General features: G+C 70.2%; 50 protein-coding genes (1 of these 50 cut by a window edge). 14 read left to right on the forward strand and 36 right to left on the reverse strand.

Annotated features, from left to right (window positions below; genetic code table 11):
- Positions 1 to 62: 62 nt before the first annotated feature.
- The 4 genes from INQ48_27440 to INQ48_27455 are packed head-to-tail and all read right to left on the reverse strand — an operon-like array spanning position 63 to position 4,188.
- A complete protein-coding gene (locus tag INQ48_27440; GenBank protein QRF57009.1) occupies positions 63 to 1,175 on the reverse strand; it encodes a nitronate monooxygenase in 1,113 nt (370 codons plus the stop codon).
- Entirely contained in the window at positions 1,172 to 2,152 is a 981-nt protein-coding gene (locus INQ48_27445; protein ID QRF57010.1) for a tripartite tricarboxylate transporter substrate binding protein, read from the reverse strand. The genes INQ48_27440 and INQ48_27445 overlap by 4 nt, the downstream gene beginning before the upstream one ends.
- A 40-nt stretch (positions 2,153 to 2,192) precedes the next feature.
- The gene (locus INQ48_27450; protein QRF57011.1) at positions 2,193 to 3,353 is read right to left on the reverse strand and encodes an acyl-CoA dehydrogenase family protein; all 1,161 of its coding nucleotides are present in this window, start codon (positions 3,351 to 3,353) and stop codon (positions 2,193 to 2,195) included.
- Positions 3,354 to 3,378: 25 nt separating this feature from the next.
- Positions 3,379 to 4,188 carry an IclR family transcriptional regulator gene (locus INQ48_27455; GenBank protein QRF57012.1) on the reverse strand — a complete coding sequence of 270 codons (810 nt, stop codon included), beginning with the start codon at positions 4,186 to 4,188 and terminating at the stop codon, positions 3,379 to 3,381.
- A 234-nt stretch (positions 4,189 to 4,422) separates the two neighbouring features.
- On the opposite strand from INQ48_27455, the gene INQ48_27460 reads away from it, so the two are divergent.
- Positions 4,423 to 5,580, forward strand: a complete 1,158-nt coding sequence (locus INQ48_27460) for a CoA transferase (GenBank protein ID QRF60920.1) — start codon at positions 4,423 to 4,425, stop codon at positions 5,578 to 5,580.
- 4 nt (positions 5,581 to 5,584) lie between these two features.
- Here the strand turns inward: INQ48_27460 and INQ48_27465 are convergent, their stop codons facing one another.
- Entirely contained in the window at positions 5,585 to 6,817 is a 1,233-nt protein-coding gene (locus tag INQ48_27465) for an acyl-CoA dehydrogenase family protein (protein ID QRF57013.1), read from the reverse strand.
- Between the two features lie 120 nt (positions 6,818 to 6,937).
- On the opposite strand from INQ48_27465, the gene INQ48_27470 reads away from it, so the two are divergent.
- Positions 6,938 to 7,942 carry a YhdH/YhfP family quinone oxidoreductase gene (locus tag INQ48_27470; protein ID QRF57014.1) on the forward strand — a complete coding sequence of 335 codons (1,005 nt, stop codon included), beginning with the start codon at positions 6,938 to 6,940 and terminating at the stop codon, positions 7,940 to 7,942.
- Positions 7,943 to 7,954: 12 nt separating this feature from the next.
- Entirely contained in the window at positions 7,955 to 9,127 is a 1,173-nt protein-coding gene (locus INQ48_27475) for a CoA transferase (GenBank protein QRF57015.1), read from the forward strand.
- On the opposite strand, the gene INQ48_27480 is transcribed toward INQ48_27475, so the two are convergent.
- The 10 genes from INQ48_27480 to INQ48_27525 all read right to left on the reverse strand — a co-directional run bounded on the left by INQ48_27480 (position 9,090) and on the right by INQ48_27525 (position 20,269).
- Positions 9,090 to 9,794 carry an EthD family reductase gene (locus tag INQ48_27480; protein QRF57016.1) on the reverse strand — a complete coding sequence of 235 codons (705 nt, stop codon included), beginning with the start codon at positions 9,792 to 9,794 and terminating at the stop codon, positions 9,090 to 9,092. The two genes, INQ48_27475 and INQ48_27480, sit on opposite strands and share 38 nt — an antisense overlap.
- Positions 9,791 to 10,975, reverse strand: coding sequence for an NADH:flavin oxidoreductase/NADH oxidase (locus INQ48_27485; protein QRF57017.1), 1,185 nt, complete (start codon positions 10,973 to 10,975; stop codon positions 9,791 to 9,793). Before INQ48_27485 ends, INQ48_27480 begins: the two co-directional genes overlap by 4 nt.
- Before the next feature lie 7 nt (positions 10,976 to 10,982).
- Positions 10,983 to 11,864: a DMT family transporter gene (locus INQ48_27490; protein QRF60921.1), complete on the reverse strand. Its 882-nt coding sequence runs from the start codon at positions 11,862 to 11,864 to the stop codon at positions 10,983 to 10,985.
- Between the two features lie 43 nt (positions 11,865 to 11,907).
- Positions 11,908 to 12,885, reverse strand: a complete 978-nt coding sequence (locus INQ48_27495) for an MBL fold metallo-hydrolase (GenBank protein ID QRF57018.1) — start codon at positions 12,883 to 12,885, stop codon at positions 11,908 to 11,910.
- A gap of 32 nt (positions 12,886 to 12,917) precedes the next feature.
- Entirely contained in the window at positions 12,918 to 13,628 is a 711-nt protein-coding gene (locus INQ48_27500) for an ABC transporter ATP-binding protein (GenBank protein ID QRF57019.1), read from the reverse strand.
- 20 nt (positions 13,629 to 13,648) lie between these two features.
- On the reverse strand, positions 13,649 to 15,448 hold the full coding sequence (locus INQ48_27505; protein ID QRF57020.1) for a branched-chain amino acid ABC transporter ATP-binding protein/permease: 1,800 nt from the start codon (positions 15,446 to 15,448) through the stop codon (positions 13,649 to 13,651).
- Positions 15,445 to 16,368, reverse strand: coding sequence for a branched-chain amino acid ABC transporter permease (locus tag INQ48_27510; protein QRF57021.1), 924 nt, complete (start codon positions 16,366 to 16,368; stop codon positions 15,445 to 15,447). Before INQ48_27510 ends, INQ48_27505 begins: the two co-directional genes overlap by 4 nt.
- Before the next feature lie 69 nt (positions 16,369 to 16,437).
- Positions 16,438 to 17,637, reverse strand: a complete 1,200-nt coding sequence (locus INQ48_27515; protein QRF57022.1) for an ABC transporter substrate-binding protein — start codon at positions 17,635 to 17,637, stop codon at positions 16,438 to 16,440.
- Positions 17,638 to 17,687: 50 nt separating this feature from the next.
- A complete protein-coding gene (locus INQ48_27520) occupies positions 17,688 to 18,464 on the reverse strand; it encodes a glucose 1-dehydrogenase (protein QRF57023.1) in 777 nt (258 codons plus the stop codon).
- A gap of 47 nt (positions 18,465 to 18,511) precedes the next feature.
- Entirely contained in the window at positions 18,512 to 20,269 is a 1,758-nt protein-coding gene (locus tag INQ48_27525) for an FAD-dependent oxidoreductase (GenBank protein ID QRF57024.1), read from the reverse strand.
- 184 nt (positions 20,270 to 20,453) lie between these two features.
- Here INQ48_27525 and INQ48_27530 point away from each other — a divergent pair, with 184 nt between their 5' ends.
- Both INQ48_27530 and INQ48_27535 read left to right on the forward strand, forming a co-directional pair.
- Positions 20,454 to 21,260 (forward strand): IclR family transcriptional regulator, encoded by an 807-nt coding sequence (locus INQ48_27530; GenBank protein ID QRF57025.1) that lies wholly within the window; start codon positions 20,454 to 20,456, stop codon positions 21,258 to 21,260.
- A gap of 576 nt (positions 21,261 to 21,836) precedes the next feature.
- The gene (locus tag INQ48_27535) at positions 21,837 to 22,787 is read left to right on the forward strand and encodes a universal stress protein (protein ID QRF57026.1); all 951 of its coding nucleotides are present in this window, start codon (positions 21,837 to 21,839) and stop codon (positions 22,785 to 22,787) included.
- 8 nt (positions 22,788 to 22,795) lie between these two features.
- Here INQ48_27535 and INQ48_27540 read toward each other — a convergent pair whose 3' ends face one another.
- The 6 genes from INQ48_27540 to INQ48_27565 form a co-directional block, all read right to left on the reverse strand.
- The gene (locus INQ48_27540) at positions 22,796 to 23,542 is read right to left on the reverse strand and encodes a 1-acyl-sn-glycerol-3-phosphate acyltransferase (GenBank protein QRF57027.1); all 747 of its coding nucleotides are present in this window, start codon (positions 23,540 to 23,542) and stop codon (positions 22,796 to 22,798) included.
- A 54-nt stretch (positions 23,543 to 23,596) separates the two neighbouring features.
- Positions 23,597 to 24,880 (reverse strand): dihydroorotase, encoded by a 1,284-nt coding sequence (locus INQ48_27545; GenBank protein QRF57028.1) that lies wholly within the window; start codon positions 24,878 to 24,880, stop codon positions 23,597 to 23,599.
- A gap of 145 nt (positions 24,881 to 25,025) precedes the next feature.
- The gene (locus INQ48_27550; protein ID QRF57029.1) at positions 25,026 to 25,988 is read right to left on the reverse strand and encodes an aspartate carbamoyltransferase catalytic subunit; all 963 of its coding nucleotides are present in this window, start codon (positions 25,986 to 25,988) and stop codon (positions 25,026 to 25,028) included.
- Between the two features lie 3 nt (positions 25,989 to 25,991).
- Positions 25,992 to 26,498: a bifunctional pyr operon transcriptional regulator/uracil phosphoribosyltransferase PyrR gene (gene pyrR / locus INQ48_27555; GenBank protein ID QRF57030.1), complete on the reverse strand. Its 507-nt coding sequence runs from the start codon at positions 26,496 to 26,498 to the stop codon at positions 25,992 to 25,994.
- Positions 26,495 to 26,929 carry a Holliday junction resolvase RuvX gene (gene ruvX, locus INQ48_27560; GenBank protein ID QRF60922.1) on the reverse strand — a complete coding sequence of 145 codons (435 nt, stop codon included), beginning with the start codon at positions 26,927 to 26,929 and terminating at the stop codon, positions 26,495 to 26,497. The genes pyrR and ruvX overlap by 4 nt, the downstream gene beginning before the upstream one ends.
- Positions 26,930 to 26,940: 11 nt before the next feature.
- The gene (locus INQ48_27565; protein QRF57031.1) at positions 26,941 to 27,540 is read right to left on the reverse strand and encodes a YqgE/AlgH family protein; all 600 of its coding nucleotides are present in this window, start codon (positions 27,538 to 27,540) and stop codon (positions 26,941 to 26,943) included.
- Here INQ48_27565 and INQ48_27570 point away from each other — a divergent pair, their 5' ends adjacent.
- Positions 27,541 to 29,043: a deoxyribodipyrimidine photo-lyase gene (locus INQ48_27570; GenBank protein QRF57032.1), complete on the forward strand. Its 1,503-nt coding sequence runs from the start codon at positions 27,541 to 27,543 to the stop codon at positions 29,041 to 29,043.
- A 69-nt stretch (positions 29,044 to 29,112) separates the two neighbouring features.
- Here the strand turns inward: INQ48_27570 and INQ48_27575 are convergent, their stop codons facing one another.
- From INQ48_27575 to INQ48_27600, 6 genes are all read right to left on the reverse strand, one after another.
- Complete coding sequence (locus INQ48_27575; GenBank protein ID QRF57033.1) at positions 29,113 to 35,283, reverse strand: Hpt domain-containing protein; 6,171 nt, start codon at positions 35,281 to 35,283, stop codon at positions 29,113 to 29,115.
- A 25-nt stretch (positions 35,284 to 35,308) separates the two neighbouring features.
- A complete protein-coding gene (locus INQ48_27580) occupies positions 35,309 to 37,636 on the reverse strand; it encodes a type IV pili methyl-accepting chemotaxis transducer N-terminal domain-containing protein (protein ID QRF57034.1) in 2,328 nt (775 codons plus the stop codon).
- Positions 37,637 to 37,682: 46 nt separating this feature from the next.
- Positions 37,683 to 38,216: a chemotaxis protein CheW gene (locus INQ48_27585; GenBank protein ID QRF57035.1), complete on the reverse strand. Its 534-nt coding sequence runs from the start codon at positions 38,214 to 38,216 to the stop codon at positions 37,683 to 37,685.
- 19 nt (positions 38,217 to 38,235) lie between these two features.
- Positions 38,236 to 38,601 carry a response regulator gene (locus tag INQ48_27590; GenBank protein QRF57036.1) on the reverse strand — a complete coding sequence of 122 codons (366 nt, stop codon included), beginning with the start codon at positions 38,599 to 38,601 and terminating at the stop codon, positions 38,236 to 38,238.
- On the reverse strand, positions 38,602 to 39,000 hold the full coding sequence (locus INQ48_27595) for a response regulator (GenBank protein QRF57037.1): 399 nt from the start codon (positions 38,998 to 39,000) through the stop codon (positions 38,602 to 38,604). It abuts the gene before it with no gap.
- 81 nt (positions 39,001 to 39,081) lie between these two features.
- Complete coding sequence (locus INQ48_27600) at positions 39,082 to 39,252, reverse strand: rubredoxin (GenBank protein ID QRF57038.1); 171 nt, start codon at positions 39,250 to 39,252, stop codon at positions 39,082 to 39,084.
- A gap of 111 nt (positions 39,253 to 39,363) precedes the next feature.
- Between INQ48_27600 and INQ48_27605 the strand changes: the two genes are divergently transcribed.
- Together INQ48_27605 and hemL are read left to right on the forward strand one after the other, a co-directional pair.
- Positions 39,364 to 40,329 carry a bifunctional hydroxymethylpyrimidine kinase/phosphomethylpyrimidine kinase gene (locus tag INQ48_27605; protein ID QRF57039.1) on the forward strand — a complete coding sequence of 322 codons (966 nt, stop codon included), beginning with the start codon at positions 39,364 to 39,366 and terminating at the stop codon, positions 40,327 to 40,329.
- 19 nt (positions 40,330 to 40,348) lie between these two features.
- Positions 40,349 to 41,635 (forward strand): glutamate-1-semialdehyde 2,1-aminomutase, encoded by a 1,287-nt coding sequence (gene hemL / locus INQ48_27610; protein QRF57040.1) that lies wholly within the window; start codon positions 40,349 to 40,351, stop codon positions 41,633 to 41,635.
- Between the two features lie 9 nt (positions 41,636 to 41,644).
- Here the strand turns inward: hemL and INQ48_27615 are convergent, their stop codons facing one another.
- Positions 41,645 to 43,045: an amidase family protein gene (locus tag INQ48_27615; protein ID QRF57041.1), complete on the reverse strand. Its 1,401-nt coding sequence runs from the start codon at positions 43,043 to 43,045 to the stop codon at positions 41,645 to 41,647.
- 29 nt (positions 43,046 to 43,074) lie between these two features.
- Entirely contained in the window at positions 43,075 to 44,022 is a 948-nt protein-coding gene (locus INQ48_27620) for a tripartite tricarboxylate transporter substrate binding protein (GenBank protein QRF60923.1), read from the reverse strand.
- A 202-nt stretch (positions 44,023 to 44,224) separates the two neighbouring features.
- On the opposite strand from INQ48_27620, the gene INQ48_27625 reads away from it, so the two are divergent.
- Positions 44,225 to 45,121 (forward strand): LysR family transcriptional regulator, encoded by an 897-nt coding sequence (locus INQ48_27625; GenBank protein ID QRF57042.1) that lies wholly within the window; start codon positions 44,225 to 44,227, stop codon positions 45,119 to 45,121.
- Positions 45,122 to 45,262: 141 nt separating this feature from the next.
- Entirely contained in the window at positions 45,263 to 45,766 is a 504-nt protein-coding gene (locus INQ48_27630; protein ID QRF57043.1) for a hypothetical protein, read from the forward strand.
- A 65-nt stretch (positions 45,767 to 45,831) separates the two neighbouring features.
- On the opposite strand, the gene purH is transcribed toward INQ48_27630, so the two are convergent.
- The 3 genes from purH to dusB are packed head-to-tail and all read right to left on the reverse strand — an operon-like array spanning position 45,832 to position 48,781.
- Positions 45,832 to 47,439 carry a bifunctional phosphoribosylaminoimidazolecarboxamide formyltransferase/IMP cyclohydrolase gene (purH, locus tag INQ48_27635; GenBank protein ID QRF57044.1) on the reverse strand — a complete coding sequence of 536 codons (1,608 nt, stop codon included), beginning with the start codon at positions 47,437 to 47,439 and terminating at the stop codon, positions 45,832 to 45,834.
- 26 nt (positions 47,440 to 47,465) lie between these two features.
- Entirely contained in the window at positions 47,466 to 47,702 is a 237-nt protein-coding gene (locus INQ48_27640; protein ID QRF57045.1) for a Fis family transcriptional regulator, read from the reverse strand.
- A gap of 20 nt (positions 47,703 to 47,722) precedes the next feature.
- Positions 47,723 to 48,781, reverse strand: a complete 1,059-nt coding sequence (gene dusB, locus INQ48_27645; GenBank protein ID QRF57046.1) for a tRNA dihydrouridine synthase DusB — start codon at positions 48,779 to 48,781, stop codon at positions 47,723 to 47,725.
- A gap of 195 nt (positions 48,782 to 48,976) precedes the next feature.
- Here dusB and INQ48_27650 point away from each other — a divergent pair, with 195 nt between their 5' ends.
- Positions 48,977 to 49,447 (forward strand): DedA family protein, encoded by a 471-nt coding sequence (locus INQ48_27650; GenBank protein ID QRF57047.1) that lies wholly within the window; start codon positions 48,977 to 48,979, stop codon positions 49,445 to 49,447.
- A 10-nt stretch (positions 49,448 to 49,457) separates the two neighbouring features.
- Here the strand turns inward: INQ48_27650 and INQ48_27655 are convergent, their stop codons facing one another.
- The 4 genes from INQ48_27655 to ychF form a co-directional block, all read right to left on the reverse strand.
- Complete coding sequence (locus INQ48_27655) at positions 49,458 to 50,132, reverse strand: glutathione S-transferase (GenBank protein ID QRF57048.1); 675 nt, start codon at positions 50,130 to 50,132, stop codon at positions 49,458 to 49,460.
- Positions 50,133 to 50,219: 87 nt separating this feature from the next.
- Positions 50,220 to 50,648 (reverse strand): hypothetical protein, encoded by a 429-nt coding sequence (locus tag INQ48_27660; protein ID QRF57049.1) that lies wholly within the window; start codon positions 50,646 to 50,648, stop codon positions 50,220 to 50,222.
- Between the two features lie 17 nt (positions 50,649 to 50,665).
- On the reverse strand, positions 50,666 to 51,220 hold the full coding sequence (locus INQ48_27665; protein ID QRF60924.1) for a DUF4440 domain-containing protein: 555 nt from the start codon (positions 51,218 to 51,220) through the stop codon (positions 50,666 to 50,668).
- Between the two features lie 689 nt (positions 51,221 to 51,909).
- Entirely contained in the window at positions 51,910 to 53,001 is a 1,092-nt protein-coding gene (ychF, locus tag INQ48_27670; GenBank protein QRF57050.1) for a redox-regulated ATPase YchF, read from the reverse strand.
- A gap of 209 nt (positions 53,002 to 53,210) precedes the next feature.
- Here ychF and INQ48_27675 point away from each other — a divergent pair, with 209 nt between their 5' ends.
- The 3 genes in view from INQ48_27675 to INQ48_27685 are tightly spaced (at most 58 nt apart) and all read left to right on the forward strand, a layout consistent with a single transcriptional unit that may run on beyond the window.
- On the forward strand, positions 53,211 to 54,167 hold the full coding sequence (locus INQ48_27675; GenBank protein QRF57051.1) for a sugar ABC transporter substrate-binding protein: 957 nt from the start codon (positions 53,211 to 53,213) through the stop codon (positions 54,165 to 54,167).
- A 58-nt stretch (positions 54,168 to 54,225) separates the two neighbouring features.
- Positions 54,226 to 55,794 carry a sugar ABC transporter ATP-binding protein gene (locus INQ48_27680; protein ID QRF57052.1) on the forward strand — a complete coding sequence of 523 codons (1,569 nt, stop codon included), beginning with the start codon at positions 54,226 to 54,228 and terminating at the stop codon, positions 55,792 to 55,794.
- 20 nt (positions 55,795 to 55,814) lie between these two features.
- Positions 55,815 to 56,563: the 5' portion of an ABC transporter permease gene (locus tag INQ48_27685; protein QRF57053.1), read on the forward strand. Its footprint extends 244 nt past the window's final position; 749 of the gene's 993 nt are visible here — the first part of the coding sequence; its start codon is at positions 55,815 to 55,817; its stop codon lies beyond the right edge, outside the window.

Genomic DNA, 56,563 nt, shown 5'->3' on the forward strand with positions numbered 1-56,563 from the left:
CGCGTCGCCAGTCCCGGAACGCGCCCCGCTTCCCAGGCTTGGCGGTTTTTTGCCGCGCCGGCCTACCGAACGTCCCAACCCCGCATGCGCTCCCACGCCCTGCGCATGCCCTCGACCAGCGCATCCATCTGCTCGCCCACCGTGGTCTCCCGCTCGATGCCGAACACGCTCTGGCCGGCCGCCTCGTAGATCAGGCGCGCGTCGTCGAACTCGTGCATCGAGGCGAACACGTCGCCGGTGAGCGCCTGCTGCAGCGGCATGCCCAGCGGCACCGGCGCGCCGGGCTCGTTCCAGGCATCGATCCAGTCGCTGCGCACCACGCGGCAGGGCTTGCCGCTGTGGGCGCGCGTGATCAGGGTGTCCTCGCTGCCGCTGGCGATGAGCCGTTGCAGCAGCGCGGGTGGCGTGTGGTTCTCCTTCGCGCCCATCCACAAGGTGCCGAGCCACGCGCCCTGCGCGCCCATGCCCAGCACGCCCAGCACCTGCGCGCCGGTGGCGATGCCGCCGGCCGCCAGCACCGGCACCTCGCCGGCTTCGGCGATGACCTGCGGCAGCAGCGACAGCGTGCCGACCGTGCCGGTGTGGCCGCCCGCGTCGTAGCCCTGCGCCACCAGCACCTCCACGCCCATGTCGAGCGCCTTGCGCGCATGCCGCACCGAGCCGACCAGCGAGAAGGTGAGCTTGCCGCGCGCCTTCGCGCGCTCGATGAGGTCGGCGCGCAGGCCGATGGCCGTGGCCACGCCGCGCGCGTCGGAATCGAGCACGGCCTCGATCTGCGCATCGAACAGCGCCCGGGTGCGCACCTGGCTCGTGAAGAAGCTGGGCCGCTGCGGCGGCTTCACCTGGAAGCGGTCGCGCAGGCCATCGACGAAGGCCACGTGCGGCGCGGGAAGTTGCGCGCGCACGCTCTCGATGCTCGCGGCCTCGTCGGGCACCTGCGAGGGCAGCATCAGGTCGATGCCCCAGGGCAGGCCCGCCATGCGTTCGCTGGCCTCGGCCAGGATGTGCGGGATCTCGTGCGGCAGCTCGCGCGCGAGTCCCAGCACCGGGAAGCCGCCCGCCCGCGCGATGGCGGCGCAGACGTCCACCGAGTGCGAGAAGCCGAAGATCGGATGGCGGATGCCCAGCCGCTCGCACAGCGGCGGCCGCACGGGCGATGGGCGCGCGGCGCTCATTGCGCTTCGATGCCCGCGGTCTTGATGACCTTGCTCCACTTGTCGTATTCGCTCGCGATGAAGGCGTCGAACTGCTTCGGCCCCCGCGGCGCCACCTCGAGGCCGAGCACGTCGAGCTTGGGCTTCATCGCGGGATCGGCCAGGATCTCGGCCACGTCGGCCGACAGCCTGGCGACGATGGCGTCGGGCGTCTTCACCGGCGCGACGAAGCCGAACCACGTGCCCACGTCGTAGCCCTTCAGGCCCGTGGCCTCCGCCACCGTGGGCGTGTCGGGCAAGGCGGCGGAGCGCTTGCTCGTGGTGACGGCCAGCGGCCGCAGCTTGCCGGTCTTGATGTGCGGCACGGCCAGCGCCACGGTCAGCGGCATCATCGTCACGCGGCCCGCGAGCAGGTCGCCGAGCGCATCGGGCTGGCCGCGATAGGGCACGTGCGTGAGCTTGATCTCCGCGCTCTGCGCCAGCAGTTCGCCCGACAGGTGGTTGGAGGTGCCCACGCCGGCCGTCGCGTAGGTCAGCGGCGGATTGGCCTTCTTCGCCATCGCGACCAGCTCCGCCATGGTCTTGGCGGGCACCTCGGTCGGCACCACGAACACGTTGGGGATCACGCCGAAGCCCTCGATGGCGCGGAAGTCGCGCACGGGATTCCACGCCACGCCCTTGATGAGGCTCGGCGTCACCGCGTGGCCGGGGCTCACGCACAGCAGCGTGTAGCCGTCGGGCGCGGCCTTGGCCACGTAGTCGGTTCCGATCGAGCCGCCGGCACCGGTCCGGTTCTCGACGATGACGGGCTGGCCGTACTTGGCCGACAGCCGCTCGCCCACCAGCCGCGCGATCGAGTCGACCACGCCCCCGGCGGTGAACGGCACGATGATGCGGATCGGCTTGCTCGGGTAGTCGCCCTGCGCGAACGCGGGCGCGGTCATTGCCAGGGACTGGACGGCGAAGAGCGCGGCCAGCAGGGTGCCTTTGAGGGTCATGGGTTGTCTCCGTTGATGATGGCTGGCGCGCGCCGCCGGTTCAGGTCTGGTGCCCGGCTCGTGCCATGGTGCGGCGCGCGATATTGGTGAGGTGGATCTGGCTCGTGCCTTCGTAGAGGCGGAACAGCCGCACGTCGCGGTAGAAGCGCTCGGCCACGTTGTCGTTGATGTAGCCGCCGCCGCCGAAGACCTGCACCGCGCGGTCGGCCACGCGGCCGCACATCTCGGAGGCGAACAGCTTGCACATCGAGGCCTCCATGGTCACGTCGGCGCCGTCGTCGCGCTTGCGCGCCGTCTCCAGCAGCAGCGCGCGCGCGGCATGCACTTCGGTGTTGCTCTCGGCGATCATCTGCTGCACCAGCTGGAACTCGCCGATGGCCTGGCCGAACTGCCGGCGCGACGCGGCGCGCGCCACCATCTCGTCGACCAGCCGGATGGCCGGCCCGATGCACAGCCCCGCGAGGTTGATGCGCTGCTTGTTCAGCGCCTTCATCGCGGTCTTGAAGCCCAGGCCCGGCACGCCGCCGACGATGGCCGATGCGTGCACGCGGCAGCCCTCGAGGATCACCTCGCCGACCGGCGAGCCATGCTGGCCCATCTTGCGATAGCCCGCGGGCGTCGAGAGGCCGGGCGTGTCGCGCTCGACCAGGAAGGCCGTGATGCCGGCCGCGCCCCTGGCCTGCGGATCGGTGCGCGCAAACACGGTGAACAGGCCGGCGATGGGCGCGTTGGTGATGAAGCACTTGCGGCCCGTGATGCGGTAGTGGTCGCCATCGCGCACGGCCACGGTCCGCTGCGCGGTGGCGTCGGAACCGGCCTCGGGCTCGGTGAGCGCGAAGCAGCCCGTGAGGCGGCCGCTGGCCAGCTCGGGCAGCCAGCGCTGCTTCTGCTCGGGCGTGCCGTCGACCACCAGCGACTCGGACGCGATGCCCGTATTGCCGCCGAAGCGCGCGCGGAAGGTGGTGGCGGCCTGCGAGACCTCCATGTTCACCAGCGACAGTTCCTCGCTCGTGAGCCCCGCCCCGCCGTACGGCTCGGGAATGCTGTGGCCGAACAGGCCCAGCGCGCGCATGCGCTCGACCACGGGCTCGGGGATCAGGTCGTCGCGGTCGACCTCGGCCTCGATGGGCATGCATTCGTTGCGGATGAAGTCGCGGACTTCGGCGAGCAGGGCATTGAATTTTTCGGGGTTGCGGATCATGGGTTCGAACTCGTCGTTTTTCGGTTCAGCGCAGGCCCTGCGCGGTTTCGAGCTGGCGCACGGCATCGAGCAGCAGCGGCGCGACCTTGCGTTCCATGCGCTCGCCGGGCGAGCGGTAGGTGGCGAGCGTGCAGTTCATCGCCAGCGGCGTTTCGCGCGGCGGCACGCGCACGGGCACGGCGACGGCATGGATGTCCTTCTTCCAGTCGCCGCGCGAGTGGCAGAAGCCGCGCGCGGCAAAGAGCTTCTGGTCGGCTTCCCACGCGGGCCGCAATTGCTGGAACAGCGCCGCGTCCTGCAGCCGCAGCCGGTTGAGGATGGCCGAGCGCTCCGGTGCCGTGCAGGCCAGCATCAGCGCGCGGCCGATCGCCGCGGCCAGCAGCGGGCGCGTGCTGCCGATGTCGGGCATGTGGGTGTTGGTGTTGTCGGTGCGGATGGTGTCGACGTAGACCACGTCGGAGCGGTCGCGCATGCCCAGGTTGACCGAGCAGCCCGTCTCGCGCGCCAGCCTTTCCATGATGGGCCGCGCGACCTGGCGCACCTGCATGCTGGCCAGCAGCGGGTAGCCCAGCGACAGCACGCCGGGCCCGAGCCTGTACTTCTGCGTGGCGCCGTCGCGGCTCAGGTAGCCCAGCAAGGTGAGCGTGTAGGTGATGCGCGAGACCGTGGGCTTGGGCAGCCCGCTGCGGTCCGAGATCTCGCGGTTGCCGAGCACCGGGTCGGCGCTGGTGAACACGCGCAGCACTTCCATGCCGCGCGCCAGGTTCATCGAGAACTGGCGGTCGGCAGTGAGGTCGTGCGGATCGACGAGACCCGGGAGCGCGATGCTTGTCATGCGGGAGGAGGAGCGCGGTGGTGTGGGCATGATTGGCCGTTCGAAATGGGGCGTCAATGAAACGCGGCAGGTGTTTCGCTGTGCGAAACAGCGATTGTTGGCCCGCGCGGCGTCTGGCAAAACCGGCTCGTACCCGGAGCCCTTCGCCCCGGCTTGGAGCCACGCTTGCATTCCCCCGACGACACCCCACGACGACCCGCGCGCGGCGCCCTTTCGGGCGTGCGCATCCTCGACATGGCCACCGTGCTGGCCGCGCCACTGGGCGCCACGCTGTGCGCCGACCAGGGTGCCGAGGTGGTGAAGCTCGAGCTGCCCGGCGGCGGCGACGCACTGCGCGGCCTGCAGCCCGTGAAGGACGGCAAGGCGCTGTGGTGGAAGATCGCCAACCGCGGCAAGCGCGGCATCACGCTCGACGTGCGCCAGCCCGCCGGCCGCGCGCTGCTGCTCAAGCTGGTGACGCGCTTCGACGTGTTGGTGGAGAACTTCCGCACCGGCACGCTCGACCGCTGGGGGCTGGACCTGGCCACGCTGCATCGCGCCAATCCGCGGCTCGTGGTGGTGCGGCTCACGGGCTTCGGCCAGACCGGGCCCTACAAGTCGCGGCCGGGCTTCGCGCGCATCTTCGAGGCCATGAGCGGCTTCACCAACCTCACGGGCGAAGCGGGCGGCTCGCCGCTGCACAGCAACTTCCCGGTCGGCGATGCGGTGGCGGGGCTGTTCTGCGCCTTCTCCATCGCCTCGGAAATGGCGCGCCTGCGCGGCGACCCGCAGGCGCTGGGCTGCGAAGTGGACCTGGCCGCCACCGAGGCGCTGTTCCGCCTGCTCGACCCGCTGCCCGTGGAGCACGAGCAGCTCGGCACGGTGCGCATGCCCGCGGGCAACTGCGCGAGCTACACCGCGCCCTCGAACATGTACCGCAGCCGCGACGGCCTCTACTTCTCGGTGGTCGCGTCGTCGGACCCGATCTTCCAGCGGCTGTGCGCGGCCGTCGACAGACCCGAGTGGGCGGGCGACCCGCGCTTCGCCAGCAACCCCGCGCGCGTCGTGAACCTGGTGGCGCTCGACGAAGGGCTCGGCGCGTGGTTCGCCGCGCACGACTACGACACCATCGAACGCCGGCTCGAGGAGGCCGGCATTCCCTTCAGCAAGATCTTCACCATCGCCGACATCGAGCAGGACCCGCACTACCGCGCGCGCGAGGCGATCATCCGGCTGCCCGACCCCGACTACGGCAGCCTGCCCGCGCCGTGCGTGGTGCCGCGCGTGCCGGGCCGCGAGTTGCCGATCCCGCGCACGGGGCCCGACACCGGCGAGCACAACGCCGAGGTCTATGGCGAGTTCGGCCTCGACGCCGCAACGCTCGATGCGCTGCGCGCGGAGAAGGTGATCTGAACCTTCAGTAGTCGGTGAGCGGCCCGTCGCGCAGGCACGGGTTGCGCTCGGCCAGCGGCGCGCGGCGCATCACATCGCGGCCGATGACGGTCTTGTGCACCTCGCTCGCGCCCTCCCCGATCTGGTTGAGCTTGGCATCGCGGAAGAAGCGCTCGAGCGGGAAGTCGCGCAGGTAGCCGCGCCCGCCCGTGAGCTGCAGCGCATCGGTCACGACCTTCATGCACAGGTCGGTGGCCTGCAGCTTGGCCATGGACGCGAAGATCGACACGTCGCTCGCGCCCGCGTCGTACTTGTCGGCCGTGAGCGCGAGCAGGGCGCGGCTGGCCTCGATCTGCGTGACCATGTCGGCCAGCATCCACTGCACGCCCTGGTGCTCGCCCTCGCGCTTGCCGAACACGGTGCGCTCGCCGGCATAGCGGCTCGCGATCTCGACCGCGCCGATGGCGCGGCCCAGCGCCATCGCGGCATGGCCGATGCGCGCGCGCAGCAGCGCGTCCTGCGCGAGCGAGAAGCCATCGCCCTCCGTGCCGAGGCGGTGCGAGGCGGGCACCTCGACCGCGTCGAACTCGAGCGAGGAGATCGGCACGCCGAACCAGCCGAGCTTGTCGACCTCCGCGCCGATGCGAAAGCCCTTGGCATCGCGCGGCATCAGCACCGCGATGAACACCGAGGGATCGTCCTCGGCGCGGCCCACCACCGCGAACCAGTCGGCCGTGCTCGCGCGCGTGATGAACTTCTTGCGGCCCGTGACGAGGTAGCGCCCGCCCTCGCGTCGGATCGTGGTCGAGAGGCCGCGCACGTCGGAGCCCGCGCCGGGCTCGGTCAGCGCGAAGGCCGCCTGCAGCTCGCCGGTGCACAGCCGCGGCACGATCTCGCGGCGCAGCGCCTCGCTCGCGCCCGCGACGATGGCGCGGCTCGACAGGTCGGTGCCCGTGATCATCGAGGCCGAGGTGCTGCACACGCGGCCCAGCTCCTCGATGAGGCGGATGCGCAGCGCCTGGCGCGCATCGGTGCCGCCGTACTCGCGCGGGAACGCGGTGGCGATCACGCCTTCGCGCGCGAGCGTGCGGAAGGTGTCCCAGGCGAACAGGTCCTCGCGCGAGACGGCGTCGGCCCGCGGCCCGAGCGTGTCGCGGCACAGGTCGCGCACGCGTTCAACGGTGGCCTGCTCGTCGGGCCGCAGGCGTTCGAGAAAGTGATCGCCGAACAGTCGGGGGGCGCGGGTGCCTGTGGTCATCGAGGGGTCTCCAGTCGAGGGGCCTGCATGGTGGCGCCGCGCGGCGCGCGCGGTCGAGCCGTGTTTCGACAGGCGAAACACCCGCTTGCCGATGCGGTCCGCGGCTGGTCAGATGGCCCCATGCCCATTCCCCAGACATTCGAAGCCCTTCGCACGCACCAGAGCGCCGAAGGCCAGGTCCAGAGCCGGCTCGAGACCCTGCGGCTCGACGACCTGTCGGCCGGCGAGGTCGTGGTGCGCACCCGCTATGCGGGCGTGAACTACAAGGACTGCCTCTCGCTGCACGGCCGCGCGAAGATCATCGCGTCGTATCCGCGCGTGGCGGGCATCGAGCTGGTCGGCGAGGTGCTCGCCTCATCGGTGCCTTCCTTCGAGCCCGGCCAGGACGTGCTCGTGCACGGCTTCCAGACCGGCATCGCATTCGACGGCGGCTTCTCCGCCTGCGTGCGCGTGCCCGCCGCGCATGTGCAGGCCGTGCCGCCGGGACTCACGCCGCACGAGGCGGCCGTCATCGGCGTGCCCGGCTTCACGGCCGCGATGGCGCTCGAGCGCTTCATCGAGCTCGGCATCGCCCCCGACACAGGCAGCGTGGCGATGAGCGGCGCGGGTGGCGCGGTCGGCCTGCTGGGCACGGCCATCCTCGCGCGCGCCGGCTACCGCGTGGCGGCGATCACGCGCCGCATGGCGCAGGAGGAGCGGCTGCGCGCCATCGGCGCGCACGAGGTGATCGATGCCGCCGTGCTCGACGCGCCGCAACGCCCGCTCGAGAAGCCGCGCTTCGCCGCCGCCATCGACAACGTCGGCGGGCCGATGCTGTCGTGGCTGCTGCGCTCGCTGGCCGACGGCGGCGCCGTGGCGTCGGTGGGCAATGCGGCGGGAAACACCTACGAGGGCAGCGTGCTGCCTTTCATCATGCGGCGCGCGCAGCTGTTCGGCATCGTGGCGAATGCGCCGCTCGCGCAGCGCAAGCGACTGTGGACGAAGCTCGCGGCCGAATGGAAACCCGACATGGCGAGTGTGCTGCCGCACGTGCAACACATACCGCTCGGAGCGCTGATGGAACACAGCGCGCGGCAGCTCGAGGGCGCGACCTCGGGCCGTGTGCTGGTCGATTTCGAGCGCTGAGGGAGCCCGGCCATGGGCCCCCTGCACGGTCTTCGCGTGCTGGAATTCGACGCCATCGGCCCCGTGCCCTGGGCCGCGATGATGCTCGCGGACATGGGTGCCGACGTGCTGCGCATCGCGCGGCCCGTGCCGGCCGGCATGGGCATCGCGCGCGACGCGCGGTACGAGACGGTGCTGCGCGGCCGGCGCGGCGTGACGGCCGACCTCAAGGACCCGGCCGCGCGCGACGCGGTGCTCGCGCTGGCGCGCAACGCGCACGTGCTGCTCGAAGGCCACCGCCCCGGCGTGATGGAGCGGCTGGGCCTCGGGCCCGAGGCTTGCCTCGCGGCATCGCCCGCGCTGGTCTACGGGCGCATGACGGGCTGGGGGCAGCACGGGCCGCTCGCGCGGGCCGTGGGCCACGACATCAACTACATCGGCCTCACGGGTGCGCTGCATGCCACCGGCACGGCCGACAGGCCGGTGCCGCCGCTCAATCTCGTCGGCGATTTCGGCGGCGGCGCGATGCTGCTGGCGCTCGGTGTCATGGCCGCCGTGCTGGAGGCGCGCACCAGCGGCCAGGGACAGGTCGTCGACGCGGCGATGGTCGACGGTTCGCTGCTGCTGATGGCGCCGATCCTGGGGCGCGTGGCCACGGGCGAATGGCTGGACCGGCGCGAGGCCAACCTGCTCGATGGCGGCGCCCCCTTCTACGGCGTGTACGAGACGAGCGACCGTCGGCACCTGGCGGTCGGCGCCATCGAGCCTGCGTTCTACGCCGCGCTGCTCGCGGGGCTGGGCCTGGCGCCCGATGCGCTGCCGCCGCAGCATGACCGCGCGGCCTGGCCCGAAACGCGGCGCCGGTTCGCCGCCCTCTTCGCCACGCGCACGCGCGATGCGTGGTGCGCGGTCTTCGACGGCACCGAGGCCTGCGTGACGCCCGTGCTGTCGCTCGGCGAAGTGCCGGGCCATGCGCACCACGTGGCGCGCGAGAGCTTCGTGCCGGTCGGCGGCGTGGACCAGCCCGCGCCGGCGCCGCGCTTCTCGCGCACCGCGAGCGTCGCGGGCCGCGCGCCGGCCGACGCGCGCGGCGGTGGCGACGAGGCCTTGCGCGACTGGGGTTTCGACCCCGGGGATCCGCGCCTGTCGGCCCTCGGCCGCACGGGCCTCACACCACCCGCCACTCCTCCACCACGAACGCCGTGATCTCCGCCAGAAAGCTCTTCGCATGCGCCATCGTGCGCTGCCCCTGCGCCGAACCGAAGGCGGCGTCCAGCGTGTCGGTGCTCTCGAACCACAGTTCGACGATGCCGTCGATCGGCAGGGTCTCGTAGCCGCAGGGCGTGCCCTTGTCGAACTCGCGCGCGGTCACGACGTTCTGGCGGTAGCCGCCCACGCCGGGCATCTGGCGCACGTGGTCGGCATGCACCTTCCACTCGCGGCGGAAGTCGTCCTCGGAGATGTCGGTGCGGCGGCGCAGTGTCGAGATGCGCTTGAGCAGGCGGTGCGGCTCGGCCGGCGGCGCGATGACGGTGCTCTGCGCGACGCTCACGATGTGCAGGCCGCCGAGGAAATGCCGCTCGTCCTCGCGGATGCGCGCGGCGAGCTCGCCGTCGGTGAAGGCGGCATTCGCCTGCGCCGCGGCATCGAAACCCAGTTGCGAGAAGCCGTCGAAGTCCCACGGGCCGCGCGCGAAGTCGATGCCGCGCTGCAGCCGGTCGGTGACGAGGTTCTGGCGATAGCCGCGCAAGGTGGGCAGTTGCGCGACCAGCGGGCCGTGGCTGTGGCGCCAGTGGTGGCGGAAGGCCTCGTCGGTCCAGTCGGGCTTCTTGCGGATCAGGCCCATGCGCAAAGGAATCGTGGCGTCGGTCATGGTGGGGGTGTCTCCTTGTCGTTGGATGCGGCGGCCGCCTCGGCCCGCGCGCGTGCGAGGCCCGGCGCGCGCTTGGCGAGCCACACGCCGTGGCGCACGGGCCAGCGCCGGTAGGCGGGGTCGACGCCGAGTTCGGCGGCGGCGTGGTGGGCCCAGTAGGGATCAAACAGCGCCTCGCGGCCGAGTGCGACCAGGTCGGCATCGCCGGCGGCGAGCACGGCCTCGGCCTGGCGCGCGTCGACGATCATTCCCACGGCCTGCGTGACCACGCCGGCCTCGCGCCGGATGCGTGCCGAGAACGGCACCTGGAAGCCCAGGCCGCGCGGCACGGGCAAGGCGCGCGTTTCCTCGGTGAGGCCGCCCGAGGAGCAGTCGATGACGTCGACGCCGCAGTCACCGAGCGCGCGCGACAGCGCCACCGAGTCGTCGAGGTTCCAGCCGTCGAGCGTGCCGTCGACCGCCGACAGCCGGCAGAACAGCGGCTTGTGTTCGGGCCAGGCGGCGCGCACGCGGCGCGCGATCTCGAGCGCGAGCGCCATGCGCTTCTCGCGGCTGCCGCCATAGGCATCGTCGCGCCGGTTGGCATTGGGCGAGAGGAAGCTCGCGACCAGGTAGCCGTGGCCGAAGTGCAGCTCGACCACGTCGAAGCCCGCCTCGTCGGCGCGCCGCGCGGCATCGACGAAGCGCTGCACCACGGCCTCGATCTCGTCGAGGCCGAGCGCGCGCGGCGCCGACCAGCCCGGGCCGGCCGCGAGCGCGCTCGGGCCCAGGCGCTCCCAGGGCTCCTCGTCGGCCGCCATGGTCTGCGCGCTCAAGGCCGCGCCGCCTTCCCACAGCGGCTCGCTGCCCGACTTGCGGCCCGCATGCGCGAGCTGCACGCCGATGGCGCCGCCCTGCGCGTGCACGAAGTCGACCACGGCCTTCAGCGGCGCGACCTGGCTGTCCTTCCACAGGCCGAGGTCGGCGGTGCCGATGCGCCCGCGCGGATCGACCGCCGTGCTCTCGGTGAGGATCAGCGCGGCGCCGCCGAGCGCGAACTTGCCCAGGTGCACCAGGTGCCAGGGCGTGGCATGCCCGCGCTCGGCCGCGTGCTGGCACATGGGCGAGATCACGACGCGGTTGGACAACTCGAGCCCGCGCAGGCGCAGCGGCTGGAACAGCAGGGGAAGCGGATCGGACATGGGTGACTCAGGAAGAAGGCTTGTTGGCCGGCCGCGTGCCGAGCCAGGTGCCGCCCATCACGGCGGCGAAGCCGAACAGGTGCCAGACGGTCAGCGTCTCGCCCAGCAGCAGCGCCGCGAAGCCGACGCCGAACACCGGCACCCAGTAGAGGAACACGGCGGTGCGCGCGATACCAATGACGGAGATCGAGCGGTTCCAGATCAGGTTGCCGGCCGCGGTCGCGGCCACGCCCGAGAACAGCACCAGCACCCACGGCCACGCGCCTGGAAAGAGCTGGGCCGCGCCCAGCGGCGAAGGCCCGAGCGCGGCATGCACGATCAGCATCGCGGTGCCGATCAGGTAGATGACCCAGCTCATCGACAGCGGATCGAGCTGCCGCGCGAGCCGCTGCACGCCGACGCCGCCGACCGCGAAGCTGATCACCGACAGCGCGAGCATCAGGTCGCCGAGGCCGGCATGCGAGAGCGTGGCGCCCGGATGGCTCAGCACCACGGCCACCACGCCCGCGAAGCCCAGCGCCACGCCGAGCAGGCGGCGCGGCGTGAGCGGCTCGCCGAACACCAGCGCGGCCATCAGCGCCGACACCAGCGGGCTCAGCGCCATGATCAGCGCGCCGTTGGTGGCGGTGGAGCGCTGCAGCCCGTGCGCGAACAGGATCTGGTTGGCGTACACCATGAGGAAGGCGCAGCCGGCCATCGCGGCCAGCTGGCGCGCGCCGAGCAGCGGCAGCCCGCCGCGCCGCCACAGCACGACGGCGCTGAGCGCGACGCAGGCCACCGCCATGCGCAGCGCCGCCAGCGGCAGTGCCTCGAAGGAGGCGGTGAGCGCCTTCACGGCCGAGACGTTGACGCCCCACAGCACCATGGCCAGCAGCATCCAGCCCTGCACCGAGGCCGGCGTGGCGACCGGCGCGGCCGCGCTGCGGTTCACCTCAGCTTTCCAGCGCGTTCCACATCTCGATGTCGCGCTCCGCGGTCCAGATGCGCGGATGCACGTGGCCCGTGGCCTCGTCGTAGGCGCGCGTCACGTCGAAGGGCATGCAGTGGTCGAAGATCACCCAGTGGCCGTAGGTCGGGCGCAGCGCGGCCACGGTCTCCTTGTAGATCACGTTGAGCGTCTTGCCCTGCGCCACGCCGTTGTTGACCAGCGTGTAGACGTCGGAGATGAAGGCGCGCGTGGAGGCGATGGCCTTGCGCACGTCGGTGGCGTTCTCGAGCGCGGCGCCGCGGCCCGGCACCAGCTTCTCGAAGCCGAAGCCGGCCAGGCGATCGAGCGTGGTGGGCCAGTCGCGGAAGTAGCAGTCGCCCGCGTAGGCGGTGCTTTGGTATTCGACCAGGTCGCCCGCGAAGCAGATCTTCTGGTCCTCGAGGTAGGCGATGGTGTCGCCCTTGGTGTGGCCGCGGCCGACCTGCGCGATCTTCACCTCGAGCTTCTTGCCGAGCCACACGCTCATGGTGCCGTCGAAGGTCATGGTGGGCCAGGTCAAGCCCGGCGGCACCGACTCGACGTTGCGGAACAGGCGCGGGAAGCGGCCGATCTCGCTGGCCTTGTCCTGCTCGCCGCGCTCGACGATCAGGTCGTAGGTGTCGCGGCTGGCGATGATCTGCTCGGCGCCTTCCTTGAAATAGGCCGAGGCGCCGAGCACGCGCACCGCGTGGTAGTGCGACAGCAGCACGTACTTGATCGGCAGCGGCGTGACCTCGCGGATGCGGCGGATCACGTCCTGCGCCATCGCGGGCGTGGCCTGGGTGTCGACCACCATCACGGCCTCGTCGCCGATGAAGATGCCGGTGTTCGGGTCGCCCTCGGCCGTGTAGGCATAGGCGTTCTCCGACAGGCGCGTGAACGAGACCTTCTTCTCCTCGAGGTCGGCCTGGCTGGCGAATTTCTTGGTGGCGGGTGCGGTCATTGGTTTTCCTTGCGAAGGGTTGGACGTTGGGGTCAGTGCGTGCCGAGGTAGGCCGACTTCACCTTGGGGTTGTCGAGCAGCTCGCGGCCGGAGCCCTCGAGGGTGATGCAGCCGGTCTCGAGCACGTAGGCGCGGTCGGCCACGCCGAGCGCCTGCTTGGCCATCTGCTCCACCAGCAGGATGGTGAGGCCCGAGCTGCGCAGCTGGCGGATGGCATCGAAGATGTCCTTGATGATCAGCGGCGCGAGGCCCAGCGAGGGCTCGTCGAGCAGCAGCAGCCGCGGATCGCTCATGAGCGCGCGTGCAATGGCCAGCATCTGCTGCTCGCCGCCCGACAGGGTGCCAGCGGGCTGGTGCTGGCGCTCCTTCAGGCGCGGGAAGCGCGCGAACTCGCGCTCGATGGCGTTGTCGACGAAGGCCTTGTCGGCGCGGCGCGAGTAGGCGCCGAGCATCAGGTTCTCGCGCACGGTCTGGTCAGGGAACACGCCGCGGCCCTCGGGCGACAGCGCCACGCCCAGGCCCACGCGCTGGTGTGGCGGCACCTGCGTGCAGTCCTTGCCGTCGATCAGCACGCGGCCCTGGGCCACGGGCTCGAGGCCGACGATGCTCTTGAGCAGGGTGCTCTTGCCGGCGCCGTTGGCGCCGATGATGGTGACGACCTCGCCCGCGCGCACTTCGAGGCTCACGCCCTTGACGGCCTCGATGGCGCCGTACGAGACCTTCACCGATTCGATCTTCAACATGATGGTGGGGGTCCTTTCGCTCAGGCGGGCTGCGGCTGCAGGCCGTGCGGCGCGTGATCGGCCGCGTCGTCGTCGACGCCCAGGTAGGCCTCGACCACGCGCGGATTGGCCTGCACCTCGGCCGGCCGGCCCTCGGCGATCTTGATGCCGTAGTCGAGCACGATGACGTGGTCCGAGATCGACATCACCAGGTCCATGTGGTGCTCGACCATCAGGATCGAGACGCCGCACTTGCCGATGCGCAGCAGCAGCTCGCCGAGCTCGGCGGTCTCCTGCGGATTGAGGCCGGCGGCCGGTTCGTCGAGCAGCAGCAGCTGCGGCTCGGTGGCCAGCGCGCGCGCCAGCTCCACGCGCCGCTGCAGGCCGTAGGGCAGGCTGCCCGCGGGCCAGTGCGCGAGGTGGCCGAGGCCGACCAGGTCGAGCAGTTGCAGCGCGCGCTCGCGCGTCTCGCGTTCCTGCTTGCCGGCCGTGGGCCAGGCCACGAGCGAGGACAGGAAGCCGTTGCTCATGCGGCTGTGCCGGCCCAGCATCACGTTGTCGAGCACCGAGAGCTCGGCGAACAGCCGCAGGTTCTGGAAGGTGCGGCCCATGCCGAGGCAGCAGATGGTGTGCGCGGGCCGGCCCACGATGTTCTCGCCGAGGAAGCGGATCGCGCCGGCGTCGGGCTGGATCACGCCCGTGAGCATGTTGATCATGGTGCTCTTGCCCGCGCCGTTGGGTCCGATCAGCGCATGGATGTGGCCGCGCTGCAGGCTGAACGACACGTCCTGCGCGGGCTTCACGCCGCCATAGGACTTGGTCACGCCCTGCACCACCAGCAGCTCGCCCTCGCCGCCCGGGCCGATCTGCCCCGGCACGCCCTGGCCGCCGGCGCCCTCGCCGCGGTGGCGCGAGCGGCTGACCCACTTGTCGACCAGCCCCACCACGCCGCCGGGCATCACGTAGAGCGCGAACAGCAGCAGGAAGCCGTAGAGGAAATGCTGCGCCGAGGGCCAGCGCGCGAGCAGCGCGTCGGTCAGCGTGAGCAGCACCGCGCCCACGATCGGTCCGTACATCGAGCCCGCGCCGCCGAACAGCACCAGCAGCAGGATGAAGATCGACAGGTGGAAGGTGATGAAGTCGGAGTTGATGTACTGGTTCTGCTGCGCCACCAGCGCGCCCGCGATGCCGCAGGTGACGGCCGCGACCACGAAGGCCATGACCTTGGCGCGGTAGACGCGCACGCCCACCGACGAGGAGGCGATCTCGTCGGCCTGCAGCGACAGCAGCGCGCGGCCGAAGCGGCCCTGCAGCAGGTTGCGCAGCAGCAGGTGCAGCGCGGCGCTCAGCACGATGCCCAGCACCACCCACTGCGTGGTGTCGAGCGGCGCGCCCTTCCAGGTCAGCGGGCGGATGCCGTAGATGCCCTGCGCGCCGCCGAACACCTCGGTCCATTCGCCCACCAGCTTCTCGACCACGATGCCGAAGGCCAGCGTGACCATCGCGAGGTAGGGGCCCTTCACGCGCAGCGAGGGCAGCGCGATCAGCACGCCGCACAGGCCCGAGATCACGGCCGCGAGCAGCAGCGCGAGCCAGGGGTCCATGTCGGTGCGCGAGGTCAAGAGCGCGACGCCGTAGGCGCCGGCCGCGAACAGGCCGGCCTGGCCCAGCGACTTCTGCCCCGCATAGCCCACCAGCACGTTCATGCCGGCCGCGCACAGGTAGTAGACGCACATCATGAAGGCGATGCGCAGGTAGTAGTCGTTGCCGAACAGCGAGACGATGCCGATCAGCGCCGCGGCGACTGCGACCACGGCCAGGGGATGGACCAGGCGCTTCATACCTTCTCCACCGCGCGGCTGCCGAACAGGCCCGTGGGCCGGAAGGCCAGCACCAGGATCACGAGCGCGAACACCGCCACCTCGCGCCACTGCGCCTGCCAGAGATTGACCATCGACTCGAGCACGCCGAGCAGGAAGCCGCCGATGACGCAGCCGCGCGGATTGCTGAGGCCGCCGATCATCGCGCCCGAGAAGCCCTTGAGGCCGACGGTGAGGCCCATGAACAGCGAGGCCTGCGCGATCGGCGCGAGCAGGAAGCCCGACAGGCCCGCCAGCGCCGAGCTGACGACGAAGGCGCCGATCATCATGGCGTTGGTGTTGATGCCCATGAGGCTGGCCACGTTGCCGTTCTGCGCCACCGCGCGCATGGCCTTGCCGACCATGGTGCGGTTCATCACGCGGTCGAAGCCGAACATCACGACCACGGCCACGCCCAGGGTCAGCAGTTCCTGCGGCCGCACGCCGACGCCGAACATGCGGATCACGGTGTCGCCCACGGGCGCGGGCACCACCACCGGCTTCGGGCCCCAGATCGCGAGCCCCACGCTCTGCAGGATCACGCCGAAGCCCAGCGTGCTCATCACCCAGGCCATGCCGGGGCGGCCCGCGAACGGACGCACGCCGAGCACGTAGAGCAGCCAGCCCAAGAGGCCCATCACGCCGAGCGCCGCCAGCAGCGCGAACAGCTGCGCGCCGGCGCCGGGCACGGCGTCGCCGAAGGTGGTGGAGGCCAGCGGCTTGCCCAGGACCAGGAACAGGGCGCTCATGCCGATGAAGGCGCCGGCCGAGACGAACTCGCCGTGCGAGAAGTTCAGCGTTTTGGTGGTCGTGAACGTGATGCTGAATCCCAGTGCCACCAGCGCATAGGCACCGCCGACGGCGAGCCCGCTGATGAGCGCCTGCAGGAGCGCTTCAACCATGTGTGTATCTCCGTTGCGAGGCGAAGCCGGGCACCGCGCGGGCGCGCCGGCCTCGCTTCCTTTTTGCTCTTACTGCTTGAAGTCGGCCGGGTTCAGGCCCTGGATCAGCGCGTCGCTGTAGGGCAGCAGCTTGCCGTCCTTCCAGCGGATCCAGACCAGGTCCTTGGCGGTCAGCGCCTCGTGGTTGGTCTTGCTGAAGGGCTTCTCGTAGGTCTTGAGCACGCCCTGCACCGGGGTCTTGAGGTCTTCCAGCGCGGCGCGCACGGCGGCGCCGTCGGTGCCGTTGGCCTGCTTCATCGCCTGCGCCAGCAGCAGCACCGAGTCGTAGCCATGCAGCGCGAACGAGAACGAACCCGGCGCCTTGAGCTTGCTGCCGATGCGGTCGAAGAGCTTCTGCTGCGCGGGCGTGCGGGTCTCGCTCACGGTGCGCATGAAGATCGGCTTCTCGGCCAGCGCCTTGCCGGCCGCGTCGTAGAAGGTGATGTTGTCGGCGGCCCAGGAGGTCAGCGTCAGCGGGAAGTAGTTGATTTTCTCCATGCTGCGCACCAGCTGCGCGATCGGCGTGCCCTGCGCCCACACCACCACGGTGTCGACGTTGGCGGCCTTCATCTTCGACAGCTGCGAGGTCATGTCGGTGTCGCCGACGCCGAAGCGCTCGGTGGCCGCGATCTTGATGTCCTGCAGCTTGGCGATCTCCTCCATGTCCTTGAGGCCGCCCTGGCCGTAGCCGGTGGTCTCGGCCATCAGGCCCACCACCTTCGAGGCGGCGGTGTTCTTCTTCACGTAGGCCATCAGCGCCGCGACCTGCTCGCGGTCGACCATCGAGACGCGGAACATGTAGTTGTCGGCGCCCGCGCTCATCGGCTTGGTGATGTCGGTGCCCGAGCCCACGTTGCCCAGCACCGGGATCTTCTTCTGGTTGGCGATGTGCTTCCAGGCCATGGCGTTGCCCGAGTTGGTGGGGCCGAACACCGCCGCCACCTTCTCGTTGTCGATCAGGTCGCTCATGTTCTGGATCGACTTGGGCGGCGCCGACACGTCGTCGCGCGTGACCAGCGTGAACTTGCGGCCGAGCACGCCGCCGGCGGCGTTGAGGTCGGCGATCGCGGCTTCCATGCCGAGCACCGCGGCCTGGCCGCTCTGCGCCGAGGGCGAGGCCGAGAGGTCGCCGTTGTAGCCGAGCTTGATGTCCTGCGCCGAAGCACCGGCGGCGAATGCCGCGAGGGCGGCGGTCGCGAGCAGCGTCTTGTAGACACGGAAGATTCTCATTTTGTCTCCTGGAGGTTGACGGTCGAAAAAGCGAAAAGGCGAAGGAAGGCTCAGACCGCGAGGAAGCCGCCGTCCACCGGCAGCGTGATGCCGGTGACGTAGCGCGACATGTCGCTCGCGAGGAAGATCACCGGGCCCACGAGGTCCTCGGTCTGGCCGACGCGGCCCATCGGGATGCGCGTCATGAAGGATTCGAGGCGCTGCGGGTTCTCGCGCGTGGCGGCGGTCATCGGCGTCTCGATCACGCCGGGCGCGAGCGCGTTAACGCGCACGCCGAAGGGCGCGAGCTCCTGCGCGAGCGACTGGGTGAACATCTTGATCGCGCCCTTCGAGGGCGAGTAGCCGAGGCTCGCGCCCTGCCCCGCGTAGGCGGCGATCGAGGCGATGTTGATCACCGCGCCCCTGGTGGACTTGATCGCGCCGAGCCAGGCGTGGGTGACGTTGAAGGTGCCGTGCACGTTGACGTCGAGCGTCTTCTTCCAGTTGGCCGCGGCGTTGGGGCTGGCCGTGCCTTCGCGGATGATGATGCCGGCGTTGTTCACCAGCAGGTCGATGGCGCCGATCTCGTCGCCCACGCGCACCGCCAGCGCATGGCAGGCCTCGGGCGAGGTCACGTCGAGCACGAAGGACCAGGCCTGGCCGCCTTCGTCGCGCACCAGCTGCGCGGTCTCGCTCACGGTGGCCTCGTTCATGTCGGTGACGACGACGCGCGCGCCGGCCTGCGCCAGACCCAGCGCGAGCGCGCGGCCGTTGCCCTGGCCGGCGCCGGTGATCAGCGCGAGGCGGCCTTCGAGCAGGCGCGGCGCGACGTGGGGAGGAAAGGCCATCGGGAAGGTTCCTTCTGTGATGAATGCGTGGTTGAAGGGAAGCGGACTCAGGCGGTGCGGCGCACGGGCACGGCCTCGCGCTGCTCGACCTGCAGCGTGGCGGCGACCGTGGCGCCCTGCGCCACCTGCAGCCCCGCGACGTAGCCGAAGGTCAGCGCCGGGCCGAGCGTGATGCCGGCGCCCGGGTAGTTGCCGCCCATCACGCTGGCCGCGTCGTTGCCGACCGCGTAGAGGCCCTTGATCGGCTGGCGGTTGGCGTCGAGCACGCGGGTCTTCTCGTCGACCACCAGGCCGGCGAAGGTGCCGATGTCTCCGACCACGAGCTTGATCGCGTAGTAGGGGCCGTGCTCCAGCGGCGCGACGCAGGGGTTGGGCGTGACATTGGCGTCGCCCTGGTAGCGGTTGTAGGCCTTGCTGCCCTTGCCGAACAGCGGGTCGTCGCCGGTGCGCGCGCCGTCGTTGAATTCCTTCACCGTGGCCTCGAGCACCGCGGGCGCGATGCCGATCTGCTGCGCGAGCTCGCCGATGCTGGCGCCGTGCTTGAGGTAGCCGCTCTTCAGATGCCGGCCGATCGGCAGCGGCGCCGGTGCCACGCAGCCCAGGCCGTAGTCGCGCAGTGCCTTGTGGTCGCACAGCAGCCAGGCCGTGACCTCGGGCTCGCCGGCGCAGGCCTTGACCATCGCCTGCACGAAGTCGTGGTACGAGTTGCCCTCGTTGGCGAAGCGCTTGCCCTTGGGCGTGACCGCGATCACGCCGGGCTTGGCGCGGTCGATGAAGTGCGGCATCACGCCATTCGTGCCGTCGGGCCGCGTGGTGACCGAGGCCGGCACCCAGGCCGCGGCATGCGGGATGGTGCCGTCGACGCGGCCGCCGACCGCCTCGGCCAGCCGCAGGCCGTCGCCGGTGTTGGTCGAGGGCGAAGGCGAGTAGTGCTCCTTGCCGGTGGGCGCATGCGGGAACAGCTGCTTGCGCCGCTCCACGTCGTAGGGGAAGCCGCCGCAGGCCAGCACCACGCCGCGCTTGGCGACCACGCGCACCGATTGGCCTTCGTGCTGCACCACCGCGCCCGAGACGCCGTCGTACTCGACCACAAGCTTCTTCACGGGCGAGGAGAGCCACACGGGAATGTTCTGGTCCATCGCGGCCTTGGCGAGCCGGCCCGCGAGAGCGTTGCCGTTGGTCAGGGTCATGCCGCGGCCATGGCGCAGCACGTCGAGGAAGTGCCGGCTCAGCCGCTTGGTCACGTACCAGAACGAGGTCGGCGACTTGAAGGCCCGCATGAAGTGTTTGATCTCGGGGCCCGAGCCCAACATCATCCCGAACACCGTGAGCTCGGGCAGCGGCGGCGCGAGCTGCTTGATGCGCGGACCGAGCTCGCGGCCGTCGAAGGGGCGCGTGACCATCGAGCGCCCGCCGGGCTGGCCGCCGGGCGCCTCGGCGTGGTAGTCGGGGAACACCGGCGGCATGTCGAACTGCACGCAGGTGTTGCGCGTGAAGAAGTCGATCGCCTTCGGGCCCATCTCGAGGAAAGCGCTCACGCGCGCCGCGTCGAAGTGGGTGGTGGTCTCGTGCTTCATGTAGTCGAGCGCGGCGCCGGCCGGCTCGTGGATGCCCTGCTCCGTGGCCAGGCGCGTGCCCGGGATCCACAGCCAGCCGCCCGAGCGCGCGGTGGTGCCGCCGAAGCGCGGCTCCTTCTCGACCACCAGCACCTTCAAACCCTGCGACGCCGCGGTGATCGCGGTCGCCATGCCCGAGGCGCCGCTGCCGACGACGAGCACATCGCATTCCAACGTGTTCTGTTCCATCTCTGCCTGTTGCCTTGTTTCTGTAGGACTTAAGTTGCGGCGAAGTTTAGGCAGCGACATTGATATGGTCAAGTCGTTTAGTTACTATCAGATGATCAGTCATCGTCGATTGATCACGACAATATCAGTAGAAACCCTGATGGCTATACTCGCCCCCACTCTCAACCCCCACGCCGGGCGCCCCATGGAAAAGCCGAGACGTGGCATCCAATCCGTCGAAATAGGAACCCAGTTGCTCGTCGCCCTCGGGCGGCATGTCGCGCCCATGGCCTTGCGCGACCTCGGCAAGGCCGCCGGCGTGCCGGTGGGCAAGGCCCATCCCTACCTGGTGAGCTTTCTCAAGGTCGGCTTCGTGGTGCAGGACAGCGCGGGCCGCTACGAGCTGGGCCCGCTGGCGCTGCAGCTCGGGCTGGCCAAGCTGCAGCGGCTCGACCCGATCAAGGAGGCCTCGCCGCTGATCGAGGCGCTGGCCTCGGAAACCGAGCAGAGCATCGCGGTCGCCGTCTGGGGCAACTTCGGACCGACTGTGGTGCGGCTCGAGGAACCGATCCATCCGCTGCACGTGAACCTGCGCACCGGCACCGTGATGTCGCTGGCCTACACGGCCACGGGCCGGCTGTTCGCGGCCTACCTGCCGCCCAAGGTGGTCGAGAAGATGATGGTGGACGACCTCGCGCGCCTGCGCGGCCCGGCCGGCGGCCGCGGCACCGAGGAGCTGTCGCAGTCGCAGCTCGAGGCGCTGCTGGTGGAGACGCGCATGCACGGCATGTCGCGCACCCTGGGCCAGCCGATCCCTGGCATCGACGCCTTCTGCGCGCCAGTGTTCGACTCGACCCACAACATCGTGCTGGGCATCACCGCGATGGGCCCCGAGGCCACCTTCGACAGCGACTGGGAAGGCCGCGTGGCGGTGCCGCTGCGCGCCTGCGCGCTCGAGATCTCGCGCCGGCTCGGCTACGTGCCGCCCGAGGCGCCCGCCTCGCGCGGCTGAAGATGTAGGCACCTGCCCACGCACGGTGCATCGGTTCTCTTGCAAGGCGCGGCCCTCGCCGCGTGTGAATCTGCAAGTCATTCACTACACAGGAGAACCTTCATGAAAAGCCTCATCCTCTGGGCCTGCGGCGTGCCGATCACCGTGATCATCGGCCTCAAGATCTTCGGGATCCTCTGAGCCCGACGCGCCCCCTTTCCGTTTGCTCTTCCTCTACTCCTCCGGTGCCTCGCGCACCGATGCGCGTCCCTCGGGGCGCGCTTTTTTTTTGGCGTGCCCCGCGTCGCTTCAATCCGGCAAGGCGCGTGCGGTTACTGAGCAGGCTCGGGCCGCATCCGGCCTAGACTGCGCCGCATGCATGCCCACTCGTCGCTCCACGCCGCGCCGCACAGCTTCGGCGCCTGCATGCCGGCGTGCGCATGGATGACGGCAGCGACCCCGCCAACGCTCGCACATTCCTGAGCCCGGCGGTCCGCCTCCTTCCCTTCACCTTCAACGCAAACCATCGACCGCCGGGCCCCCGCCCTGCGTGACTGCGCCCCCGTCATCGAGGGGCGCGTTCGAATGGAGTGCGTCATGCATCACCCCCAGGTTCAGCGGGAGCACGTGCGTCCCGACGGCGACGCCGCAGCCGGCACGCCTTTTCTTCAATCCATCCTCGCTCTCACCGATCTGTCGGCGCGCGGCCAGCACGCGGTCGAGCGCGCCGCGCGGCTCGCGGCGGACCATGGCGCGCTGCTCAAGCTCATGTACGCGCCCGCAAACCTCGAACCGCTCGCGCATGCCGAGGCGGCCACCGGACTCGCGGGGCTGGCCCGCGCCCTGAGCGCGCGCTTCGGCGTGCTGGTCAAGCAGGTGGCGGTATCGAGCGGCGGCCTCGCGCAGGTCGTGGACGAGGCGCGCCACGCCGACCTCGTGGTGCTGCGGCACGAACGCGACCGGTCGCCCGGCGCCTTCTTCACGGGCCAGCCCGTGGAGCGCCTGCTGCGGCGGCTGCGCTGCCCGGTGCTCGTGACGCGGCTGGCCGCGCGGCCGCGCTACGGCCGCATCCTGGTGGCCGTGGACTTCACGCCCGCATCGCACGAACTCGTGAGCATCGCCCATGGCCTCGACGCCCACGCATCGCTGGAGCTGTTCCACGCGCTCAACGCGATGCACGAAAGCAAGCTGCGCTACGCCGATGTCTCGGACCACGCCATCAGGACCTACCGCCACGACTGCCAGCGGCGGGCGCGCGAGCGGCTGTTTTCGCTGACCGATTCATCGAGCGCGCGGCGCAACCGCGTGCTGTCGACCCTCGGTCGCGGCGACCCGGCGCGGCAGGCCACGGTGCAGCAGCAGCATGCGCGCGCGGAACTGCTCGTGGTCGGCAAGCGGCGGGCCCATCCGCTCGCCGATTTCTTCGTCGGCAGCGTGGCGCAGCGCGTGCTGTGCTGGGCCACGGGCGACGTGCTGGTGGTTCCGACCGATCGGCGCGACGAGGCTGCCGCGGTCGCCATGCCGCGCAAGCTGCAGGCGCTTCGCTGAAGACCCGCTCAGTGCGTGTCGCGGCGCAACTGCTGCACGTCCTCGTGCAAGGTCTGCGCCCAGGTCCGGCGCTCGCGGCTGTACGAGGACTGCGGCTCGCCGAAGCGCACGATGGCCAGCAGCGGCGGCGCGCGCAGCGTGTTCCACAGCGAGGTGGCGAGGTTGTCGTCGTCGATGTAGCGCGGCGCCTGGCTGGTCTCGCCGGTGGCGGCATCGGCGAAGCGCAGCGCGGCCGGCACCACGGGCGCGCCCGAGGAGATCGCGGCCTGCAGCAGGTTGGCGTGGAACGGCAGCAGGCCGCGGCCGTCGCTGGTGGTGCCCTCGGGGAACACCGCGATCATGTCGCCGTTGCGCAGCGCGTCGGTCATGTGGTGCACCACGCGCAGCGCGTCGCGGCGGCGTTCGCGCTCGATGTAGAGCGTGCCCGCGCCGCTCGAGAGCGTGCCGATCAGCGGCCAGTGCTTGACGTCGGACTTCGACACGAAGCGCACGTGGCGCGCCGCGTGGATCACCGTGATGTCGAGCCACGAGAGGTGGTTGCAGATCAGGAGCACCGGCCCGTGCGCGGGCGGCGTGCCCTGCACGCGCAGGGTGATGCCCATGATCTCGAGCATGCGCGCGGCCCAGGCCTGCACGCGCGCGTTGCGCTCGGCCTGGTCGAGGCCCGGGAAGGTGAAGCGGATGGTCCACCAGCCGCCGACCGCATGCGCGATCGCGTGCAGCAGACGGCGCAGTGCCTTGAGTGAATGCAGCATCGGCCCGACCGCCTTCTTCCTGTTGTTGTCGTCGTCGTCGCGCGCCGGAACGCGTCAGCCGTGCACCACGCGCCCGGCCACGAGCGTGTGGCGCGCGCGGCCCTGCATCGGATAGCTGGCGAACGGCGTGTACTTGCCCTGGCTGCGCAGCGCCTCGGGCGTGACCTGCCATTCGAGCGCCGGATCGAAGACGCACAGGTCGGCCGGACCGCCGACGGCGAGGCGGCCGATGCCGGCGCAGGCTTCGGTCGCGGGCAGCAGCCGCGCGGGCGCGCTGGTGATGGTCTCGAGCGCGCGCGCGAGGCCCGCGCCGCTGCGCTCGCCCCATTGCAGCGCCAGCGGCAGCAGCAGCTCGAGGCCGGTGGCGCCGGGCTCGCTCTCGGCGAACGGCAGGTTCTTGGCATCGGCCTCGACCGGCGTGTGGTCGGACACCAGCGCGTCGATGGTGCCGTCGGCCAGCGCGGCCGAGAGCGCGTCGCGGTCGCCCTGCTGGCGCAGCGGCGGGCTCAGGCGCGCGCGGCTGTCGAAGTAGCCGATGTCGGTGTCGGCCAGGTGCAGCGAATTGATGCTGACGTCGCAGCTCAGCGGCAGGCCCTCGGCCTTGGCGGCGCGCACCAGCGCGAGCCCGGCGGCGCTCGAGAGGCGGCACAGGTGCACGCGCGCCTTGGTGCTGCGCATCAGCTCGACGATGGTGAAGATGGCGATGGTCTCGGCCGCCACCGGCACGCCGGCGAGGCCGAGCCGGGTGGCGAGCGGGCCGCTGGCGGCCACGCCCTTGCCGAGGTCGCGGTCCTGCGGGCGCAGCCACACGGTGTAGCCGAAGGTGCTCGCGTAGAGCATGGCGCGCTGCAGCACCTGGGTGTCGGCCAGCGGCACGTCGGCTTGGCTGAAGCCGACGCAGCCGCGCTCGGTGAGCTCGGCCATCTCGGTCAGCACGCCGCCGGCCAGGCCGCGCGTGAGCGCGCCGAGCGGGAACAGGCGCGCGCCCGGCAGCTTGCCGGCGCGGAAGGTCAGCATCTCGACCAGGCCGGGCTCGTCGAGCACGGGGTCGGTGTCGGGCGGGCACACCAGGCTGGTGACGCCGCCGGCCACGGCCGCGGCCATCTCGCTGCCGAGCATGCCTTCGTGCTCGTAGCCGGGCTCGCGCAGCCGCGCGGCGAGGTCGACCAGGCCGGGCGCGACGATGCAGCCCGTGGCGTCGATGGTGCGCTCGGCGGTGAAGCCCGCGGGGATGGCGCCGATGCCGGCGATCTTGCCGTCGGCGATGGCGATGTCGGCTTGTTGGTCGACGCCCGACGCGGGGTCAACGACGCGGCCGTGAGTGACGAGGATGTTCATGGGACAGGCTGGAAAGCGGGTTGACCGGACGCGGAGGACGCGAAGGTTTCGCGAAGGACGCGAAAGAATTCAAGAGAAATTTCTGGTTTTCCTTTTGCGAACTTCGCGAAACCTTCGCGTCCTTCGCGTACGGATGTCCGATTGCTCATGCTTCGTTACCGGCCACGATGCTCATGACCGCCATCCGCACGGCGATGCCGAAGGTGACCTGCGGGAGGATGACGCTCTGGCGGCCGTCGACCACGGCCGAGTCGATCTCGACGCCGCGGTTGATCGGGCCCGGGTGCATCACGATGGCGTCGGGCTTCGCGAGCTGCAGCTTCTCGGGCGTGAGGCCGTAGGTCTTGAAGAACTCCTGCGACGAGGGCAGCAGCGCGCCGCTCATGCGCTCGTTCTGCAGCCGCAGCATGATGACCACGTCGCAGTCCTTGATGCCTTCCTCGAGCGTGTGGCACACGCGCACGCCCATGCCGACCATGTCGCCGGGCACCAGGGTCTTGGGGCCGACCACGCGCACCTCGGCGCAGCCCAGCGTGGTGAGCGCATGGATGTCGGAGCGCGCCACGCGCGAATGCAGCACGTCGCCGACGATCGCCACCGTGAGGTTGGCGAAGTCCTTCTTGTAGTGGCGAATGGTGTACATGTCGAGCAGCCCCTGCGTCGGGTGCGCGTGGCGGCCGTCGCCGGCATTCACCACGTGCACGTGCGGCGCGACGTGCTGCGCGATCAGGTAGGGCGCGCCCGACTCGCTGTGGCGCACCACGAACAGGTCGGCCGCCATCGCGCTCAGGTTGGCGATGGTGTCGAGCAGCGACTCGCCCTTGCTCGCCGAGGAACGCGCGATGTCGAGGTTGATGACGTCGGCCGACAGCCGCTTGGCGGCGATCTCGAAGGTGGTGCGGGTGCGGGTGCTGTTCTCGAAGAACAGGTTGAACACGCTCTTGCCGCGCAACAGCGGCACCTTCTTCACCTCGCGGTCGCTCACGCTCGTGAAGTTGGCGGCGGTGTCGAGGATGTGGGTGAGGATGTCCTTGGGCAGGCCCTCGATCGACAGCAGGTGGATGAGCTCGCCGTTCTTGTTGAGCTGGGGATTGCGCTTGTAGAGCATGGCTTACTTGCTTTCCTCGACCTGGAGGCTGAAGGCGCCGTCGTCCGCGCGCGCCAGCGCCAGCGACTGCGAATGGGGCAGCGCGAGCGTGGTGGCGGCGAAGTCGGCCGCCACCGGCAGCTCGCGCCCGCCGCGGTCGACCAGCACCGCCAGCCGCACGCAGCCCGGACGGCCGAAGTCGAACAGCTCGTTGAGCACGGCGCGGATGGTGCGGCCGGTGTAGAGCACGTCGTCGAGCAGCAGCACGTCGGCGCCGTTGACGTCGAAAGGCAGCGCGGTCTGCGCGCTGGCCGAGAGGCCGCGGCGCGCGAAGTCGTCGCGGTGCATGGCCGAGGAGATCACGCCGGGCGCGCCGGCCAGGCCCAGGTCCTTCTGCAGCCGCTCGACCAGCCAGGCGCCGCCCGAGGTGATTCCCACCAGCCGGGTGTCGGGGCGCAGCAGCGCGCGGACGCCGGCCAGCAGTTGCGTGTAGAGCGCCTCGGCGTCGGGAATGGCGGGGGTGGAACTCACGGAAGACTCCTCAAGAATTGCTCCAGGATGATGCAGGCCGAGGCGGCATCGGCATCGCGCGCGCCCTGGGAGAGCGCCTCGGTGGTGCTGTAGCGCTCGTCGACCTCGAACACCTGCAGGTTGAAACGGCCGCGCAGCTGGCGCGCGAACTTCTGCGCGCGCCGGGTGTTCTCGTGCGCGGCGCCGTCGGGATGGAAGGGCACGCCCACCACCAGCGCATCGGGCTGCCACTCGCGGATGCGCGCCTCGACCTGCGCGAAGCGGGCATCGGCGCCTTCGGCCTTGATGGTGGCCTGCGGCGTGGCGCCGCGCAGCAGCCGGTTGCCGCTCGCCACGCCGGTGCGCTTCTGGCCGAAATCGAAGGCCAGGAAGCTCTGGAAATGGGCGGGAACGGGAGGGGGAACGGGGCTGGAAGCTGGCGCGTCGGGCATGGCCGTGGCGTTCACGCATGCCCCGCGTCGGGCGAGAGCTTCCAGGCCTCCAGGCCCAGCAGCAGCAGCGCCTTGTCGTAGCGCTGGTCGATGGGGGTGTCGAAGATCACGGCCGGGTCGGCGCCCACCGTGAGCCAGCTGTTCTCGGCCAGTTCGGACTCGAGCTGGCCCTCGCCCCAGGCCGCGTAGCCCAGCGAGACCAGCACCTTGCGCGGGCCGGCGCCCGTGGCCAGGGCCTCGAGCACGTCCTTCGAGGTGGTCATCTCGAGGCCGCCGGGGATGGTCATGGTCGAGGCGTAAACCGATTCCTCGGGTTTCTCGGACTCGGTGAAGACCGGCTCGTGCAGCACGAAGCCGCGCTCGGTCTGCATCGGGCCGCCCTGGAAGACCGGGGCTTCGCCGAGCTCGGGGCGCGCGAGGTGCAACTCGATCTTCTCGAACAGCACCTTGAGGTTGATGTCGCTGGGTTTGTTGATGACCAGGCCCAGGGCGCCGCGCTCGCTGTGCTCGCACAGGTAGACGACGCTGCGGTTGAAGGTCTTGTCTTCCAGGCCCGGCATCGCTATCAAAAAGTGATGCGTCAGGTTCATCGGGGCAGAATCGGAAGCCATATGCCTCCGATTTTACTGGCCGTCGACAAGACCTACCCCAAAGGGCTCATGTGGTTCCGCCGCGACCTGCGCGTGGACGACAATGCCGCCCTCTACCACGCGCTGCGAAGCTGCCGCCAGCTGGTCTGCGTTTTCGTGTTCGACAGCACGATCCTCGACCCCCTGCCGCGGGTCGACCGGCGGGTGGAATTCATCCGCGAATCGCTGCTGGAGCTCGACGAGGAGCTGCGCGCGCTCGGCGGCGGGCTGATCGTGCGCCATGCGGCGGCGGCCGAGGAGATCCCGGCGCTGGCGCGCGCGCTCGAGGTGCAGGCGGTGTTCGCCAACCGCGACGACGAGCCCGAGGCGCTGGCGCGCGACGCCGGCGTGTTCGGCGCGCTGGCCAATGCGGGCGTGAGCTTCCACACCCACAAGGACTCGACGATCTTCGAGCGCGACGAGCTGATGACCAAGACCGGCCAGCCCTACACGGTGTTCACGCCCTACAAGCGCGCCTGGCTGGCCAAGGTCGACGACTTCTTCCTCAAGTCCTACCCGAGCCGCGGCCATGCCGACGCCCTGGTGCCGCCGCCCGAGGGCTGGCGCGCGCCGGTGCCCTCGCTCGAGGCGCTGGGCTTCGGCAAGAGCAACCTCGGCACGCTCGAGATCCCCACCGGCACGCGCGGCGCGGCGATCCTGTTCGAGGACTTCTTCGAGCGCATCGACCGCTACGAGGCCGCGCGCAACTACCCGGCGGTGCGCGGGCCCAGCTACCTGGGCGTGCACCTGCGCTTCGGCACGGTGTCGATCCGGCAGGTGGCGGGCGTGGCACGCCAGCTCTCGCTGCAGGGAAATGCGGGCGCCGCGACCTGGCTCAGCGAGCTGATCTGGCGCGACTTCTACTTCCAGATCCTGGCCCACTTCCCGCACGTGCACGAAAAGGGCGAGTCGAAGAGCTTCCGCCCCGAGTACGACAAGATCCAGTGGCACCACGGCAAGCATGCCGACCAGCTGTTCGAGGCCTGGTGCCAGGGCCGCACCGGCTACCCGCTGGTCGACGCGGCCATGCTGCAGATCAACCAGAGCGGCTACATGCACAACCGGCTGCGCATGGTGGTGGCGAGTTTCCTGTGCAAGGACCTGGGGCTCGACTGGCGCCGGGGCGAGGCCTACTTCGCGCTGCACCTCAACGACTTCGAGCTGGCGTCGAACAACGGCGGCTGGCAATGGGCGAGCTCGAGCGGCTGCGACGCGCAGCCCTACTTCCGCATCTTCAACCCGGTGACGCAGAGCGAACGCTTCGATCCCGACGGCAAGTTCATCCGGCGCTACCTGCCGCAGCTCGCGGGGCTGTCGAACGGCGCGATCCATGCGCCGTGGACGGCGACGCCGGTGGAGCTCGAAGCAGCGGGCGTGAAGCTCGGCGAGAACTACCCGGTGCCGGTGGTCGACCATGCCGAGGCGCGCGAGCGCACGCTGCAGCGCTATGCGGTGGCGCGCAGCAAGGCACTGGCGAAGAAGTAGCGCCGGCCGTCCTCCAAAGAAAAAGCCCGGAGGCTCGTCGCCGTCCGGGCTTTTTCGCAGGCGCGCGCCTCAGGCGGCCGCGAGCGTCGCCGTGTCGCTGGTGTAGGCCCGCACCAGCCGCAGCAGTTCCTCTTCGGAGTAGGGCTTGCCGAGGTAGTGGTTCACGCCGAGGTCGCGCGCGTAGTCGCGGTGCTTCTCGGCGATGCGCGAGGTGATCATGATGATCGGCAGCTCGGCCAGCGCCGCGTCGCCGCGGATGTTGCGCGCGAGGTCGAAGCCGTCCATGCGCGGCATCTCGATGTCGGACAACACGACCGCCGGGCGTTCCTGCTGCAGCCGCTCGAGCGCCTGCAGGCCGTCGGCCGCCAGCGAGACCCGGTAGCCTTCGCGTTGCAGCAGGCGCTGCGTGACGCGGCGCACGGTGATGGAGTCGTCGACCACCAGCACCAGCGGAATCTGCGGCACCACCGGCGCCAGCGCCGCCGCCGGGTCCTGCCCGTGCGGGCCGCGCGCCTCGTCGGCCGCCGCCACCGGCTGCGCCAGCGCGGCAGCCTGGCGTGCGCGTGCCTGTTCGCCATGCACCGCGGCCAATGCCACCGGGTTGTAGATCAGCGCCACCGCGCCCGAGGCCAGCACCGAGATGCCCGCCAGGCCCGGCAGCCGCGCCAGTTGCGGCCCGAGGTTCTTGACCACCACTTCCTGGTTGCCCAGCACTTCGTCGACGTGCAGCGCCACGCGCTGCGCGGCGCTGCGCACGATCACCAGGGTGTTGGTGCGGCCCGCGATGTGCTCGCTGCGCGGCGAGGCCTGCAGCAGCGCGCCGCCCCAGTAGAACGGCACCTGTTCGCTGCCGAACGGATGGGTGTCGTGCAGGTAGGCCGATTCGAGGTCGGTGGCGTTCACGCGCTGCACCAGTTCGACCAGGTTCGACGGCACGCCGATCGACACCTCGCCAAAGCGCAGCATGACCACGTGCGTCACCGCGGTGGTCAGCGGCAGCACCAGCTTGAAGGTGGTGCCCTGGCCCGGCTGGCTGCGCGTCTCGATGCGGCCGCCGAGCGCGGCGACCTGCGCGCGCACCACGTCCATGCCGATGCCGCGGCCCGCGAGTTCCGACACCTGGCCGGCCGTCGAGAAGCCGGGCCGGAAGATCAGCTCGGTGGCCTCCTCGGGCGTGAGCGCCTGGTCGGCCGCGAGCAGGCCCAGCGAGCGGGCCCGCTCGGCGATGCGCTCGTGGTCGAGGCCGGCGCCGTCGTCGCGGAAGCTCACCGACACGTCGTTGCCCTCGTGCGCGAGGTCGATCACGATCAGGCCGCTGGCGTCCTTGCCCGCGGCCTCGCGCCGCGCAGCGTCCTCGATGCCGTGGGCCACGCAGTTGCGCAGCAGGTGCTCGAAGGCCGGCGTCATGCGGTCGAGCACGCCGCGGTCCATTTCGATCGAGCCGCCGGTGATGTCGAGGCGCACCTGCTTGCCGGTGTCCTTGGTGGCCTGGCGCACCACGCGGTAGAGGCGGTCGGAGATGCCCTCGAACTCCACCATGCGCGTGCGCAGCAAGCCGCGCTGCAGTTCGCGCGTCTGGCGCGCCTGCACGCTGAGGTCGTCTTCCGTCGCCTGCACCGTCTTCTGCAGGGTGCGCTGCACGGTCGCCACGTCGTTCACCGACTCGGCCATCATGCGCGTGAGCTCCTGCACGCGGGTGAAGCGGTCGAACTCCAGCGGGTCGAAGCCCTGCTGCGAATCCTTGGCCTGCGCCAGCCGCGACTGCATCTGGCTCTCGGCCTGCACCTCGATGTCGCGCAGCTGCTGGCGCAGGCGGTCGAGGTTGCCCGTGAGGTCGGCCAGCGAGCCGCGCAGCGAACCGAGTTCGGCCTCGAGCCGCGAGCGCGTGATGATGACCTCGCCGGTCTGCGCCATCAGGCGGTCGAGCAGCTGGGTGCGGATGCGCACGGCCTGGCCGACCGGCGCGCGCAGCGGCGCGAGCGTGGCGGGGGCCGGGCGCACCGGCGCGGACGTGGCGGCCGCCGGTTCGGCCTCGGTGTCGGCATCGACCGCGGCGATGGCGTCGTTGGCGGGCTCGGCGCGCAGCTCGGGATGCTCGACGGGCGTCGCGGTGGCTTCCGCCACGCGCTGCGCCAGCTCGACCTGGGTCGCATCGTCGGCCTCGCGCAGTGCGTCGAAGGTGGCCTGCAGCGTGTCGAGGCGCGCCAGCAGCTTCTCGATGTCGGAACGGTCGACGTGGCCCTGCGTGCCCAGCAGCTCGATCTCGGATTCCATGCGGTGCGCGCGCTCGCCCAGGCGCATGGCGCCGGCCAGCCGGGCACTGCCCTTGAGCGTGTGCAGCGTGCGCAGCACCGCGGTGCGCGGCGCGCCGTCGTCGGGATGGTGCGACCACTGGCGCAGCGCCTCGCCGAGCTGCGGCAGCAGTTCGGCCGCCTCTTCCTCGAAGATCGGGAACAGGTCGACGTCGACCGCGTCGGCCAGGTCGATGGCGTCCTCGGAGTCGTCGAGCGCCACGTCGGCGCCGCCTTGCGGCGACACCACCTGCAGCGGCGCGCGCGGCTCGTCGTGCGCGAGTTCCTCGGCGTAGGGCGAGGGCATCGGCGACGCGGCGATGTCGCGCAGCGCCTGCAGCGTCTGCTGCGAGGGGTCGCGCAGCAGGCCGACCGCGAACTGGTGCAGCAGGCGGCGCAGCTCGTCGGCCGCGGCGACCAGCACCATGCCCTGCTCGCGCGTGCCGCTGCCCTGCATCTGCAGATGCTGCAGCGCGGCCTCGAAATAGCGCGCCATGCCCGACAGGCTGTGGAAGCCGACCGTGGCCGAGCTGCCGGCCAGCGAGTGGGCCAGCGCGATGGTCGAGTCGGCCACGCGTTCGTAGGGCTGCAGCGCCCACTCGCCGACCTCGGTGGCGAGCTGGCGCGACCACTCGTCGGCCTCGTTGAGGTAGACGTTGTAGAGCGCGATGCCGATGCGCAGCGGGCCGATCACCTTGACCTGGTCGTCGGCGCTGCCGCCCACGGCCACTTCGAGCGGTTGCACCACCGGTGCCGCGGGTTCGGGCTCGGCGGCGGCCGGCGCCTCGGCGACGGGCTCCGCCTGTTCCGCTTCCGCTTCGGCCTGCACGGCCTCTTCGGGCTGGGCGGGCGGCGTCGGCGGCAGGGCCTCGGACGCGATGTCGACCAGCGCGGCGGTCTCGGGCGCGGCCGGTTCGGGCGCGACCGTGGCGGCCTGGGCGAATTCGGCCGGTGCCTCCACGGGCTCGAGCTGGATCTCGGGGAAGTCGATCGGCTCGGCCTTGCCGACATCGCCGACATCGCCGGCTTGGCTGGCTTCGCGCAGCGGCAGCGGCTCGGGCGCCCAGTCGAGGTCGGGCAGCGCGGGCGCCTCGGCCTCGGCGCGCTCGGCCGAGGCTTGCGCCGCGTCGATCGACAGCGCGGAGGACGGCAGCTCGGCGGACAGGCTGGCGGCCTCGATCGCGGCCTCCTCGGCCGGCTCGCTCGCCTTGGCGGCGGCACCGATCGGCGCCAGGAAATCGAAGTCGATGCCGTCGCTCAGCGCGGTCGGCAGCGGCGCCGGTGCGGTGGACGAAGGCTCGCGGGTCTCGAAATCGAGGAAGTCGGTGGAGACGAAATCGTCGTCCTCCGGACCGGCGTTGCGCGCCTCGGCCTGCGGCACGTCGGAGGTGTCCGAGGCGTCGGCCGGTTCGAGCGACAGATCGGGCAGGTCGGGCAACTCGGGCAGCGCCAGCGCGGCGGCGGTCGACAGCGAAGGCTGCGGCGGCAGTTCCTCGAGCGGCGCCGGCGAGGTGGGCAGGGGATCGGCGGCGATCTGACGCGCGGCGATCGCGAGCGTTTCGGCGTCGGCCACGCGCGGCGGCGCGGTGGGCACCGGCTCGCCGGCCAGCAGGGCCTCGGCCAGGCGGCTGAACGGCGCCGACTGCCAGCCATGCGGCGCCGAGGCCGCGATGTCCTCGACCCACAGGCCGAAGTCGCGCAGCGCCTGCTGCGTGCCGGCCAGCAGCTCGGGCGTGGCGGGGCGCTGATCGGCGAGCCAGGTGTTGAGCACCTGCTCGAGCGACCAGGCGGCGTCGCCGAAGTCGGTGAGGCCGACCATGCGCGAGCTGCCCTTGAGCGTGTGGAACGCGCGGCGCAGCACCGTCAGCGCGTCGGTGTCGTCGGGGCGGCTGCCGAGCGCGGTGATCGCGTTCTGGCCGTTGTGCACCACCTCGCGCGCCTCGTCGAGGAAGATGTTCTGCAGGTCGTCTTCCTCGAGCTCCGTGACCTCGGTGTCGGGCAGCGCGGCGGGGCCGACGATCTTGGCGGTCCAGCTGTCGGCCTTGCTGCTGAATTCCTCGATCGGCGAAGGCTTGGCCTTGCGCGTCGGCGTGGCCAGCGCGGCCAGCTTCGACGCGATCTGGGCATCGACCTCCTCGATGCTGAGCAGCGGCTCGGCGGCCGGCGCGGCCGCGCTTTCGGCCGCCTCGGCCTCGACGGCCTGGCGGCCCATCAGCGGCTTGAGCTCGCCGATCTCGGCGTCGAACACGAACAGGCGCTTGGCCAGCGCGGGCTGGTAGCCCAGCATGTCGATCAGGAAGCCGAGCGCGCCGAGGTTGTTGCCCAGCGCGTCGAAGCCGGCCATCTCGTCGGCCGGCGAGGCACTGCCCACCATGGACTCGACGTCGTCGCGCATGCGCTGCACGGTGTTCGCGGCCTGGTCGAGGCCCAGCACCGAGAACACGCCGCGCATCTGCTGCAGCTGGCTCGGCACGGTGCGCAGCAGGCCCTTCTCGCCGGGGCGGCGGAAATACTGGTCGAGCGACTTCTCGAGCTCGCTCAGATGGCTGCGCAGCTCGTCGACCACGGTGCCCATGGTCTGGCGGTCGCTGACGCGGCGGTACAGGTCCTCCATCCAGGGCTCGAGCGGCTCGGAATGGCCGCCCGCGCGCACGCGCTCGATGCGCCCGGCGAGCTTGAGCATGCGCTGGGTGAGCTGCGGGTCGCTGGGGTCGAGGTCTTCGAGCGCGGCCTCGAGGTAGAGCACGGAGGTCGCGACTTCCATCGCGAGCTCGGTGTCGGGCGGCTGGCCGCTGCGCACCGAGGCGTCGACGGCATGCGCGAGCGCCTGCACCATCGGCTCGCTCGGCGGATGCAGCCGGTGCAGCGATTCGCCGAGCTGGGCGAAGGTGTCGGCCACCTGGCGGGTGCGCGTGATGTCGCCGCCCGAGAGGCCCGACCACATCTCCTTGGCGGTCTCGATGCGCTTGCGGGCCTGGGCCAGCACCAGCGGGTCGAAGCGGCCGAACTGCTCGACCGTGTAGTCGACGCGTTGTTCATGCGCGATGCCCCAGGCCGTGCGCACGCTGCGCAGGGTGGCGGCTTCGTCGCGCGCGGTGGGCACGGCCTGGGCGCAGAAGAACAGCAGGTCCTGGCCGAGCCGGTCGGACACCACGCTGTCGCCGCGCGCGAGCGTGGCGTACTGCAGCAGCACGCGCGAGGCGGCGCGCTTGACGTAGCTGTCGGCGGGCACGAGGCCCAGCGCCAGCGCCTCGAAGAAGCCGGCCGCCAGGGTCCAGAAGCTGGCCACGCGCGGCAGCAGCGCGCCGCGGCCGAGCCCCAGGCACAGCGCCTGCAGGCGGCGCGCGGCCTGCGGGTCGCCGGTCTTGACCAGCTGCAGCACCTCGCGGTCGAGCCGCGAGCGCACCGAGGGGTCGTAGGCCAGCGAGGCCTGCGTGAGCGCGGGACGGATCTCGACCCAGCGCCAGCTGGCGCTCCAGAGATCGGCCGGGTGCACGCGCTCGTTGCCGACCAGTTCGAGCACCTCGCGGTACTGCGGGAACAGCGCGATCGAGGACACGTTCTTGCCGGCCAGCAGGGCCTGCAGGAAATCGGTGACGGCGAAGCCCGCGCGCTCGATCTTCAGCGCGGCGCTGTCGGTGCAGCGCTGCGGTTCGGCCACGAAGCCCTGCACCGCGAACTCGATCGAGCCGAGCACCAGCGCGGGCGCGTTGTGGCCCACCATCTGCAGCGCGCCGACGGCCTGGTGCAGTTGCTGGCGCGCCATCTGCAGCGGGCCGCTCTCGATCTCGGCCGCATTGCCGACGTCGCGCGCGAAGCGGCGCAGCGACTTGCCGACGTTCTCGAGCGACTTCTGGATTTCTCCGAGCACCCAGGCCAGCGGCCCGAGGTCTTCGGTGGCCGGCGGATTGCCGGCGAGGGGGGCCGCGACGGGGGATTGGATAGCCACCTTGGATGCTCGCCGTTCTTCTGTGTCAGGCAATCTTGAAACGGGCCACCGAGCGACGCAGTTCCTCGGCCATCTGCGACAGTTCGCGCACCTGCTGCGCGGTGGTCCGCGTGCCCTCGCCGGTCTGCTCGGTCACGGCGAAGATGTGCTGGATGTTGGCCGCCACCACGTTGGCCGAATCGGCCTCGCGGGACGCGGATTGCGAGATCTGCTCGATCAGCTCGGCGAGGCGGCGCGACACGCGGTCGATCTCGGACAGCGCGGTACCCGCGTTGTCGGACAGCTTCGCCCCCTCGACCACGCCCTGCGTGGAACGCTCCATGGCGCCCACCGCGTCCTGCGTGTCGGTCTGAATCGCCTTCACCAGCGCCGAGATCTGGCGCGTGGCGTCCGCGGAGCGTTCGGCCAGCCGCTGCACTTCTTCCGCCACCACCGAGAAGCCGCGACCGGCTTCACCGGCCGACGCGGCCTGGATGGCGGCGTTCAGTGCCAGCACGTTGGTCTGTTCGGTAATGTCCGAGATCAGCTCGGTGATTTCGCCGATCTCCTGCGAGGATTCGCCCAGGCGCTTGATCCGCTTGGAGGTTTCCTGGATCTGGTCGCGGATGGCGTTCATGCCGCCGATGGCGTTCTGCACGGCCTGCAGGCCCGAGGACGCGGCCTGCAGCGACTGGCGCGCCACCGTGGCGGACTCCTGCGCCTGCGAGGACACGCCGTTGATTCGCTCCGCCATCGTCAGCACCGACTGGCCGGTTTCGCGGATCTCGCGCAGCTGTTCGGTCGAGGCCGCCAGCAGCTCGGTCGAGGTGCTTTCCACCTGCGAGGTGGTCAGCGCCACGCGGGTGGCCGTGTTCTGCACGTTGCCCACCAGCAGCCGCAGTTCTTCCACCGTGTAGTTCACCGAGTCGGCGATGGCGCCGGTGATGTCCTCGGTCACGGTGGCTTCCTGCGTCAGGTCGCCTTCGGCCACCGTCTGCAGTTCGTTCATCAGCCGAAGAATGGCGGCCTGGTTGGCGTTGTTGATGCGGCTGGCTTCCTCCGAAGCCTGCTCGGCCGACAGACGTTCGCGCTCGGCGTTGGCGGCGCGTTCGCGGCCTTCGCGCACCTGCACGAAACCGATGGCGCCGGCCAGTGCCAGGGCGGCCAGCGAGAGCACGAACAGCAGCACGATGGTGCCGGCGCCCAGGCCGGTGCGCGCGGAGAGCTTGTCCTGCAGCTCGCCCAGCGATTTGCGCAGCGGTTCGCTGTCGGTCAGGATCGACGCCTGCGCTTCGCGCGCGGCCACCAGGCCCTGCAGGTTGCCCAGAATGGCCGAGGCCTGCGTGCGCATCTGCTCGTAGGTCTTCAGGATGGCTTCGAGCTGCTGGCGCGTCTGCGGGTCCTTCGAGCCGGGGAAGCGCTGCTGCGCGTTGCCGTCGAGCAGGCCGCGGGTGGTTTCCTGGAAGGTGTTCAGGTCCTTGCCGAGCAGGAACACGGCGTCGGGGTTCACGCCCTCGACCGTGAAGAACTCGTTGGTCGACTTGCCGATGCGCTGCGTCAGCATCACGAGCTGGCCCGCGGCCGAGATCTCGGGCAGCGTGGCGTTCTGCTGCATCTTGAGCGAGGCGACGGTCTCGGTCATCTCGAGCAGCGTGGACGACTGCTGATTGATGTCGCGCAAGGCGGCACCCACCTGGGTCAGGATCTGGCGCTGGGCCAGCACGGCCTTGGCGCTGGCATCGGCGCGCGCGACCAGCGGGCCGATCTTGCCCATGTCCTCGCCGTAGGCCTCGCCCACGGGCTCGAGGCGCAGTGCCTCGTCGCCGTTGGTCAGGCCGTTGACGCGGCGCGTGAGGTCGTCGGCGCTGTCCTTCACCTCGGTGAAGGCCGGCGCGCTGCCCACCAGGGCCTGCGAGATCGACTTGGCGAGGCGCTGCGACTGCATCAGCGACTGGCCGGTGGCCGCCACCTGCTGCGCGAGCCGTTCGGCGCGCAGGATGGCGAGGCCGGCGACCAGCAGCAGCGCCAGCACCACCACCGCCAGCAGGATCGCGAGCACGCGCTGCTGGCGCGCGGGACTCTGGCCGGCGCGGCCGTCGTCGGCGAGCAGGTCGGTGGAGGCATCGGGCCGGCCGGGCTCGTTGGCGGCCTCGCCGCCATCGACCAGGGCACCGCCCTCGCTGAAGGAGCTGGCGGCCGGCGCGCCGCCGAAGGAGGTGTCGCCCGGCGCGCGCGCGATGCGCACGGTTTTCTCGTCGGGGACCTGCACCGTGTCGACGTTGTCGATCGCGAGCGAACCCGAACCATCGACGCGGGCCTTGTCGTTGCCGCTGGCGGGCAGTAATTTCTTGAACTTGTCGGCGATCGAGCTCACGGTCGGTCCTTCAGGTGGTGGTCGGGTGCACAGGCGCTTGTGACAGCTAGGCGCCGATACTCAGAAACTGGGGCTGCTGCGACAGCGCCTGCAGATTGACTTCCTGCCAGCGTTCGCCGGCGGCGTCGGTGTAGAGATGCCCGGCCCAGGGCGGCGCGTCGGCGCCCGGGGGCTCGGAGGACGCGAAGGCCTCGACGCCGCGCAGCCCCGCGAGCCGATCGACCAGCAGGGCGCAGTTGACGTCGAGCAGCTCGTTGAGCGCGACCAGCCGGGACTGGATGCGGGCCGCTTCGCTGGCGGCCGGACCGCTGGGCGCGCCGCCGGCGAAGGCCGACAGCTGCACCACGCCGTAGAGACCGCCGCGCAGGTTGGCCACGCCGAGGAACCACGGCGCCGTGTAGGGCACGGGCTGCGGCGGGGTCCAGGGAAAGATTTCGCCGGCATGGCCGAGCGGGAACAGGTACTTGCCCTCGCCGGCCTCGACCGCGAGCCAGGTCGCGGCCACGCCGGTGGTGCGCGCGGCCTGCAGGCGGCTCGCCAGCCGGGACTGGAAGGCTCTCAGTGCGTCGCGATTCGCCATGGACTCGGCAGATCCGCGCTCAGTTCAGCGCGCTGATCTTCGACATCAGCTCCTGCGCGTTCACCGGCTTGACGATGTAGTCGCGCGCGCCCTGGCGCATGCCCCAGACGCGGTCGGTTTCCTGGTTCTTGCTCGTGCACAGGATGATCGGGATCGCGGCGTACTGCGGGTCGCGGGCGATCGCGCGCGTGAGCTGGAAGCCGTTCTGGCCGGGCATGACCACGTCCATCAGGATCAGGTCGGGCTGGTCTTCCTCGAGGCGGCGCATGGCGTCCTCGGCGTTCTCGGCGGTCTTCACGGCGAAGCCGTTCTTGTGGAGCAGGTCGGACAGGAACACCAGTTCAGTCTTGGAGTCGTCGACGACGAGGATTTTTCGAATGGGCATTTACTGCACTTCCTGTGAAACGTTGCCGAACTGCTGCACGGCCTGCAGCAGCTGGTCTTTGGTGAAAGGCTTGGTCAGGTAGTCTTGCGATCCGACCATGCGGCCGCGCGCCTTGTCGAACACGCCGTCCTTGGACGACAGCATCACGACCGGGACCTTGGAGAAATGGGCGTTGCGCTTGATGATGGCGCAGGTCTGGTAGCCGTCCAGCCGCGGCATCAGGATGTCGCAGAAAATCAGGTGCGGCTTGTGGTCGTTAACCTTGGAGAGCGCGTCGAAGCCGTCTTCGGCGAGGAGAACCTCGTGACCACCCTGCTTCAGAAAAATCTCGGCACTGCGCCGGATGGTGTTGCTGTCGTCGATGACGAGCACCTTGTAACCTGATCCATTCGGGCCCATTGCAAAAGCTCCTGCTCATGAGACTTGGATGCCCGCCGCGCCGTACACCGGCGCAGATCGCGTAGCTCTATGCCATGCTTTTCAGATTTCAACCATTTCGAAGTCTTCCTTGCGCGCACCGCACTCGGGGCAGGTCCAGTTCATCGGGACGTCGGCCCAGGCAGTGCCTGCCGCAATCCCGTCTTCCGGTACACCTACAGCTTCGTCATAGATCCACCCACAAATCAGGCACATCCAAGTTTTCGTATTCATCGGAGCTTAAAGTCCTTGTTCATTAAATGCAACGAGTGTATCTATGCGTATCTCACTGGCGCCCTGTAAACGTCGCGCCCATGCCACCATCCAGCGGATTCCGCCCGGCGTATGACCTTCCACTTACATCCAGCAGACAGCGTTGACAAACCGGGCGATCTTAACGATCCCCTGCCCCACGGCGATGCCTTGGCGGATCAGGACCTGAATCCCCCCTGCGTCCTGGTGTTCAATGCCAGCGACCCGAGCGGCGCCGGCGGCCTGGCCGGCGACGGGCTGGCCATGGGGTCGGTGGGCGCCCACATGCTGCCGGTGGTGACCGGCGCCTACGCGCGCGACACGGCCGAGATCTTCGACCACTTCGCGTTCGACGAGGAGGCCATCGCCGAGCAGACCCGCGCCATCCTCGAGGACGTCGAGGTGCAGCTGATCAAGGTCGGCTTCGCCGGCACGCCCGAGGCGCTGAGCACCATCGCCGAGACCGCCGCCGACTACCCCGAGGTGCCCGTGGTGGCGTACATGCCCAACCTCTCGTGGTGGGACGAGAACGAGATCGACGCCTACCTCGACGCCTTCCGCGACCTGGTGCTGCCCCAGACCACGGTGCTGGTCGGCAACCACAGCACGCTGTGGCGCTGGCTGCTGCCCGACTGGAGCGGCGAGCGCCCGCCGGGCGCGCGCGACATCGCGATGGCGGCCGGCGAGTTCGGCGTGCCCTACACCCTGGTCACCGGCCTGGTGCTGCCCGACCAGTTCATCGACAACGTGCTGGCCTCGCCGCAGTCGGTGCTGACCAGCGAGAAGTACGAGCGCCTCGAGGCCGTCTTCTCGGGCGCCGGCGACACCCTGTCGGCCGCGCTGGCCGCGCTGCTGGCCAGCGGCACCGATCTGGTGGCCGCCACCACCGAGGCGCTGGCCTACATGGACCGCTGCCTCGACGCGGGCTTCCGCCCCGGCATGGGCCACGTGCTGCCCGACCGCCTGTTCTGGGCCGAACCCGAGCCCGAGGAGGACGACGGCGAGCCCGGCGACGACGTGCCCGACTTCGCCCTGCCGCCCCACGACACCCGCCACTGATCCACTTCCCCCGTTCCAGATGCCCACTTCCGATCGCAACGACATCCTCTTCGAGCGCGCCCGCGCCGTGATTCCCGGCGGCGTGAACTCGCCCGTGCGCGCCTTCAAGGCCGTCGGCGGCACGCCCCGCTTCATCCAGCGCGCCGAGGGCGCCTATTTCTGGGACGCCAACGACAAGCGCTACATCGACTACATCGGCTCCTGGGGTCCGATGATCCTGGGCCACGGCCACCCGGCGGTGGTCGAGGCGGTGCAGAAGGCCGTGCTCGAGGGCTTCTCGTACGGCGCGCCGACCGAGCGCGAGATCGAGCTGGCCGAGGCCATCCTCGCGCTGGTGCCGTCGATGGAGATGGTGCGCCTCGTGAGCTCGGGCACCGAGGCCGCGATGAGCGCGCTGCGGCTGGCGCGCGGCGCCACCGGGCGCAAGACCATCGTCAAGTTCGAGGGCTGCTACCACGGCCATGCCGACGCGCTGCTGGTCAAGGCCGGCTCGGGCCTCGCCACCTTCGGCAACCCGACCTCGGCCGGCGTGCCGCCCGAAGTGGTGCAGCACACGCTGGTGCTCGAGTACAACAACCTGCAGCAGCTCGAGGAGGCCTTCGCGCTGCACGGCAACGACATCGCCTGCCTGATGATCGAGGCCATCGCCGGCAATATGAACTTCGTGCGCGCCACGCCCGAGTTCGCGCAGCGCTGCCGCGCGCTGTGCACGCAGCATGGCGCGCTCCTGATCTTCGACGAGGTGATGACGGGCTTTCGCGTCGGCCTGCATGGCGCGCAGGGCGTGCTGGGCATCCGGCCCGACCTCACGGTGCTCGGCAAGGTCATCGGCGGCGGCATGCCGCTGGCGGCCTTCGGCGGACCGCGCGCCATCATGGAACAGCTCGCGCCGCTGGGGCCGGTCTACCAGGCCGGCACGCTCTCGGGCAACCCGGTGGCCACGGCCTGCGGCCTGGCCACGCTCAAGGAGATCGCCAGGCCCGGTTTCTACGAGGCGCTGGGCCGCAAGACCCGCGCGCTGGTCGATGGCCTGAAGGCCGCGGCCGCCGCCGAGGGCCAGCCCTTCAGCGCCGACAGCGAGGGCGGCATGTTCGGCTTCTTCCTGATGAACGAGCTGCCGCAGAACTACGCCAAGGTGATGACCACCGACAACGCGCAGTTCAACGCGCTGTTCCACGGCCTGCTCGAGCGCGGCGTGTACATCGCGCCCGCGCTCTACGAAGCCGGCTTCGTGAGCGCCGCGCACAGCGACGCGGACATCGCGGCCACCGTCGAGGCGGCGCGCGAGATCTTCAGCAAGCGCTGAGCGGGAGACTCAGGCCGGGTCGATGGGCATCACCGGCCCGGCCTCGGTCTCGAGCACCTCGGCCGCCGCGAGGCACAGGTCCTCGCGGAAGCGGTCGCTCACGAGCTGCACGCCCGTGGGCAGCCCGCGGCGCAGCCCCATCGGCACCGACAACCCCGGCAGGCCCAGGATCGCGGTCGCCAGCAGCGGGCTCTGCGCATCGAGCAAGTCGCGCATCGCGTCCGCGCCGCGCTGGTCGGCATCGACCGGGAACGGATGGCGCCACGACACCGGCATCAGCAGCAGCGGATGGCGCTGCAGGAACAGCGCCCACTCGCGCATCAGCCCCGTGCGCGCGGCCAGCGCGCGCATGTAGGCCTCGGTGTCGAACGACGGCGCATGCGCGTCCATCGCGCGGTAGGCCTGGCGGATGGTCTGGTCGCCGTCGCGCAGCAGCGCCGGTTCCACCAGCAGCCGGCTGTCGGCCATGGTCAGCGCCAGCCACAGCTCGGCCGCCTCGCGCAGCCGCGGCGGCTCCACCGGCTCGACGCGGTAGCCCGCGCCCTCGAGCCCGCGCGCGGCGCGCTGCAGGGCATCGGCCACCTCGGGATCGCAGGCGTAGCCAGGCAGCGCGGTGCACAGCGCCACGCGCAGCGGGCCGGCCGGCGGCGCGCCCTCGAGCGGCGCGGGCACCCACCACGGGTCGCGCGCGTCGCGCGCGGCCATCGCGGCGAAGGCCAGCCGCAGGTCGCGCACGCTGCGCGCCAGCGGCCCCTGGACCGAGCTGAGCTGCACCACCGGCGGCCGCTCGCCGGTGCCCGACGGGTTGAAGGCCGGCACGCGGCCGAAGCTCGGGCGCAGGCCGTAGACGCCGCAGGCATAGGCCGGATAGCGGATCGAGCCGCCCTGGTCGTTGCCATGCGCGATGGCGCCGATGCCGACCGCGACCGCGGCCGCCGCGCCGCCGCTCGAGCCGCCGGGCGTCAGCGCCGCATCGTGCGGATTGAGGGTGCGCCCGTGGGCCGCGTTGTCGGTGAACCAGCGCATCGAGAACGCGGGCGTGTTGGTGCGGCCGATCGGAATCGCGCCCGCGCGCCGCAGGTTCGCGACCACCGGGCTGTCCTCGGCGGCCACGACCTTGCGGTAGGCCGCCACGCCGTTGGTGGTGGCATGCCCGCGCTGGTCGACGTTGACCTTGATCGTGACCGGCACGCCGTGCAGCGGCCCGGTCGCCTCGCCGCCGGCCAGCGCCGCGTCGGCCTGGCGCGCGGCCTGCAGCGCTTCCTCGGCGCCGCCGTCGACCACGGCATTGAGGCGCGGATTGACGGCCTCGAGCCGTTCCAGGCTGCTGCGTACCGCCTCCACGCACGAGAGCTCGCGCGCCGCGATGCGCCGCGCGAGTTCGGCGGCCTCCAGTTGCCAGGGTTGCATGGCTTGTCTCCTCGAAAAAGATGGATGGATCAGTCGCCCTTGACGCCCGCGCGCCGCACCGCCTCGGCCCAGCGCGGCTTCTCGCGCTGCATCAGCGCGCTGAGTTCCTCGGGGCTCGAGGGCAGCGCCTCGATCGACAGCGCGGCATTGGCGCGCACCACGGCCGGGTCGGCCAGCGCGGCGCGCAGCGCGGTGTTGAGCCGGTCGACGGTCTTGCGCGAGGTGCCCGCGGGCGCCATCAGCGCGCCCCAGGCCACCACCTCGAATCCCGGCACGCCGCTCTCGGCCACGGTCGGCACCTCGGGCAGCACCGCGGCGCGCTTCGCGCTGGTCACGGCGATCGCCTTGACCCGGCCCTGCTGCACGAAGGGCAGCACCGCCGAGATGTTCTCGATGGTCACGTCGAGCTGGCCGTTGACCATGTCGGCGACCGCCTGGGTGCCGGTCTTGTAGGGCACCTGCACCATCGTGAGCCCGGTCTCGGTCTTCAGCAGTTCGCCGGTCAGGTGGCCCGCGCTGCCGATGCCGGGCGTGCCGACCGAGAGCTTGCCCGGGTGCTCGCGGCCATAGGCGACCAGCTCCTGCAGGCTGCGCACCGGCAGGTCCTTGCGCACGATCAGCACGTAGGCGTTGCTCGAGATCAGGCCGACCGGCACCAGGTCCTTCTCGGGCACGTACGACAGCTTCGAGAAGAAGGCCGGATTGATGCTCAGGGTCACGAGGTTGCCGTAGCCGACCGTGTAGCCGTCGTTCGCCGAGCTCACCAGGGCCTGGGTGCCGACGATGCCGCCCGCGCTGGGCCGGTTGTCGACGATCATGGCCTGCCCCAGCTCGCGCGCCATCGCGTCGGCCACCGGCCGCATCGCCACGTCGACGCCGGAGCCGGCGGCATAGGGCACGATGAATCTCACCGGGCGCTCGGGGTACGGGGCCGAAGCAGCCAGCGCGGCGGTGGCCAGGGCGGCCAGGGCGGCCACCGCGGCGCGGCGGGTCCATGCGAATGACAGCAATGCAGGCACGAAGCATCTCCTCTTGGGGAATCCCGCCGTTCACCACGAGCCGGCTGGTGGCCGAAGTCTAGGAACCGGGCCCGCGCCGCAAAAGACAATCGCTTGTCGCGATGACAACCTGCGTTTGTCGGTAGATTCCCGCGCCGGGCCGCGCGGCAGAATCGGCCGCATGAAGGATCACCAGCTCAAGGCCTGGCTGCGGCTGGCCGACACCGGCAACATCCGCGCCGCCGCGCGCAGCCTGCACCTGAGCCAGGCCGCTGTGACCAAGGCGATCCGCGAGCTCGAGGCCGAGGTCGACGCGCAGCTGGTGCTGCGCAGCTCGCGCGGCATCGAGTTCACCGAGTCCGGGCGCCAGCTCACGGTGCGCGCGCGGCTCGCGCACCAGCAGCTCGAGCTCGCGCGCCAGGACATCCGCATCCTGCAGGGGAGCCAGCACGGCCGCGTGGCGGTGGCGGTCACGCCGATGGTGTTCCTCGGCGTGCTGCCCGAGGTGGTGCGCGCCTTCCGCAAGGCCATGCCGCACGCGCAGCTCAAGCTGTTCGACGGCCTGATCCCGCAGGTTCTGCCGCTGCTGCGCGAGGGCGCGGTCGACTTCGCGGTGGCGGGCCCGGTGGCCTCGGCCCTCGATGCCGACTTCGCGTTCGAACGGCTCGACATGATCGAGATGGCCGTGCTGTGCCGGCGCGGCCATCCGCTGCGCCACGCCACGCGCTGGGAGGAGATCGCGGGCGCCGAATGGCTGATGCACCTGGCACCGGGCAGCCAGCACAGCTTCCTGCTCGAGCAATACGCCGCGCAGGGGCTGCCGCTGCCCGAGCACCGCATCGAGGTCGCCTCCTTCGGCGTGAGCTGGGGCCTCCTGACGCGCAGCGACGCGCTGATGGTCGGCCCGGCGGGCATGCTCACGATGCCGCCCTATGACGCGCTCGTGGAGCGCGTGCCGCTCGCGATGCCGGTGCCGCCGCTCGAGCTGGGCATCGTCTCGCCACGCGGCAAGCCGCTGTCGCTGGCCGCGCTGCGGCTGGCCGAGCTGTTTCGCAAGTACCTGGCGCGGCCGGCCTGAGCGGCGGCACGCACGCAGGTGCCACGGCGATGACAGCGGCGGCGTGTATATTGCGCCCGCGCTTCGCGGAGCGCGACGACACCAGGGAAGAAGACATCGCGGCCAGCCTCGAGCCGCACGAGATCTCCAGAACATCCAGCCATGAAATCCCTGCGCCTGCTGCCGGTCCTGAGTGCCGCCCTTCTCGTCTGTGGTCCGGCGCTCGCGCAGTCGGTGGACTTCACGCTGCCGACCTTCGACCAGCCCTTCGAGATCCAGAAGACCTGGATCAACCTCGGCTTCTACTCGGCCCACTTCGACCGCGACAAGGGCCTCGAGAACAAGAACCCCGGCCTGGGCTTCGAGTACCCGCTCAACGACGTCTACCGCGTCACGCTCGGCACCTTCCACAACAGCGACCGGCGCCAGTCGCACTACCTCGGCCTCTACGTGCTGCCCTTCGAATTCCACGGCATGCGCTTCGGCGCCGTGGTCGGCGGCTTCGACGGCTACCCCAACTACCGCAACGGCAACTGGTTCCCGGCGCTGATCCCCACCGCGGCGATCGAGGGCAAGAACTGGGGCCTCAACATCGCCTACGTGCCGACGGTCAAGAACCGGCTCTATGGCGCGCTGAGCTTCCAGCTCAAGTACCGCTTCGAGTAGTCGGCCGCCGAGGCCCATGAAAAAAGGCGGCCGAGGCCGCCTTTGCTTTTCGAACCGTGCCCGGCTCAGTGCCGGAAATGACGCACGCCCGAGAGCACCATCACCACGCCGCGCTCGTCGGCCGCGTCGATCACCTCCTGGTCGCGCATCGAGCCGCCCGGCTGGATCACGCAGCCCGCGCCCGCGTCGACCACCACGTCGAGACCGTCGCGGAACGGGAAGAAGGCGTCGCTCGCCACCGCCGTGCCCTGCAGCGACAGGCCCGCATGCTCGGCCTTGATGCTCGCGATGCGCGCCGAGTCGAGACGGCTCATCTGGCCCGCGCCCACGCCCATCGTCATGCCGTCGGCGCAGAAGACGATCGCGTTGCTCTTCACGTACTTGGCGACCTTCCAGGCGAACAGCAGGTCCTGCAGCTGCTGCGGCGTGGGCTGCTTCTTGCTCACGACCTTGAGGTCGGACAGCGCGAGCTCGTGGTTGTCGGCGGTCTGGATCAGCAGGCCCGAGCCGACGCGCTTCACGTCCATCGCGTTGCGGCCGTTGTCCCAGTCGGTGGCGCCGCCCGGCGGCAGCGCGATCTCGAGCACGCGCACGTTGAGCTTGGCCTTGCTGGCCTGGAACACCTCGAGCGCCTCGTGCGTGTAGCCCGGGGCCATCAGCACTTCGACGAACTGCTTGGCCACGGCCTGCGCGGTGGCGGCGTCGACGGTGCGGTTGAAGGCGATGATGCCGCCGAAGGCCGAGGTCGGGTCGGTCTTGAAGGCCTTGGCATAGGCCTCGGCCGCGTCCTTGCCGATCGCCACGCCGCAGGGGTTGGCGTGCTTCACGATCACGCAGGCCGGCACGTCGAAGCTCTTCACGCATTCCCACGCCGCATCGGCGTCGGCGATGTTGTTGTAGCTCAGCTCCTTGCCCTGCAGCTGCCTGGCCGACACCAGCGAACCGGGCGCCGGATGCAGGTCGCGGTAGAACGCGGCCTGCTGGTGCGGGTTCTCGCCGTAGCGCAGGTCCTGCACCTTCACGAAGCGGCCGTTGCTCTGCGCCGGGAACAGCGAGCGCGTGGGCGACGACTGCCCCTGGCTGGTCTCGAAGTCGATCGCCGAGAGGTAGTCGCTGATCGCGCCGTCGTAGTCCGCGATGCGGTTGAAGGCGGCCACCGAGAACGCGAACTTGGTCTTGTCGCTGAGCTTGCCGTCGGCCTTGAGTTCGGCCAGTGCCACCGCGTACTGCGAGGCGTCGGTCAGCACGCCCACGTCCTTCCAGTTCTTGGCGGCGCTGCGCACCATGGCCGGGCCGCCGATGTCGATGTTCTCGATCGCGTCCTCGAGCGAGCAGCCGGGCTTGGCCACGGTGGCCTCGAACGGGTAGAGGTTGACGATCAGCAGGTCGATGGTGTCGATGCCATGCTGCTCGATGGCCGCCACGTGCGCCGGCAGGTCGCGCCGCGCGAGCAGGCCGCCGTGGATCTTGGGATGCAGCGTCTTCACGCGGCCGTCGAGCATCTCGGGGAAGCCGGTGTGGTCGGCCACCTCGGTCACCGGCAGGCCGGCGTCGGCCAGCAGCTTGGCGGTGCCGCCGGTGGACAGCAGCTTGATGCCCAGTGCATGCAGCGCCTGCGCGAATTCGAGGATGCCGGTCTTGTCGGAGACGGAAATCAGTGCGGTCTTGGCCATGGTGTCGTTACGCCGTGCGTTCTCGTTCATTTCAAAAGTTTGTGTTCGACCAGCTTCTTGCGCAGCGTGTTGCGGTTCAGGCCCAGCCATTGGGCGGCCTTCGACTGGTTGCCCTCGGCACGCGTCATCACGACATCGAGCAGCGGCTTCTCGACCACGCGCACGAGCATGTCGTACATGCCGTCGGGTTCGGTGCCGCGCAGGTCGCGAAAGTAGCTCTCCAGACTGGCGCGCACGCAGTCCTCGATGTGTTTCTTGCTCATGCTTTTCTTCTCTTCTTCTCTCAATCGGCGGCGCAGGCCGCCTCCTCTTCGCCGGACAGCTCTTCGGCCGCCTGGTGCTGCGGGATGCGGTCCATCTGGTCCGCGAGCCCGTCGAAATACTCGCCGACCGCGCGCAGCTGCGCCTCGCAGTCCTCGATGGCGTTCATGCGCGAACGGAATTCCTCGCCGCCGGGCAGCGCGCGCACGTACCAGCCGATGTGCTTGCGCGCGGTGCGCACGCCGCTGTAGTCGCCGTACAGCGCGTAGTGCTCCACCAGGTGGTCGAGCAGCAGCCGGCGCACCTCGGCCACCAGCGGCGGCGCGAGGTGCGTGCCGGTGTCGAGGAAGTGGGCGATCTCGCGGAAGATCCACGGCCGCCCCTGCGCGGCGCGGCCGATCATCACCGCGTCTGCGCCGGTGGCCGCGAGCACCTCGCGTGCCTTCTCGGGCGAACGCACGTCGCCGTTGGCCACCACCGGCACGCGCACCGCGGCCTTCACGGCGGCGATGGTGTCGTACTCGGCGTGGCCCTTATAGCCCTGCTCGCGCGTGCGGCCGTGCACGGTGAGCATCTGCACGCCGGCCGATTCGAAATCGCGCGCGAGCTTCACCGCATTGCGGTGCTCCATGCTCCAGCCGGTGCGCATCTTGAGCGTGACCGGCACGCCGTGCGGCTGCGCGGCATCGACCACCGCGCTCACGATCTCGAGCGCCAGCGGCTCGTCGCGCATCAGCGCCGAACCGGCCCACTTGTTGCAGACCTTCTTAGCCGGGCAACCCATGTTGATGTCGATGATCTGCGCGCCGCGCTCGATGTTGTAGACCGCAGCCTCGGCCATCATGGCCGCATCGGTGCCCGCGATCTGCACCGAGATGGGACCCGGCTCGCCGTCGTGGTTGGCACGGCGCGAGGTCTTGAGCGAATTCCAGAGGTCCTTGCGCGAGGTCACCATCTCGCTGACCGCGTAGCCCGCGCCGAGCGCGCGGCACAGCATGCGGAAGGGCCGGTCCGTCACGCCGGCCATGGGCGCGACGAACAGGCGGTTCTCCAGCGTGTGGTTGCCGATCTGCAGGGTCATGGCGGGGGAAGGCTGTGCGCGTCGGCTGCTGAAAAATGAGGCACGATTGTAGCCACCTGCCATTTCAGTGACTGAAACGATTTGCGCCGATTCGCGTCGCCGCGACGGGTGTAAACACGGGTGGAAATCCCATGCGCGGCGGCGCCTCCTCCGACCTGGCCCTCTCGGATCCGCTGCCTATACTGCGCCGACCTTATGCAAGCCTGGCTCGACGCACTCCTCGCGCTTCTCGCGCTGCCGCAATACGGCCTCTCCACGCTGTTCATCGCCGCCTTCATCTCGGCGACGCTGCTGCCCGTGGGTTCGGAGCCCGTGCTGTTCGGCCTGCTCAAGCTCAACCCCGAGCTGTTCTGGCCCGCGATCGCAGTCGCGACCGTGGGCAACACGCTGGGCGGCGCGGTCGACTGGTGGATGGGCTACGGCGCGCACAAGGTGGCCGACAAGTACTCGCACTCGAAGCACCACGTGCGCGTGCTCGGCTGGCTCGAGCGGCTCGGCCCGAAGGCCTGCCTGCTGAGCTGGCTGCCGCTGGTCGGCGATCCGCTGTGCGCGGTCGCGGGCTGGCTGCGGCTGCCGTTCTGGCCCTGCCTGGCCTACATGGCGATCGGCAAGTTCCTGCGCTACGTCACGATGACGGTGGCGCTGCTCTACATCTTTCCGTCCTGAACGGACGGCTTCAGTTCAGCAGTTCGTACGGGCCGCCGCGCGCGAGTGCCTGCTGGTAGGCGGGTCGCGCATGGATGCGCGCGAGCCAGGCCATGAGCTTCGGCCGCTTCGCATCGAGCCCGCCGCGCGCATGCGCGGCCTCGACCACGAAGCTCATCTGGATGTCGGCGCCGCTGAACGCATCGCCCGCGAACCATTCGCTCTTGCCGAGTTCGGCTTCCATGTAGTTCAGGTGGCTCGCGATGTTCGGCAGGATGAACGCCGACTTGGCCTTGGCGGCGATGGCCTTGGCCACCGGCTTGGCGAAGAAGGGCATCTTGCTGCTCTCGATGCGGTCGAATACCAGCTTGAGCAACAGCGGCGACATCGCCGTGCCCTCGGCGAAGTGCAGCCAGTAGCGGTAGCGCAGCGCCTCGGGCGTGAGCGGCGCGGGCGCGAGGCGGCCCTGGCCATAGCGCTCGATCACGGTCTCGATGATCGCGCCCGATTCCGCGAGCACGAGTCCATCGTCGGTCGTCACCACCGGCGACTTGCCCAGCGGATGCACCGCGCGCAGCGAAGCGGGCGCCAACATGGTGTTCGGATCGCGCTGGTAGTGGACGATCTCGTAGGGCAGGCCCAGTTCTTCGAGCAGCCAGAGCACGCGCTGCGAACGCGAGTTGTTGAGGTGGTGGACGGTGAGCATGGCGGGGTTGGAATGATGCGAGGGCGACGGGGCGCGGCAGTCTAGCCTGCCGCGCGCCGATGCGCAGTCCCCGCAGCCGCCCTCGGCTCAGCGCGCGAAGAGGGGTGCCGCGATCAGCCGGTGGAACGATTCCCAGCTGTCGGACACGGTCCACACGCCATTCACGCGCGCCACGGCGAAGACCAGCGGCTGCATCACCGCCTCGGGCAGTTCGACCTGGACATAGATCCGGCCCCGTCCGCGCTGGTACAGCACGGTCGACACGGCGACCACATCGTCGCGCTGCCGGACGATGGCGCGAAGCCGCTCGTGCACGCGCTCCTGGAGCCGCTCGCCATCGAGGTTCTTCGCCCGGTCCTCTTCGTGCGGGTTGACCAGCTGGAACTCGTCGCCCTCGCGCAGGAACGCGAGGCCCAGCGGAGGCAGCGCTGCGTCCCTGCGCATGAGCTTCTCGGCCGCCTGGATCGAGGCGAACACGACCTGGGCGAAGCGTTCGTCGGTGGAAGTCGAAGCCATGGCGGTCCGCGGCGAGCTCAACCGCCGGTGTTTTCCCTGCGGATCAGCCACTGGCCGCCCGAGCGCTGCAGCTCCAGCGTCTTGCGGCTCACCTCACGCAAGGCGTCCGCGCGGTAGTTCTGCCGGAACCGGGCGCTCGCGGTCTCGCCAACGACACTGATCACCAGGTCCTCGAGGGTGACGCCGATGCTCGACTTGCTCGTGATGCGGGCGCGGCGTTCCTCTTCCCACCGGAAGCGGCTCTGGCCGCGGGCCGGCGTGAAGTCCGGCGCATAGGCCGCCAGGTAGCGATCCACGTCCCGGGCCGACCAGGCCGAGGCCCAGGCTTGCACCGCGGCCTCGACCTCGGCGGTGCCGGCAGGGCGCACCGCAGGCGCGCCCGGTTGGGGTGCGGGCTGGGTTGCGGGTTGGGTTGCGGGCTTGGCGGGCGCCGCCGATGCATCCTGCGTCGCGGCGGTATCCGGCGCCTCCCGCGCTATTGCATAGCCGGTGAAGATCCAGCGGTTGTTCTCGCGCGCGAAGCTGATTCTCTCGGAGGCTTTCCTGCCGCTGTCCAGCTGGGTGGAGAACACGACATTGGCATAAAGGCCCGCGGGAAAACCGGATTCGTTGTCGGCCTGGTACTTGAGCCGTGTCACGCTCGACCACTCGCGATCGGTGACGGGCCCCATCGACAGCCGCGCCTTTCGCGTGGCCCGCACGAAGGCGGTCTTGCCCATGCGACTCTTCAGCACGCTGGAGCCCGACTCCCAGAGCTCGTTCACCTGGTCGGCGTCGGCCTTGCGAAGGATGTCGGCCGCGACGCGCAGCAATTCGTCGGATGCCGCATCCGACACCGATGGCGCCGCGGCGGCGATCCGCAGGCCCGCGACCATGAGGCATGCGGCAAGCCAGCCCGTGAATATCCGGTTCATTTGAATTTCCTCCCCTTTTTTATTCCTGGATGCCTGAACATCCCTCGAAAATTCCGAATCGAACCAAAATTCAAATCAATGAATTATTTGGCTTCGATTTCAATCAGAATTCGTCGGATTTCGCAGGAAACTCATCCCCGGAAACCCAAAAAACGCCCGGGATAATACACACGCGGGAATTCAGGAATTGCCGCTCAATTCGCGGACGCGCGAATTTCCGAGAAGCAAATCACGCCGACGCGAGCGGGAGGCGGCGCGGCTGGCCAGCGTGAAGGGAGAGATGTGGAGGGCGCCGGACCCGTGACGCTGCGGATCACGGCGCTTTCTTCGCGCGGGGCGCGAAAGGTTCAGGAGCTGAACAGGAAATTCATCACGTCGCCATCCTTGACGACGTATTCCTTGCCTTCGGAACGCATCTTCCCCGCGTCCTTGGCGCCCTGCTCGCCCTTGAAGGCGATGTAGTCGTCGAAGCCGATGGTCTGGGCGCGGATGTAGCCCTTCTCGAAATCGGTGTGGATCACGCCGGCCGCCTGCGGGCCGGTGTCGCCGACGTGGATGGTCCAGGCGCGCACTTCCTTCACACCGGCGGTGAAGTAGGTCTGCAGGCCCAGCAGCTTGAAGGCGGCGCGGATCAGGCGGTTGAGGCCCGGCTCGTCCTGGCCGATCTCGGCCAGGAACATCTTCTTGTCCTCGTCGTCCATCTCGGACAGGTCGGCCTCGATCTTGGCGCAGATCGCCACCACGGGCGCGTTCTGCTTGGCGGCGTACTCGCGCAGGCGGTCGAGGTAGGGGTTGTTCTCGAAGCCGTCTTCCGCCACGTTGCCCACGAACATCGCGGGCTTGGCGGTGATCAGCGTGAAGCTCTTGACCAGCGGCTGCTCTTCCTTGGTGAACTCGAGCGCGCGCACGGGCTTGTTCTCGTTGAGCGCGGCCTGGCAGCGCTCGAGCAGGCCGACCAGCTTCTGCGCCTCCTTGTCGCCCGAGCGGGCCACCTTGGTGTGGCGCTGCAGCGCCTTCTCGACCGTCGACAGGTCGGCCAGGCACAGCTCGGTCTGGATCACCTCGATGTCGGAGATCGGATCGACCTTGCCGGCCACGTGCACCACGTTGTCGTCGTCGAAGCAGCGCACCACGTTCACCGTGGCGTCGGTCTCGCGGATGTGGGCCAGGAACTTGTTGCCCAGGCCTTCGCCGGTGCTGGCGCCCGCCACGAGGCCCGCGATGTCCACGAACTCGACGATGGCGGGCACCACGCGCTCGGGCTTGACGATGTCGGCGAGCTGGGCGAGCCGCGGATCGGGCACCTCGACGATGCCCACGTTGGGCTCGATGGTGCAGAAGGGATAGTTTTCCGCTGCGATGCCGGCCTTGGTCAGCGCATTGAAAAGGGTGGATTTACCGACGTTGGGCAGGCCGACGATGCCGCACTTCAAGCTCATGGGGGGTCCTCAGGTGAACCGGCGATTTTAGGCGAGGCGGCCCGAGCGGCGGTTTGCGCCGGGCGCCAAACCGGGCCGGCGGGTCAGGGTAAAACCCGATGAAAACCCGATAAGCAAACGTTTGCGCAAACGTTTTCGTCCATTACCATCGGCGCCGGGCCGCCAGATCGGTCATCGTTCGTTCCAACACACCTCAGGAGACACGCACCATGAAGTTCACCCGCCGCACCGTGCAGACCGCCGCCGCCCTCGCCCTGCTGGGCACCTTCGCCGCCACGCCGGCGTTCGCGCAGGACAAGCCCAAGGTCGCGCTGGTGATGAAGTCGCTGGCCAACGAGTTCTTCCGCACCATGGAAGACGGGGCCAAGGCGCACCAGAAGGCGAATTCGGGCAAATACACGCTGGTGACCAACGGCATCAAGGACGAGACCGACACCGCCGCGCAGATCAAGATGGTCGAGCAGATGGTGGCGCAGAAGGTCAATGCGCTGGTGATCGCGCCGGCCGATTCGAAGGCGCTGGTGCCGGTGGTCAAGGCCGCCATCGACAAGGGCATCCTGGTGGTCAACATCGACAACCGCCTCGACGCGGCCGCGCTGAAGGAGAAGAACATCCAGGTGCCCTTCGTCGGCCCCGACAACCGCGCCGGCGCCAAGCTGGTGGGCGACTACCTCGCCAAGAGCCTGAAGTCGGGCGACAAGGTCGGGATCATCGAAGGCGTGTCGACCACCTTCAATGCGCAGCAGCGCACCCTCGGCTACCAGGACGCGATGAAGGCCGCCGGCATCAACGTCGCGGGCGTGCAGTCGGGCCAGTGGGAAATCGACAAGGGCAACACGGTGGCCGCCGGCATGATGCGCGAGAACCCCGACCTCAAGGCCCTGCTGGCCGGCAACGACAGCATGGCGCTGGGCGCGGTGGCCGCCGTGAAGGCCGCGGGCAAGGCCGGCAAGGTGCAGGTGGTGGGCTACGACAACATCGGCGCCATCAAGCCGATGCTGGCCGACGGCCGCGTGCTCGCCACGGCCGACCAGTTCGCCGACAAGCAGGCCGTGTTCGGCATCGAGACCGCGCTGAAGGCGATCGCCGACAAGAAGAGCCAGGCCGACATGCCGGCCGAGATCAAGACCGACGTGGTGCTGGTGACCAAGGATTCGAAGAAGTAAGCACCGCGCCGCTTCCACCGCTGTCACACACCTCGAGAGACCACCCTTGCCGGCGCCCATGTCCGCAACACCCGCCACGCCGCTCTTCGCGCTCCACGACATCGGCAAGGACTACGCCGCGCCGGTGCTCGACGGCGTGAGCCTCACGCTGGAGGCCGGCGAGGTGCTCGCGCTGACCGGAGAGAACGGTGCCGGCAAGAGCACCCTCTCCAAGATCGTCTGCGGCCTCGTCACGCCGACGCGCGGCACGATGCTGCTGGGCGGCGCGCCGTTCCAGCCGGGCTCGCGCCGCGACGCCGAGGCGCACGGCGTGCGCATGGTGATGCAGGAGCTCGGGCTGGTGCCCACGCTCACGGTGGCCGAGAACCTGCTGCTCGACCGGCTGCCGCAGCGCATGGGCTGGCTGCAGCGCGCCGAGCTGCATGCGGCCGCGCGGCTGCAGCTGGCCAAGATCGGCCTCTCGCACATCGACCCGGCCGTGCCGGTCTCGCGCCTGGGCATCGGCCAGCAGCAGATGGTGGAGATCGCGCGCAACCTGCTCGACGACACCCGCGTGCTGATCCTCGACGAACCGACCGCGATGCTGACGCCGCGCGAGACCGAGCACCTGTTCGAGCAGATCGCGCTGCTCAAGGCGCGCGGCGTGGGCATCGTCTACGTCTCGCACCGGCTCGAGGAACTGCAGCGCATCGCCGACCGCGTGGCGGTGCTGCGCGACGGCCGGCTGGTCGACGTGCGGCCGATGGCCGGCGTGCGCGAATCCGAGCTGGTCGAGCGCATGGTCGGCCGCGCGGTGCACGAGCACGACGGCCGCCCGCGCCGCGTGGCCGGCGCGCCGATGCTGAGCGCGCACGGCATCGGCCGCGGCAGCGCGGTGCGCGACGCCGACCTGCAACTGCGCGCGGGCGAGGTGATGGGCATCGCCGGGCTCGTGGGCTCCGGCCGCACCGAGCTCGTGCGGCTGCTGTTCGGCGCCGACAAGGCCGAGCGCGGCACGATCGAACTCCATTGGCCCGGCGCGCAGCAACCGGCCGCGGGCCGCTGGCGCTCGCCGATGCAAGCGATCCGCGCCGGCATCGGCCTGGTCACCGAGGACCGCAAGTCGCAGGGCCTGCTGATGACGCAATCGATCCGCGTCAACGCCACTCTCAGCGACCTCGGCGCGGTCTCGCGCCTGGGCTGGCTGCGCGCGGCCGCCGAGCGCGGCATCGCGCGCCGGCTGGTGCAGACGCTGCGCATCCGCTCGCGCAGCGAGGAGCAGAGCGTGGCCACGCTCAGCGGCGGCAACCAGCAGAAGGTGGTGTTCGCGCGCTGGCTGCACCGCGAATGCAAGGTGCTGCTGCTCGACGAGCCGACGCGCGGCGTCGACGTGGGCGCGCGCGCCGACCTCTATGCCGAGCTCGACCGCATGGCCGAGGCCGGCAAGGCGCTCCTGATGGTGTCGAGCGACCTGCGCGAACTCATGGCCATGTGCGACCGCATCGGCGTGATGCACGCCGGCCGCCTGGTGGCGGTGTTCGAGCGCGGCGCCTGGGACCAGCAGTCGATCCTGGCCGCGGCCTTCGGCGACACCGGCCGCGCCACCTCCGCAGCCCCCACCGCTCACGCTCTCGCGACCGCCGCCTGAGCCTCATCCTCCTTCGCCCCATGACGACCACCACCGCTTCCGCTCCCCCCGCCTCCGGCGCCGGTTCCCTCAAGGGCCAGCTCGGCACCTACATCGGCCTGGCCGTGGTGCTGCTCGGCATGATCGCGCTGTTCGGCAGCCTCAGCGAATACTTCCTCACGGTCGAGACCTTCGTCACCATCGCCAACGAGATCCCCGCGCTGGCCGTGATGGCCGTGGGCATGACCTTCGTGCTGATCATCGCGGGCATCGACCTCTCGGTGGGCTCGGTGCTGGCGCTCAGCGCGGCGGTGGCCGCCGCCGCCATCCTGCAATGGCACCTGCCGGTGCCGCTGGCCGCGCTGCTGGGCCTGGCCACGGGCCTGATCTGCGGCGCGATCACCGGCGCCGTGTCGGTGGCCTGGCGGCTGCCGAGCTTCATCGTCTCGCTCGGCATGCTCGAGGCCGTGCGCGGCGGCGCCTACCTGGTGACCGACTCGCGCACCCAGTACGTGGGCGATGCCATCTCGGGCCTGGCGGCGCCGTGGATCGGCGGCATCTCGGCGGCCTTCGTGCTCGCGGTGGTGCTGGTGATCGTGGGCCAGCTGGTGCTGTCGCGCACCGTGTTCGGCCGCTACGTGGTGGGCATCGGCACCAACGAGGAAGCGATGCGCCTCGCGGGCATCGACCCGCGGCCGATCCGCATCGTGGTGTTCGCGGTCACGGGCCTCTTGGCCGGCCTGGCGGGGCTGATGCAGTCGGCGCGCCTCGAGGCGGCCGACCCGAACTC

The organism is Variovorax paradoxus (genome assembly GCA_016806145.1).
Classification (GTDB): Bacteria; Pseudomonadota; Gammaproteobacteria; order Burkholderiales; family Burkholderiaceae_C; genus Variovorax.

Coding starts and splice junctions, on each gene's coding strand:
- INQ48_27605 (QRF57039.1), top strand. CDS start 39,364: ATGACCTTCCACTTACATCCAGCAGACAGCGTTGACAAACCGGGCGAT.
- INQ48_27515 (QRF57022.1), bottom strand. CDS start 17,637: ATGAGAATCTTCCGTGTCTACAAGACGCTGCTCGCGACCGCCGCCCTC.
- ruvX (QRF60922.1), bottom strand. CDS start 26,929: ATGCCCGACGCGCCAGCTTCCAGCCCCGTTCCCCCTCCCGTTCCCGCC.
- INQ48_27585 (QRF57035.1), bottom strand. CDS start 38,216: ATGGCGAATCGCGACGCACTGAGAGCCTTCCAGTCCCGGCTGGCGAGC.
- INQ48_27630 (QRF57043.1), top strand. CDS start 45,263: ATGAAATCCCTGCGCCTGCTGCCGGTCCTGAGTGCCGCCCTTCTCGTC.
- INQ48_27640 (QRF57045.1), bottom strand. CDS start 47,702: ATGAGCAAGAAACACATCGAGGACTGCGTGCGCGCCAGTCTGGAGAGC.
- INQ48_27650 (QRF57047.1), top strand. CDS start 48,977: ATGCAAGCCTGGCTCGACGCACTCCTCGCGCTTCTCGCGCTGCCGCAA.
- INQ48_27600 (QRF57038.1), bottom strand. CDS start 39,252: ATGAATACGAAAACTTGGATGTGCCTGATTTGTGGGTGGATCTATGAC.
- INQ48_27505 (QRF57020.1), bottom strand. CDS start 15,448: ATGAAGCGCCTGGTCCATCCCCTGGCCGTGGTCGCAGTCGCCGCGGCG.
- INQ48_27565 (QRF57031.1), bottom strand. CDS start 27,540: ATGGCTTCCGATTCTGCCCCGATGAACCTGACGCATCACTTTTTGATA.
- INQ48_27500 (QRF57019.1), bottom strand. CDS start 13,628: ATGTTGAAGATCGAATCGGTGAAGGTCTCGTACGGCGCCATCGAGGCC.
- INQ48_27625 (QRF57042.1), top strand. CDS start 44,225: ATGAAGGATCACCAGCTCAAGGCCTGGCTGCGGCTGGCCGACACCGGC.
- INQ48_27615 (QRF57041.1), bottom strand. CDS start 43,045: ATGCAACCCTGGCAACTGGAGGCCGCCGAACTCGCGCGGCGCATCGCG.
- INQ48_27570 (QRF57032.1), top strand. CDS start 27,541: ATGCCTCCGATTTTACTGGCCGTCGACAAGACCTACCCCAAAGGGCTC.
- INQ48_27485 (QRF57017.1), bottom strand. CDS start 10,975: ATGTCCGATCCGCTTCCCCTGCTGTTCCAGCCGCTGCGCCTGCGCGGG.
- INQ48_27525 (QRF57024.1), bottom strand. CDS start 20,269: ATGGAACAGAACACGTTGGAATGCGATGTGCTCGTCGTCGGCAGCGGC.
- INQ48_27660 (QRF57049.1), bottom strand. CDS start 50,648: ATGGCTTCGACTTCCACCGACGAACGCTTCGCCCAGGTCGTGTTCGCC.
- INQ48_27495 (QRF57018.1), bottom strand. CDS start 12,885: ATGACCGCACCCGCCACCAAGAAATTCGCCAGCCAGGCCGACCTCGAG.
- INQ48_27460 (QRF60920.1), top strand. CDS start 4,423: ATGGCCACCGTGCTGGCCGCGCCACTGGGCGCCACGCTGTGCGCCGAC.
- INQ48_27450 (QRF57011.1), bottom strand. CDS start 3,353: ATGATCCGCAACCCCGAAAAATTCAATGCCCTGCTCGCCGAAGTCCGC.
- INQ48_27445 (QRF57010.1), bottom strand. CDS start 2,152: ATGACCCTCAAAGGCACCCTGCTGGCCGCGCTCTTCGCCGTCCAGTCC.
- INQ48_27595 (QRF57037.1), bottom strand. CDS start 39,000: ATGGGCCCGAATGGATCAGGTTACAAGGTGCTCGTCATCGACGACAGC.
- INQ48_27510 (QRF57021.1), bottom strand. CDS start 16,368: ATGGTTGAAGCGCTCCTGCAGGCGCTCATCAGCGGGCTCGCCGTCGGC.
- ychF (QRF57050.1), bottom strand. CDS start 53,001: ATGAGCTTGAAGTGCGGCATCGTCGGCCTGCCCAACGTCGGTAAATCC.
- INQ48_27680 (QRF57052.1), top strand. CDS start 54,226: ATGTCCGCAACACCCGCCACGCCGCTCTTCGCGCTCCACGACATCGGC.
- INQ48_27470 (QRF57014.1), top strand. CDS start 6,938: ATGCCCATTCCCCAGACATTCGAAGCCCTTCGCACGCACCAGAGCGCC.
- INQ48_27675 (QRF57051.1), top strand. CDS start 53,211: ATGAAGTTCACCCGCCGCACCGTGCAGACCGCCGCCGCCCTCGCCCTG.
- dusB (QRF57046.1), bottom strand. CDS start 48,781: ATGACCCTGCAGATCGGCAACCACACGCTGGAGAACCGCCTGTTCGTC.
- INQ48_27480 (QRF57016.1), bottom strand. CDS start 9,794: ATGACCGACGCCACGATTCCTTTGCGCATGGGCCTGATCCGCAAGAAG.
- INQ48_27530 (QRF57025.1), top strand. CDS start 20,454: ATGGAAAAGCCGAGACGTGGCATCCAATCCGTCGAAATAGGAACCCAG.
- INQ48_27545 (QRF57028.1), bottom strand. CDS start 24,880: ATGAACATCCTCGTCACTCACGGCCGCGTCGTTGACCCCGCGTCGGGC.
- INQ48_27655 (QRF57048.1), bottom strand. CDS start 50,132: ATGCTCACCGTCCACCACCTCAACAACTCGCGTTCGCAGCGCGTGCTC.
- INQ48_27475 (QRF57015.1), top strand. CDS start 7,955: ATGGGCCCCCTGCACGGTCTTCGCGTGCTGGAATTCGACGCCATCGGC.
- INQ48_27535 (QRF57026.1), top strand. CDS start 21,837: ATGCATCACCCCCAGGTTCAGCGGGAGCACGTGCGTCCCGACGGCGAC.
- INQ48_27465 (QRF57013.1), bottom strand. CDS start 6,817: ATGACCACAGGCACCCGCGCCCCCCGACTGTTCGGCGATCACTTTCTC.
- INQ48_27520 (QRF57023.1), bottom strand. CDS start 18,464: ATGGCCTTTCCTCCCCACGTCGCGCCGCGCCTGCTCGAAGGCCGCCTC.
- INQ48_27455 (QRF57012.1), bottom strand. CDS start 4,188: ATGACAAGCATCGCGCTCCCGGGTCTCGTCGATCCGCACGACCTCACT.
- INQ48_27540 (QRF57027.1), bottom strand. CDS start 23,542: ATGCTGCATTCACTCAAGGCACTGCGCCGTCTGCTGCACGCGATCGCG.
- INQ48_27440 (QRF57009.1), bottom strand. CDS start 1,175: ATGAGCGCCGCGCGCCCATCGCCCGTGCGGCCGCCGCTGTGCGAGCGG.
- INQ48_27590 (QRF57036.1), bottom strand. CDS start 38,601: ATGCCCATTCGAAAAATCCTCGTCGTCGACGACTCCAAGACTGAACTG.
- hemL (QRF57040.1), top strand. CDS start 40,349: ATGCCCACTTCCGATCGCAACGACATCCTCTTCGAGCGCGCCCGCGCC.
- INQ48_27550 (QRF57029.1), bottom strand. CDS start 25,988: ATGCTCTACAAGCGCAATCCCCAGCTCAACAAGAACGGCGAGCTCATC.
- purH (QRF57044.1), bottom strand. CDS start 47,439: ATGGCCAAGACCGCACTGATTTCCGTCTCCGACAAGACCGGCATCCTC.